The organism is Sneathiella chungangensis, from assembly GCF_009882935.1.
GTDB lineage: Bacteria > Pseudomonadota > Alphaproteobacteria > Sneathiellales > Sneathiellaceae > Sneathiella > Sneathiella chungangensis.
Map to the genome: position 1 here is coordinate 1 of NZ_WTVA01000003.1, position 56,297 is coordinate 56,297.

Below are 56,297 nucleotides of genomic sequence, written 5' to 3' on the forward strand. Positions count from 1 at the left end.
TTTCATCGTGCCAATCCTCAAACAACTGAAAGTTATATCGCGACAATAGGCATTTCGCGCAAATTTATAAAGCCCTCATCGTGGATTTTTACGTGATATCCGTGGAGGTATTGAGGAGAATATAGAGGCCGACGGCAATCAGCAGGAAGGGGAGGACCTTCGGCGCGTAGCGTTGCAGGAATGCCTTCATTGACGGATGGCTGACGGCTTTCTGTGCGACGAATGTGAGGGCGCCCGCCGCAATCAGGATGCTTGCCGCCATCCAGCCCGTGAGCCCTGGACGGGTGTCGGAGAGGAGCGGGGCGAGGACGGCGATCGAATCCCAGCTATGGGTGATCATGATCATGGTGATAGTAAGGAAGCTGCCGTCCCTTAGTTTGCCCGTCTCTCCGTCCGGGATCGCAGCGGATTTGCCGCCCCGCACAAGTTGCCAGAGTTCATACATGCCGATAGTGAGCGGCACCAGCCCGATATAGGGGATGAAATGCAAGGGCAATTGTTGAACCCCGCGCGCGAATAACAGGCAGATACCCAGCATGAGAAGAACGGCCAGAAGATATCCGGTCCGTACCTTCGCGGATCCGTATTTCGGATGCAGCGTCAACGTGATCAGCAGGAACAAATTGTCGATACTGGTCGACAGGAACGCCATGAAACTGACCGAAACGGCAAGGAGGATATCATCCATGGATGGGTGTCCCGTCCGTCATCATGATTTGGCCTGTCAGGGCGTGACTTCCTTCTGGCCAATATGGAAGAGGCAATCTCCGCGAACCACGCGCGCGCCCTGCCTTTTGGCGAGAATGACGCCGTCCGCCTCGAAAAAGAGTTCGATCGGCGCGCGGCCGGGCGTCTCGACGCGATGGATGAGGGCGGCGGGCTGTCCTTTGGCGACATCTTCACCCGGATCGGCCAGCGGCTCCCAGACACCGGGCTCGGTCGCGAACAGGCTTCCTTCCTCCGCGAAGGCGCGCGGTTTGACGTCGACGGGTTTCGGCGTCACCGTGACCACGCCAATTTCGTAAAGGGCGCGAAGCAGGCCATTCATCGCAAGTTTCGGCAGCCCTTTCGTGACATTGCCGCCCCCCGCAAGCTCGGTGAGGATACAGCAAACGCCCTTTCGAACCGCGGCGGCTGAGGAATACCCCCCATATTCATCGCGATCCGTCAGCAAGGTCAGGGGCAGCCCCATCGCCTTGACGAGTTTGCGCTTCAACTCCAGATGGGGATCATCGTCATTTAACGAAATGAGCAGGGTCGGCTCATAAAGTAGCGAACTGCCGCCGGAATGAAGATCGAACAGAAAATCGACGCGGATCAGCAACGACTCCTCGATATAATGGGCGATCTGCTGCGTCGGCGTTCCGTTGGCGATACCGGGGAAGGCGCGATTGAGATTTCCCTGATCGAGTGGGGATGTGCGAAGTCCCGCCTCCGCCGCCGGGAAGTTTGCCATGGGCAGGATGATGATCTGCCCGCTTACCTGTTCGAGAGGCAATGAACGGATAAGATTGGACAGGATCACCTGGCCTTCATATTCATCTCCATGCGTGCCGCCCATCAGCAGAACCCGCGGTCCATCGCCATTTTTGAAGCTGGCGATCGGGATCGGAATAAATCCGTAGGCCGAGCGGTGCACGGAATGGAGAAGTTCGAGATATCCGGTCTGATAGCCTTCCTGATCGAAATCGACGGTACTTGAAATAAGCGAGGACATTGGGATTGGAACCTGGTTAGAGATCAGAAACTTTCCATACTATAATCGCCTTTGCCGTCATGTGCCATCATTCGTCCCGGTTTTTTGATCTTTCTGCAACGCTGCATGGCGCACGAACAAAAAAGCCCGCCGGGAGGCCGGCGGGCCATTCTCCTATGAAATGAGGCTACTCAGGCAGCTTTGTTTTCGATCAGCTTGCCTTTACCCTTGGGCTTGCTGATTTCGATGGTCCGCGGTTTCAATTCCTCCGGAATTTCCCGCACAAGATCGATATGCAGGAGACCGTTTTCCATGGTCGCGCCAACTACCTTGATCGTTTCGGCAAGTTCAAAATTCTGCGCGAAGGAGCGGGACGCTAGCCCGCGATGCAGATACTGCACCTCGTCCTTTTCCTCTTCGGATTTACCCGATACCTTCAATGAATTTTGCGTTGCGACGATCTCGATCTGGTCTTCGTCGAATCCGGCGACCGCCATCGTGATGCGATAGTTATCGGCGTCTTTTCTTACGATGTTGTAGGGCGGATAGCTGTTTTCGCTGGACGCCCGTTCCAGGGTCCTGAACAGCTGTTCAATACGGTCGAAACCGACAGTCGTACGCAAAAGCGGTGAAAAATCATAAGCACGCATGGTTATATCCTCCTATGAAGCAATATAAATGCGGGTTGCCTAAATCGGCCAAACCCTTGATTTCAGACCCTAAATCGGCGCCTGATGCCCCATATATGTGTCATTTTCCCATAGATTCAAGAGCCGAAAATATGGAAAATTAACTTTTGGCGGCTAGTTTTTTCGCAAGATTCAAGGCAACATTTATGAGCGGTCAGCGAAGGAAAATTGATGGACGTTGACGATAATGGTGGCACTATGCGTGGTTCGGAAACCATCTTTTTCTCCCGGACCTACGACGAAGCGCTGGACCTGGTGAAGGAGGCACGGTCCTATCTTGCCGGTCCCGGGCAGGCGGCGGCGCGCGCCATGCCCGCGACGGCCAGCTTCGGCTACGCGGCTGAATCACTCCGCCTGACGACGCGGCTCACCGAAAGCATGTCCTGGCTAATGTTTCAGCGCGCCCTGCAGGAGGGGGAAATCAGCCCCGAAGAGGCGCAGGAGGATGAATGCCATCTGCAGCATGTAAAGGTGTGTCTTGAGGATGAACCGGCCTGCGATCCGGAGTTGTTGCCCGAGGGCCTGCAATCACTTCTTGAGCGGAGCGAGCGGCTCTACCGTCGGCTGGTCCGCCTGGACGACCAGGGGATGATCAATTACCGGCGCAGCCGCTGCTGACTAAAAAAGGCGCCCGGATGGACGCCTTTTCACCTCCCGTAACGGGAAATTTCCGATCGCTTACTTCAGGCCGAAATTGGCGAAGCGCTTCTTGAACTTGGCGACCTGACCGTCGTCACGGAGATGCTGCTGACCGCCGGTCCAGGCCGGATGCGTTTTCACGTCGATGTCCAGCTTCAGAACATCACCTTCCTTGCCATAGGTCGAGCGGGTTTCGAAGGTCGAACCGTCGGTCATTTCGACGGTAATCGTGTGGTAATCGGGATGTATATCTTTTTTCATGTCGGCTCACCCTTTTGGGGACGCTATAATTCACTAAGCGGGCCTTATATTAAAGCTTTGGCGTGATGGCAAGCAAAGATATGATTTTTGGCATTTTTTCTTGCATTCCTGGCCATGACCTTTACACCCGAAGACTGGATTTACTCACAAAAATAAGGCAAGGTCTGCTGCGTGACTGATGTAAACGGAACCGCCCTCGACAATAATGGCAAGGAAAAATCGAAACGGGTGGTGATGCGCCTGTGGCAGCTATGGCGATTCGTCGGGCCCTACAAGCTGCAGGCGTCTGGCGCCCTGGTGGCGCTGGTGGTCGCGGCCGGAACAACGCTCTATATAGGGCAGGCGATCCGGGCGCTGCTCGACAAGGGATTCTCGGCCGGTACGGAAAGCCTCGATCAGGTTTTTGTCGCCCTGATGGGCGTGGTGGCGCTGCTCGCGGTGGCGACATTCAGCCGCTATTTCCTTGTCTCCTGGATAGGGGAGCGCGTGATCGCGGATATCCGCAAAGCCGTGTTCAATCATGTCCTGACGCTCAATCCCGCCTTTTTCGAGATTACCCGGACCGGTGAGGTACTTTCCCGGCTGACCACGGATACGACCCTGATCCAGACGGTGATCGGCTCGTCAATCTCGGTGGCGCTCCGCAATTTTCTCCTGTTTGTCGGCGGCCTTGTTTTGCTCGTTGTCACCAGCCCCAAGCTGGCGGGGCTTGTCCTGCTGGTGGTGCCGCTGGTGCTGGTTCCGATTATCGTTTTCGGGCGCATGGTCCGCAAATTGAGCCGATCCAACCAGGACAGTATCGCCGCGGTCAGCGCCCGCGCCGACGAGACCTTGCGGGCGATACAGACGGCGCAGGCCTATACCCATGAAGAGCATGACCGCCGGCATTTCAGCGCCGATGTCGAGACGAGCTTTCGTATCGCCATCAAGCGGATCACGGCTCGGGCCTGGCTGACCGCCCTCGTGATCCTGCTTATTTTCGGGGCCATCGATTTTGTTCTCTGGAGCGGGGCGACGTCCGTTGTTGATGGCACGATGTCGGCGGGTACGCTTGGCGCCTTCGTGTTCTATGCCGTGGTTGTCGCCGGTTCCATGGGCTCGCTCAGCGAGGTATGGGGGGAGCTTCAGCGCGCGGCGGGCGCGTCGGAGCGCCTGCTGGAGCTGCTCTCGGAACAGCCGACCGTCAGGATTGCCGAAAACCCGGTTCCTATTGGCACCCGGATCGAAAGCGATATCAGCTTCAATAACGTCAACTTCCATTATCCGTCGCGGCCGAACCAGGCGGCGCTTGATGGCCTTTCCTTTAAGATCAGCAGGGGCGAGACGGTCGCCCTTGTCGGACCAAGCGGGGCCGGCAAGACGACGGTATTCCAGCTTCTCCTTCGTTTCTATGATCCGCAAAGCGGCACCATCACCATCGACGGTACCGATATTGCCGAGGTCGATCCGACGCGGCTACGCGCCCTGATGGGCCTAGTGCCGCAGGATGCGGTGATCTTCGCCGATACGGCCACGGAGAATATCCGCTATGGGCGGCCGGAGGCAAGTGATGCGGAGGTGCGCGCCGCCGCTGAGGCCGCCGTTGCAACCGAATTCATCAACGCCATGCCGAACGGCTTCGACACGGAGTTCGGCGAACGGGGGATCAAGCTGTCGGGTGGGCAGAAGCAGCGCATCGCCATTGCCCGGGCGATTTTGCGCGACCCTGAAATCCTGCTGCTGGACGAGGCGACGTCGGCACTTGATGCGGAGAGTGAGCGGCAGGTGCAGATCGCGCTTGAGCATCTCATGCAGAACCGCACCACACTCGTGATCGCCCATCGTCTTGCGACCGTCCTCACGGCCGACCGGATCATCGTGCTGGAGCAGGGCCGGATTATCAATCAGGGAACCCATGCGGAGCTGATGGCGGAAGGCGGGCTTTACGCCAAGCTTGCGAAATTGCAATTCGACGCGGGACGGAGCGCTCTATCCGCCTAGAAGATCGTCGAGAACGGCCGCCAGTTGGCCGTGAATGCTTTCGGTGCTGAAATGATCCTCATAGTAGCGCCGGGCCGCTGCCGCCCGGCCGGGAAGCTCTGCGCGGCGGTCGTGAAGCTCGCGGACCGCGCCCGCAAGCGCCTTCGGATTTTCCGGCAGAATTTCGATCAACCCGTCGTTTTTAGGTCCCGGATAGGCGCTTGACGCCCGGGTGATAACCGGCCGACCGCAGGCGAGCGCCTGATAAACCTTGTTCGGGATCACCCGTGCCGCCTTGTCGCTCGCGCCGAAAACGCCGAGAAGGATATCCGCCCGGTGGATCCGTTCGGGAAGTTTTTCATAGTCCAGATAATCCTCGAACCGGATCATCGGATGCCCCGCCGCGGCCGCTTCGCAAGCGGATTTGAGCGGGCCGTCGCCGAGCAGGGTCCAGCGGACGGGCGCGTCGCATAGCGTCGCCGCCTCGACAATCACTTCGGGGGCCTGCAAGCCGATAAAACTGCCGTAAAAAAGGAGCTCCAGCGGTTCGTCCGGCAATTTTTCCTCAAGCGGCGCCGGGGTGAACAGCTGTTCCTCCGCGCCAAGGGCGATGACCCGGACATGTGCGGTCTTCTGGTTCAGGGTTTCGATAAAAAAGGCGGCATGTCCCGCGGTATCGGCGATAACTCTGTCCGCGTTGGCAAACAGGGCGCTTTCCGATGCCAGCAGTTTCTTCGCTGACCCGCTCTCCGCCGGGAATTTTCGCCGCTCAAAAACCTGCTTGTCGTAGGCCGAGATCATCGGATCGAAAATGACGGGCACCTGACGCGTCTTCGCCCATCTGGCCGCCACCGCCACGTCCCGTTGGCGAAAGGCGGGTATCCAGAGAAGGTCCGGCATCGTGATGCCTTTCAATGCCGCCTCGATATGGCCAAGGGCGCTCATGCGGGGGTGGAAATCGATAATCCGCCAGCCGAGCGCGGCAAAGGCCTGGCGGAGGATGCGGTTGCGCGAATAATCGGGATCGAAGCGGCCCCACCAGAGAACGCTTTTCGCCGCCTCGCTCATGGTTCCAGGTCCAGCTCGCCGATTACCCGGTTGATCGGCAGATTGGCGAGATCGTCTTCCCGCAGGACCCGGACATCTTGCCCCCGTGGGCGCGACATATTCGGATCGGAGGCGCGGGAGAACAGCACGATGGTCTTGCAGCCGACGGCCGAAATGAGATGGAGCGGTCCCGTATCGTTGCCCACCGCGAGCATCGCGCCCGCACCCAGCGACGCGATGTCGCCGAAATCGGTCTGCGAGGAAAGGTCGATGGCGGCGGGGCAGGAGCTGCGGATTTTTTCGATCGCCTCGGCCTCCGCCTTGCCGCCGATCAGGACGGGGGTGATACCCTTGTCATCAAGATATTCCGCAAGTTCGGCGAACCGGATAGCGGGCCAGCGCTTTTCCGGACGATGGGCCGATCCGCCCGGCACTAGCAGGGCGTATTTCGTCGGCAGGTCGAATCTCGAAATATCCGTCATCGCCCAGGAAAAATCGACCGGTGGGACATTGTCGATGCCGGCGACCTTCAACTGATCGATATGCCGCTCGATCGTGTGGATTTTGGTCCTGAGCGGACTGTCGTGCGGATGCGAGCAGCCCTTGGCGATCCCGCACCATTCGGGCTTTCGCCATTTCGGGAAGAAGCGGAAATAGGAATTGCTGCGGGTGGAGGTTTGCAGATCATAGACCCGGTCGAAACGCCCGCCGCGAAGTTTCCGGATCAGCGGGATCAGCTTGGAAAGCTGCCAGAGTTTCGGTCGTTCATCGATCCAGATATCATCGAACAGGCCGGATTTTTCAAGAAATGCCGCGAAGGGACGCGTCGTCAGTAGAACGATGCGCGCATCGCCATGATGGGCGCGGATCGCCTGAAACGGACCCTGCGCCAGGATCACGTCACCAAGCGCGCCATGCTTGATGACCAGAATATTCCGGCCCTTGCCCGCCAATTAACGCTCCGTCAGCTTCAGCTCGATACGGCGGTTCCTGAGATAGCCGATCTCGTCATCGCGCGAATCGATGGGCTGGAATTCGCCAAAACCGGTGGCCGCCAGCCGGTTCGGCGGAACGCCCTGGCTGATCAGGAACTTGGTGACGGAGACCGCTCGCGCCGTCGACAATTCCCAGTTGGAGGGGAAGCGCGCCGTGCTGATGGGCTGCTTGTCCGTATGGCCGTCGACGCGCAGGATCCAGTCAATTCCCTTCGGAATATCCTTGGCGATCTCCAGCAGCGTCTCGGCGAACTTTGCCATATCCTGTTTGCCCTGTGGGCCGAGTTCGGCGCTGCCCGCATCGAACAGCACTTCGGACTGGAAGACGAAACGATCGCCGACGATGCTGATGCCGGGACGGTTCTTGAGAACTTCGCGGAGCTTGCCGAAGAATTCGGAGCGGTATTGCTGCAATTCCTGGACCTTTGCGGCGAGCGCCTGGTTGAGGCGCTTGCCAAGATCGGCAATCTGCGCCTGCTGCTCAATATCCTTGGCTTCACTCGCATCAAGCGCGGCGTTCAGCTTCGCCAGTTCCGCGCGAAGGGCGTTGATCTGCGTATTGAGCAACGCGACCTGAGAGCGGGCGGCGGCGGAGAGCTTTTCCTCTTCCGTCAGCTTGTCCTGCGTCTGCAGATAGAGCGTTTGCAGCTCGGCGAGTCGGATTTCCCGCTCCTCGATATCCTTCTGGGCGAGATTGGTGCGTTCCTGCTCGTCGGCGATCCGCGCTTCCAACTCCTTGCTGCGATCCCGAAGAGAGCCGATTTCCGTATCTTTGGCTTCAATGGTTGCCGCCAGCTTGCCAACCTCGTCTTCGAGTTTCTTGCGGGTTTCCTCGAGCGCCGCAATATCGCGTTTCAGGCTTTCAAGCTCGGCGAGGTTCGCTTTCAGGGCCTCTTCGCTCACCGCCGCCTTTTCTTCCGCTGCCGCCGTTTTCTCCTTTTCTTCCCGCAGGAGGACGGTAAGACGATCCCGATCCTCTTCCGCGGAAAGGGCGCGGCTGGTCAGCGTATCGAGCTGGATAATGACGCTGTCCCGTTCTTCCTGAAGCTTCGTCATGTCGAGATTGAGCTGGGCGATCTGGTTTTCGAGATTGGCGCTGGTGCGCCGCTCGATCGCCAGAAGATCGGCGAGTTCGTTGACCTGCTGATTGAGTTTTTCGAGCGCGGCGTCGCGGCCGGACAGGGCCTGGCTCAAGAAAAACTGCGCCAGAACGAAGACCACCAGAAGGAAGATGATGACCAGCAGAAGGGTTGTCAGCGCGTCGACAAATCCGGGCCAGATCTCGTATGGAGCGCGTTGTCCGCGGCGTCTACGAGCCATAATTTACTCCGTCGTCAGCGGCGGGCATCGTCTCACCCACGGCGGCTTTCTTCCGCAATGGCGGCGATGGTCCGGGTCAGCAGCTTGATATCGCTCCGGATTTCCTGAACCACCTGCTCGCGGCCATCTGCGGTCTCCTCCATCATGCGGACCATATGAACATCCAGATTGCGAAGATGATTGCGGCTTGCCTGATCGAGACCGGCGCTTTCGGCGGATTTGGCGAGCCGTTCAAGAAGCGGTTTGAGTTCCGTCTGTCCTTCCGCAAGCTTGATCAGCAGGTCTTGCTCGGCGCGCATCTGGTCCGTCAGTGCTGCCAGCCGTTCGCTGAGATTGATCAGGGAATTCTCCGCCGAGCCGCGCTTGTCCTCATTCCGGGCGAGGGTGCGCTGGAGATTGTTGAGGCTTTCCGCCGTCTGCTCGAGCAGCGCCTGCACATAGGCGGGAACGCTCTGGTCGCCATCGGCGATGACGGTCGAGCCGGAGCTGGTGAAACGGGTGATCGAGGTCAGCCATTCCTCAAGATCGCCGTAGAAGCGGTTCTGCGCCTGTCCTGCCTGCATATCCAGGAAGCCGAGGACCAGGGAGCCCGAGAGACCGAAGAGGGAGGATGAAAAGGCAACGGCCATGCCGGACAGCGGCTTTTCGAGGCCGAGCTTGAGATCATCGAAAATCTTGGTGAAATCGCCGCCGCCGCCGACATTGAGGGTCGAGATCGCACCGCCGACGGAATCCACCGTCTCCAGCAATCCCCAGAAGGTGCCGAGGAGGCCGAGAAAGACCAGCACGTTGATCAGGTAGCGCGAAATGTCCCGCCCTTCGTCGAGGCGAGAACTGACGCTATCGAGCAGGGTGTTCATCGTGACGGCGCTGAGGCGGACGGGCCCCTTGCTGTCATTGAAGATTGTCGAGAGCGGAGCCAGCAGGCGCGGCGCACGCACGGTCGGTTGGCTTGAATCCAGTCGGCGCAGGCTTTGCGTCCAGTTAATCTCGCCCGACAGCATGAACACCTGACGGAAGATAAACAGGATACCAAACAGCAGTACAAGGATTATCAGACCGTTCAACAGCGGGTTGGCGAGAAACGCGGTCTGGATCTGCGGATAGAGAAAGGCCGAGATTGCGACGGCGATGCCGACAAAGATGACCATCCGGATGAGATGACGGCGCGGTTTCTTGATGTTGGGGGTTCCGGCCAGGCTATGGGTTTCGACGTTGGAATATGTGGACATGGTCACCGTGTAATCAGTAATAGGTCAACGCGGTCAGACGGGCCGCCGCCTTCCGGCTCGCCGAGCGCTCTTACTTCGATCTGCCTGTTGTCAACGCCGAGCTCCATCAGCTTTGACCGAACGGCGAGCGCCCGCCCGAGCGACAGACGGCGCGCCGCACTGACGCTGGCGCCGCTGCCATAGGCGAGAAGCTGCACATTCTCGCGCCCGCTTTCCTTCAGTGTCTCGGCAATGGCCTGAAGGCCGGCTTGCGCATCATCGGGAAGGTCTGCCGCATTCTCGGCGAAAAGGATGCGGGTGAGGTTTTCGGGCGATGCGGAGGGCGCCTTTGCCACCGTCGGGCCCGCGGAGGGCGCAATCGCGGCGAGCTGGATTTCCTCGTCCTTCGGCTCCGTCGTCACCGCCGGCGCGCTCGCCTCTGCAACGACGTTTTCATCCGGCGTTTTGGCAGGCTCGACAGCATCCGTTGTCGGTGTCGGCGTCGGCGACGGCGTCGCTTCGGTAATCTTTTCCGCCGCATCGTTAGCGACTTCGGCTTTCATTCCCTCGGCCTTTTCGGGCGACGGGATGGGGGCGGTATCCATCTTCACGACAGGCGTTGCCACCGCGTCGAATTTCGCCGCTTCCGTCGCGTCCGGCAGCTTTGCCGGATTAACGGGCGGTACTGGCACGGGAGTTACCGCCGCGACGTCGGTCTGCGATAGTGAAAGGGCGGGTTTGACGCGCGGCGTTACTACTTTTTCCGCTGGGGCCGCTGGCTTTTTCTTCTGCAACGAGGGCGGCGTCAGAACAATCACGGTTTCTCCGTCGATAATCCTGGTCGGCGCATGAACGAGCCGCGGCGCGGATTTAAGGGCATTCAGGTTGACCTCAACCGCCGGGCGCGCGGCGGTTTCCGCTTGGGCGGCACCGATGATTGGGGCGCACAAGGGAAGGGCGAACAGCAGCGAGACGAGCCAGGGGGCGGAATAAGCTGCCGAAGGCAATCTGGTCATTGGCTCCCTCCTTTCCTCCTGAATGTTACGCAACGTCCACCTGCGTACATAGTCCGCAATCAATATCCAACCTGCCAATGGAAAATGTCAACTTTGCGGCAGGTGGTCCACCGCGTAGCACAATAACTTAGGGAGCGCCGCGTCACAATCGTTTAGTTTTACGAAAGGTTTTTCCGGTATGACTGATTTTTCAGACTGTGGTGCGACGCAATTTATCAAAGAGTTCCTCAAGAGAAGGCCAAGGCCGTGAAACTAGACACAATAGCCCTTCTACTGGCGATTTTCGGTGGCGCGATTTATTTGCTGTTCCTGCTTTACGCCGGAGCGACCGCGCCATTTCCGTTCGGGTTCGTCTTTGTCATCGTTCTGGTTCTTGCCGGTTATTTGCTGTTCCGCGTTATTTGGCAGCGGAAAAATAACGCGGAAGACGATTACTACGAGAAAAATGTGGAAAAATGAAAATGCAGATCATGATTACGACAACGGATGAGATCAAGGGGCAGGAAATCGCCGAGGTCATCGGACTCGTGCGCGGCAATGTGATCCGCGCGAAGCATATCGGCACGGATATTATCGCGGGCCTTAGAAATCTCGTTGGCGGGGAAGTTTCCGAATATACGAAAATGCTGGCCGAAGCCCGGGAACAGGCAACCGACCGCATGATCTCCGAGGCTCGCCTGAAAGGCGCGGACGCCATTGTTGGTATGCGGTTCGCAACATCGATGGTCGTTGCGGGGTCGGCGGAAATTCTCGCCTACGGCACCGCTGTCCGGCTGAAACACAAGGGTTAGGGTCAGAGCCCTAGTAGTCTTCTTCACTCATCTCGACAACGCATTTTCCATCCACCTCGCGGTTGACGACCGCATCGAGGGCATCCACGAACCGATGCAGCGGGAAGCGGGCACCGATCTCGGGCTTGACGAGACCCTTTGCATACAGATCGAGGACGCCGGCCGCCATCTCGTCGAGGGCGTCGATATGTTCCCGTCGGGTGCCGCCCGGTGACCAGCCGAAGAAATGGCCGAGGTTGAAGCCCATCGCGGACGCATTTTTCAGCAGCAGCGTATTGGCCGCGATATTCGGGATCGTGCCGCAGGCATAGCCGATGGTGAGCAGCCGGCCTTCCCAGGCGAGGGAGCGGATGGACTGGATCGTCACATCGCCGCCGATGCTGTCATAGACGACATCGACGCCGCGGCCATTGGTGATATCGAGCACGACATCGCGGAAGTTTTCCGTGCGGTGATCGATGACGTGATCGGCGCCGTGACGACGGGCCGTCTCGCAATGCTTTTCCCCGCCGGCAACGGCAATCACCGTCGCGCCGAGGGCCTTTCCGATCTCGACCGCGGCCATGCCGACCGCTCCGGCGGCGCCATGAACCAGCAATGTCTCGCCGCTCTGCAACTTGGCCCGGCGCACCAGCGCCCCGTAGGAGGTGTTGTAGGAGGTGATGATTGCCGACCCGACGGCGAAATCCATATCTTCCGGTATTTTCAGGCAGGCAACATCCTCGATACAGCAGAACCCGGCCGCGCCGCCGTGATCGACGCTGCACATGACATGATCGCCGACGGCAACGCGGGTTACATTTTCGCCGACCGCATGGACGATGCCGGCAGCTTCCGTCGAGGGAATGTAGGGAAGGGGCGCCTTGCGCTGGTATTTTCCGGCGATGTTGAGGGTTGCGGCGAAGCTGACCCCCGCCGCCTTGTTGCGGACGACGACCTCACCGGGGCCGGGTTCGGGAACGGGAAGGGTATCGAGCTTCGCAACGTCTTTATAGTTGCCGAATTCATGGATGATGATAGCACGCATGTCACGTTGGCCCTGACTTGTTATTGTTAATAGCCGGGCTTTAGAATAGAGAACCGCGCCCTAATTACAAGCCTTTGATTTAAATGATCTATCGACCGAGCCGCAGTTCGCGGAAAATTTCCAGCATTGCACTGTTGACACCGGGATTGGTCGCCAGAATATCTCCCTTTTCGAGCATTCTCTCCCCGCCGTCGAGCTGGGTCACGAGCGCGCCCGCCTCCCGGGCGATGATGATGCCCGCGGCAATGTCCCATTCCTGCAGGTTCCGCTCCCAGAATCCGTCATATCGACCGGCAGCCACATAGGCGAGATCGAGGGAGGCGGCGCCGAAGCGGCGGACGCCCGCCGATACTTCCATTACCCGCTCCAACTCCTTCAGGAACTTGCTGTGATCGGACTTCCCCTTGAAAGGAATGCCGGTCGCGAAAATGCTTTCGGCCATGCGGGTGCGGCTGGAGACGCGAAGACGGCGGTCGTTCATATGCGCGCCGCCGCCCTTTTCCGCCCAGAACAGCTCATCCTTCACGGGATCCAGAATGATCCCTGCGGTGATTTCCTTCCCCGTCTTGATGGCGATCGAAATGGCAAAATGCGGCAGGCCATGCAGGAAATTCGTCGTCCCGTCGAGCGGATCGATCACCCAGTAGTGAAGGTCATCCTTGGCCTTGACGCCTTCGCCCTCTTCGGTGATGAAACCGAAATCGGGGCGCAGGCGGGAGAGTTCCTCGCGCAGCGTCGCCTCGGCGGTGAGGTCGGCCTGGGTTACGAAATCCGCCGGGCCCTTTTTCGAAACCTGCAAATGCTCGACTTCGTTAAAGTCGCGAAGAAGCTTGCGCGATGCCTTGCGGGCCGCCAGTTCCATTGCGTTGATATCTGCGGATTTTCTCGCCATGGGCTTTTGCTTTGCTCTTTCGTCGGGACGCGGGGATTGCGCGGTTCTTAATCCGCCCGCTTGAGATACTCGGATGTTTCCGTGTTGACAACGATTTTCTCGCCGGTTCCGCAGAAAGGCGGCACCATGACGCGCATTCCGTTCTCCAGAATGGCCGGCTTGTAGGAGGACGCGGCGGTCTGTCCCTTCACCGTCGGTTCGGTTTCAGTAATCTCGAGCACCACCTGCTCGGGCAGGATCACGGTAAGCGGGCTGTCCTCGTGGAACTCAATCTCGACATCCATGCCATCCTGAAGGAAACCGGCGCGTTCGCCGACCATGTCCTTGGCGATGGAAACCTGTTCATAGGAACTGGTGTCCATGAAGGTCAGCATGTCGCCGTCCTCATAGAGGAACTGATGCGGCTTCTGTTCGAGGCGAACCTTTTCCACCGACTCGGAGGAGCGGAAGCGCTCGTTGAGCTTGCTGCCGTCGCGCAGGTTCTTGAGTTCCACCTGCAAATATGCGCCGCCCTTGCCCGGCTGCGTATGCTGGATTTTTACCGCAACCCAGAGGCCGCCCTTATGTTCGATCACATTGCCCGGGCGGATGGCATTTCCGTTAATTTTCATGGCTCGTTCACTCTTGTAAAAAAATCTGGCGGGAAATTACCAGCTTGTCATCACCTTATCAATCACCTGATTAAAGGCGGCGACGGCATCTTTCGGGCCGCTTTCGAAATCCCAGACGCCGCTGGAAACAGCGAGGAAGTCGGCCCCGCTTTTCAACAGGATTTCAGCATTCTCCACTGTGATGCCGCCGATCGCGACAGAGGGGATCAATGTCGTCTCCGACCACCAGCCGAGAATCTCCGGGTCCGCCTTGACCGTTTCCGCCTTGGTGGTGGAGGGAAAGAAGGCGCCGAAAGCGACATAATCCGCCCCGGCTTCCCCGGCGGTCATCGCCAGATGTTTCGAGTTCTTGCAGGTCACCCCGATGATGGCATCGGGACCAAGAAGCGCCCGCGCCTTTTTGTAGGGCATGTCGTCCTGCCCGACATGAACGCCATCCACGGTAAGCTCGCGGGCGAGTTCGACATCATCATTCAGCAAAAAGGCGACACCGGCCTGTTCGGCGATCGGCATCAGGCGTTTCGTTGCGGCGATGATCTCCGTCGCCGGACGGTCTTTTAGGCGCAGCTGGAAACAGGCAACATCGCCGCCCGCAAGGGCCTCGCGAAAGGCCGTCTCGAAGGTATCGAGATCGATTTCCGGCGGCGAGATCAGGTAGAGACGGGGACGCTCCCGCCCTACATTAGGCACTGTCCCCATCAAGTACTATTCCATGTCCGGTCTGTATTCGCCGTCGCGCGCCGCGCTGGTCAGCTTGGCGCGGTGATGGAATGCGGCCTGCGCGGCTTCGACATTTTCCGGCTTGCCCTGCCAGGTCTTGAGGGCGGAGGCTTGCAGCGCCCGACCGAAGGAATAGCTGATTTCCCAGGGGAACTTGCCCATCTGGTTCATCGCGTTGAGATGCATGGTTGCCTGCTGTTCGCTCTGGCCACCGGAGAGGAACACAATGCCGGGCACGGCGGCGGGTACCGTCTGTTCGAAGCAGTAAAGCGTTTTTGACGCGACTTCCTCGACATCCGCCTGTTCGGGGCAGTCCGATCCGGAAATCACCATATTGGGTTTGAGCAGCATCTGCTCGAGGACGACGCGCTGCTGGTAAAGCTCGTCGAAAACCGTTTTCAGCGTGGTTTCGGTGACCGCATAGCATTCATCGATATTGTGATCGCCGTCCATCAGCACTTCCGGCTCGACGATGGGAACGAGGCCGGCTTCCTGACAGAGGGCGGCGTAGCGGGCCAGCGCATGGGAATTGACATCGATGCAATATTGGCTCGGGATGCCGTCCTTGATCGCAATCACCGCGCGCCATTTGGCGAACCGCGCGCCAAGTTCGCGATATTCATTGAGGCGCTCGCGCAGGCCGTCGAGCCCTTCGGTCACCAACTCACCGTCGGAAAAGGCGAGGGGTTTCGTGCCCTTGTCGACCTTGATGCCGGGAATAATTCCCTGCGCCTTGATCAGTTCCGTCAGCGGACGCCCGTCCGTTGCTTTTTGGCGGATCGTCTCGTCATAGAGGATGACGCCGCTGATAAAATCGCCGGCGCCTTTCGTCGAGAGCAGGAGTTCGCGGTAATCGCGGCGGGTTTCCTCCGTGCTTGGCGTATTGATGCTGTCGAGGCGCTTCTTGATGGTGCCGGTACTCTCATCGGCGGCAAGAATGCCTTTGCTGGGCGCGACAAGCGCCTTCGCCACATCTTCAAGTTCCATGTCATCCATTTTCTTCACCTCCTGTTTTTAAGGCGTGATCAGCGGGCAAGCGCCGCGACGCCCGGAAGGGTCTTGCCTTCCATCCATTCAAGGAAGGCGCCGCCCGCCGTCGAGATATAGCTCAGCCCGTCCGTCACGCCCGCCTTCGCCAGCGCCGAAACCGTGTCACCGCCGCCGGCAACGGAAACCAGGGTGCTCGCCTTCGTCCGCTTCTCAACTTCCCGGGCAACCGCGATGGTGCCGTCGCCGAACGGATCGATCTCGAAGGCGCCGAGGGGGCCGTTCCAGATCAGGGTTTTGATTGTCGCGAGACGTTCTTGCAGCAGCGTAACAGATTCCGGCCCGACATCGAGAATCATTTCATCCCCTTTGACGTCATTCACATTGGCGGCCCGGTTGGCGGCGCCCGCCTTGAATTCCCGGGCGAGGACGACGTGGGATGGAAGCAGGATATCGCAGCCGACTTTCTCGGCTTTCGCCAGAATTTCATTTGCGGTTCCGGCGAGGTCATGCTCACAGAGGGAGGCGCCGACATTGACGCCCTTCGCGTTCAGGAAGGTATTGGCCATGCCGCCGCCGATCACCAGCACATCGACCTTTTCGATCAAGTTGAAGAGAAGATCAAGCTTGCTGGAGATTTTCGCGCCGCCGACAATAGCCATGACCGGGCGTACCGGCTTTTCGAGCGCCTTGGTAAGGGCGGTCAGTTCCGCCTCCATATTGCGTCCGGCATAGGCGGGCAACAGGCGGGCAATCGCCTCGGTCGAGGCATGCGCCCGGTGGGAGCAGGAAAAGGCGTCGTTCACATAGACGTCGCCAGCGGCGGCGAGGGCTTTTGCGAAGTCCGGATCGTTCGTTTCCTCGCCCGCGTGGAAGCGGACATTCTCGGCCAGCAGGATATCGCCCGCCTTGGCCGAGGCGACCGCCGCGGTAACTGCGGGACCGATGCAGTCATCGATAAAGGTGACCGGCCGCTTCAGGTGAGCGGCAAGGCCATCGGCGATGGGACGGAGAGACATTTCCGGCACGACCTTGCCTTTCGGCCGTCCGAAGTGACTGAGCAGCAGGACTTTCGCGCCCTTGTCCGCCAGTTCCTTCAGGGTCGGCAGGATCCGGTCGATGCGGGTGAAGTCGGAAATCTTTCCTCCCTCCACCGGCACATTGAGATCGACACGCACAAGAACCGTTTTGCCGCCGGCCTCCAGATCATCGAGGGTCCTGAAATCCACCATACTCTCGCTCCGTCCCGATTGCCCGTTAGCCGGCGTTCGCCATGGCGATAGCCGTATCGCTCATCCGGTTGGAGAAGCCCCATTCGTTGTCGTACCAGCTCAGCACGCGGACGAAGGTGCCGTCGATCACCTGCGTCTGCGTCAGATCGAAGGTGGAGGAGGCGGGCGCGTGATTGAAGTCGATGGAAACGACCGGGTCGTTGCTGATGTCGAGAACGCCCTTGAGGCGGCCGTTCGCGGCTTCGGTGATCGCGGCGTTGATTTCCTCTTTCGTCGTGGCCTTGCCGGCAACGAAGGTCAGGTCGATCATCGAGACATTCGGCGTCGGCACACGTACCGAGGTGCCGTCCAGCTTGCCGGCAAGTTCCGGCAGCACCAGTCCGACCGCCTTGGCAGCGCCGGTCGAGGTCGGGATCATCGACATGGCGGCGGCACGGGCACGGCGAAGGTCGCTATGCAGCGTGTCGAGAACCGGCTGGTCCCCTGTATAGGCATGTATGGTCGTCATGAAGCCATGAACGAGACCGACCGAGTCATTGAGAACCTGGGCCACCGGCGCGAGGCAGTTGGTTGTGCAGGAGGCGTTGGAGACAACCTTGTGCTCCTTCGTCAGCTTGTCATGGTTGACGCCATAGACGACGGTCAGGTCGACATCGGTGCCCGGCGCGGAGATCAGGACTTTCTTGGCGCCCGCCTGGAGATGCTTGGCGGCGGCATCGCGTTTGGTGAAGATGCCGGTGCATTCGAAGGCGATATCGACATTGAGATCGCCCCACGGCAGGTTGGCCGGATCGCGTTCCGCCGAGACCTTGATCGGGCCGCGCCCCAGATCGATGCTGTCGCCGGAAACCGTCACGGTGCCCGGATAGCGGCCATGCACGCTGTCATATTTCAGAAGATGGGCATTGGCCTCGACCGAACCAAGATCGTTGATGCCAACAACTTCCACATCGGTGCGGCCGGATTCATAAATCGCCCGAAGGATATTCCGTCCAATCCGCCCAAAACCGTTAATTGCTACACGAACAGTCATTTTCTTCTACTCCTGATTACCCAAGTGACGCCGTTTACCGGCGATTTTCATCCAAGTTTAAAGCCTGTCTTTTGCTGCGGCTGCAACCGCCTCGGCTGTGATACCGAAATGCTTGTAAAGATCGCCTGCCGGAGCGGAGGCGCCGAAACTGTTGATACCGATGAAGCCGCCGTTCGGTCCGGTGAATTTTTCCCAGCCCATGGAGCAACCTGCCTCGACGGCAATGCGCACAGTATCCTCGCGAAGTGTTTCTTTTTTGTAAGCGTCGTCCTGTTTTTCGAATAATTCCCAGCTGGGCACGGAAACGACACGGGTGCCGACGCCGTCGCTTTCAAGAAGTTTCTGGGCCGCGAGGGCGATGGCGACCTCCGATCCCGTTGCCAGGATCGTGACTTTCGCCTCCAGATTGGCCGGGGCGAGTTCATAGGCACCCCTGGCACAGAGATTGTCGGCCGTATGCGTCTTGCGCACCAGCTCCAGATTCTGCCGGCTCAGCGACAGGACCGACGGCGTTTTCTTTGACTGCAGTGCCAGATGCCAGCATTCAGAGGTTTCGACGGCGTCCGCCGGGCGGAAGACATTGAGGTTCGGCATCGCCCGCAGCGCGGCCAGATGCTCGACCGGCTGATGGGTTGGCCCATCTTCGCCAAGACCGATGGAATCATGGGTCATCACATAGACCACCCGCTGTTCCATCAGGGCCGACAGGCGGATCGCCGGGCGGGCGTAATCGGTGAAGACCATGAAGGTGCCGCCATAGGGAATAAAGCCCTTGTGTAGCGCCATGCCGTTCATGATGGCGGCCATGCCGAATTCGCGCACACCGTAGTATATATAGCGGCCCGAGAAATCCTCCGCCGTCACCGGCTCGGTTTGCGGCGTTTTCGTGAGGTTGGAGCCGGTGAGATCGGCGGAACCGCCGATGGTTGTCGTCACCTTCTCGTTAATGACCTTGAGGGCCTCCTGGCTCGATTTGCGGGTCGCCCAGGCAGGGGCGTCGTCGACCAGCTGCCGCTTGAAGTCGAGCATGGCATCGTCAAGGGCGGACGGCAGATTGCCGTTGATATCCGCATTGAACATCGTCCGCTGTTCTTCTGGCAGGGCCTTGAAGGAGTCTTCCCATGCGGCGGAAAGGCGGGCGCCTTTCGTGCCGACCGCCCGCCATTTATCAAGAATTTCTACCGGAATATCGAACGGCGTATGCGGCCAGCCGAGTTCCTTGCGGGCGAGGGCGACTTCCTCCTCGCCGAGCGGGGCGCCATGCACGCCTGAGGTGCCCTGCTTGTTCGGGGCGCCGAAGCCGATCGTCGTGCGGCAGGCGATAAGCGAGGGCCTGTCCGTTTCCTTCGCGGCGGCAATCGCCTTTTCAATCTCGGTGGCGTCATGGCCGTCGACGGCCTGCACATCCCAGCCATGGGCCTCGAACCGCTTTGCCTGATCATCGGAAACCGCGAGATCGGTCGAGCCGTCGATGCTGATGGAATTATCGTCCCAGAGGACAATCAGCTTGTTCAGCTTGAGATGCCCGGCAAAGGAAATCGCCTCATGGCTGATCCCTTCCATCAGGCAGCCGTCGCCGGCAATCACATAGGTATAATGATCGGTGATCTCTTTATAGCGGGCCGCCTGCAACCGCTCGGCAAGCGCCATGCCGACGGCCATGGCAAGCCCCTGACCGAGCGGGCCGGTCGTCGTTTCAATGCCCTTGGCATGGCCATATTCAGGATGTCCCGCTGTTTTCGATCCGAGCTGGCGGAAATTCTTGATCTCCTCCAGCGTCATGTCCTTGTAGCCGGTAAGATACAGCAGGGAATAAAGCAGCATCGATCCATGCCCGGCCGACAGCACGAAACGGTCGCGATCGGGCCAGTCCGGTTTCGCCGGATCGAATTTCAGGAACTTGGAAAAGAGGACGGTCGCGACATCGGCCATGCCCATCGGCATGCCGGGGTGGCCTGAATTGGCGGCCTGGACGGCATCCATCGACAATGCCCGGATGGCGTTTGCCATGTCATCATGTTTGGCTGAGTTCGGTGACGACTTAAGCCCGATCTTGTTCATACTTGGCTCTTCTCCATCCACCGGCAAACCCGATTTTGTCTCCATCCGCGGCGCCACAGGGGTGTTGGGAAGGATCGGTGCGCGACGCGCATTTTTTCAGGTTGCGGGTGCCCGTGTTCGGGTCGGTTTCACAATGCATTCATTCGTCCGATTATCCCGATCTTTCGCTGCCTGTCGAGAGGTGGGCAGGGGGCATCGGGACGCGAAGCCAAAAGGCATGTCTTTCGGAATCGGGGGGAAGATGCCGCCCAAACCTCGGCGCGTCAACCGCTTAGTTCAGGTCAATGGCGTGAATCGGCCTAAAAAGTGGTGCAACCAATTAGGTTGACGAGCCTTAGCCCATGATCGTATTGTCGAAAATGAGGGATTTCCGGTAACTGACCATAAACAGTGTCGAATAGTCGGATGGGAGATATGCAAGACAGCGAATCAAGAATGGAAGCCGTTATCGCCAGACTGGAAAAGGCGGCCGCCGCGGTCGAGCGGGAGAAACAGCAGGGCGGATTCAGTCGGAATGAAGAGGCCGTTGGCTCCGATCTGGCGGCGGAAAACGCCGCGCTTAAAAGCGAGCTGGAAGTGCTGCGCGGCAAGTATGAGGCGCTGAAAAAGAAAACCCAGACGGTTTCCGGCCGCCTTGATCAATCCATCGATCAACTGAGCTTGATATTGGAGCGGTAACAATGGGATCACTGACAGTCAAGGTGAACGGACGATCCTACCCGATCATCTGCGGCGACGGCGAGGAGTCGCATCTTGAATATCTGGCGGAATTCGTCGACAAGAAAGTGCTTGATCTGACGGAGTCCGTCGGCAATGCAAGTGAGGGGCAGCTTCTGTTGATGGCCTGCCTGCTGATTGCCGATGATCTGTCGCAGGCCTACGAGACCATCGAGAAACTTCGCGATGGTGCCGACGGTGAGGGCGGCGCCCCGGCGCATGACGCCTGGGCCGAAAAACTGGAAGCTATTGCACAAAAGCTTGAAAGTGCTTAAATGGACGACACTGCACTCGCTTGTGCGTTAGACGAATGATATCCTGGGGCCAATAAAGAAATCTAGGGAGCTGATCCCTGACTGGACCGTGGTCCTAACAAATCGGCGCCCACCTGACTTGTCAGGCCACAGAGATTTCCTACCGTCGACGGCTATGCTGGTGCAGTACTATTATTTTCGGAGCAAGCCTTAAGCCCGCCGTGACCCTTTCCCTCGACGAACAGAAACAGGAACAGCGGAACGCCGCAACTAGCCGCCGCGCGGAAATCGCGCCGGGCGCTGCCGCCGACAGCGCCGCCGAGCGGTTTCTTGACACTTTCGCCGACCTTTCCGGGCAGATCGTCTCCCTCTACTGGCCGCTTGGCAGTGAGCTGGATACGCGCCCGCTGCTCCGGAGGCTTCATGTACTTGGGGTCATCTGCGCGCTGCCGGTGGTCGAGAAGGCGGATCATCCGCTTAGCTTCCGCCGGTGGGATCCGGACACCGTCCTCGAGCCGGGCCGCTTCAAGGTCCTCGTTCCGGCGAATTCGGCGCCAACCGTCACGCCGGATATCGTTGTGACGCCAATGCTTGCCTTTGACGCTCTGGGCTATAGACTGGGCTATGGCGGCGGTTTTTACGACCGTACGCTTGCCGGTCTGCGCGCGCGCGGGAGTTGCCGCGCGGTCGGATACGCCTATGCGGCGCAGGAAGTGGCAAAAGTGATCACCGATCGCTATGATCAGCGGCTCGATTACATGGTGACGGAAAAAGAGGTTAGGAAAATAAGTTGAAGATCCTGTATTTCGGGGACGTGGTCGGTCGTGCGGGCCGTGATATCCTGACCCGGCAATTACCGGCCATCCGTGATCGCCTGTCCGCCGATTTCGTCGTCGTCAACGGGGAGAATGCGGCGGGGGGGTTCGGGATTACAGACAAGATCGCCGAGGAATTCTTCGCCGCCGGGACGGACTGCATCGTCCTTGGCAATCACAGCTTCGATCAGAAGGAGATCATGCCGACCCTGGAAAAGGACGGCCGCATCCTGAGACCGCTGAACTATCCGAAAGACACGCCCGGCAAAGGCGTCGGCGCCTTCAAGACACGGCGCGGCAAGACGATCCTCGTCATCCAGGTGATGGGGCGGCTGTTTATGGATCCGCTCGATGATCCGTTCGCGGCGGTGGAGAAAACGCTCGCCGGCAATCCGCTCGGGCGCAAGTATGACGCCATCCTAGTCGATATCCATGCCGAGATCACGTCAGAGAAAATGTCGATGGGACAGTTCTGCGACGGTCGCGTCTCGATGGTGGTCGGCAGCCATACCCATGTGCCGACGGCGGATGCGCAGATCTTCCCGGGCGGTACCGCCTATCAGACCGATGCGGGCATGTGCGGCGATTATAATTCCGTGATCGGCATGGATAAGGAGGAACCCCTTCGCCGCTTTACCCGCAAGATCCCGGGCGGGCGCTTTACGCCGGCGCTGGGCGAGGGGACGGCCTGCGGCATTTTCGTTGAAACCGACGATAAAACCGGGCTTGCCAAATATATATCGCCGCTTCGTGTCGGCGGCCGCCTGATGGAGATCTGGCCCAAGATTTCCTGAAGCGCGGCACCTTCGTAAAAAGGACGTGCCTCTTTTAAATGGATCGGGTACAAACGGCGAAACAGTAACCAACCAGTAGCGAGACCAAGAGACGGAAAATGGCGGGACATTCACAATTCAAGAACATCATGCACCGCAAGGGCGCGCAGGATAAGAAGCGGGCGAAGATTTTTGCCAAGCATATCCGGGAGCTGACAGTCGCCGCGAAGACGGGCCTGCCGGACCCTGCCATGAACCCCCGCCTTCGCAGCGCCATCGCCGCCGCCCGCAGTGACAATATGCCGAACGACAATATCGACCGCGCGATCAAGCGCGCATCGGGTGAGGCGGGCGCCGAAAATTATGAGGAAATGCGCTATGAGGGTTATGGCCCCGGCGGCGTCGCCATCATCGTCGAGACCCTGACGGACAATCGTAACCGGACGGCCGCCGATGTACGCGCCGCCTTCGCCAAGTCCGGCGGCACGATGGGGGAGACGGGCTCGGTCGCCTTCATGTTCGACCGCATCGGACAGGTCATCTATGCGGCCGAAGGGATTGACGCCGACGCGGTGTTCGAGGCCGCGCTCGAGGCCGGCGCCGAGAATGTCGAGAGCGATGCGCAGATCCATGAAATCACCTGCGCGATGGAGGATTTCAACGAGGTGCGCGAGGCGCTGGAGGAGAAATTCGGCACGCCGCAGGAATCCGGCATCGTCTGGAAGCCGCAGAACACCATCCCGGTGGAGACGGAAGATCTGGCCAATTCCCTCTTCAAGTTGGTGGATGTGCTCGAGGATCATGACGACGTCCAGAAGGTTTCGGCCAATTTCGATATTCCCGAAGAGATCATGGAGAAACTGGGCGATTAACTTTTAAAAGGACAGTAATTTCATCATGCGTTTATTGGGGCTGGATCCGGGACTTCGCCATACCGGCTGGGGGATCATAGAAGCTGAGGGGAACACCCTCCGGCATCTGGCCAATGGCGCGATTTCCTCCGATGGCGACCTCAGCCTCTCCGAACGCCTTGTCCAGCTATATGACGGTATCAGCAAGGTAATTCTCGATTGGCAGCCGGCCGAGGCGGCGGTTGAGGAAACCTTCGTCAACAAGAACCCGGTCTCGACCCTGAAGCTTGGTCAGGCGCGCGGAATTTCCCTTTTGGTGCCGTCGCTCAATGGCCTTCCGGTTGAAGAATACGCGCCCAACAAGATCAAGAAATCCGTCGTCGGTGCCGGCCACGCCGGGAAGGAGCAGATCCATGCCATGGTCGGCATGCTGCTGCCCGGATGCGTCATCGCCAACGAGCATGCCGCCGATGCCCTCGCTGTCGCCATCTGCCATGCCCATTATGCGGGCAGCAACCGCAGCCTCAAAAAGGCCACCATGATGGCGGGACGGGCCCCATGATCGCGAAACTGACCGGTAAGCTCGACACGGTAGGGGAGGACTGGATTATCCTCGATGTCGGTGGCGTCGGCTATCTCGTTTTCTGTTCCGTCCGCACGCTCCGGAGCCTGCCGGAGAAGGGCGGCATCGTGTCCCTGCATATCGAGACAAATGTGCGCGAAGATCATATCCATCTTTATGGTTTTGAAAGCGTCGCGGCGCGGTCCTGGTTCACCCTGTTGCAGACGGTGCAGGGGGTCGGGGCGAAGGTCGCGCTCGGTATCCTTTCGCTCTATAGTGGCGATGAACTGACGCAGATCGTCGCCGCGCAGGACAAGACGGCGCTTACTCGCGTCTCCGGTGTCGGGCCGAAGGTCGCGGGGCGGATCACGGCGGAGCTGAAAGACAAGGTTGCGAAAATGGACCTCGGGCCGGTCGCCTTCAATGCGGAAGTGAGCAGCGCCGCGGGCGCGCCCAAGGCGCAGCAAACGGCGGCCGGGGATGCGGTCTCGGCGCTGGTCAATCTTGGTTATGGCCGGGCGGACGCCTTTGGCGCGGTGGCCGCGGCCGCTAGAACTCTCGGGCCCGAAGCCTCGGTTGAGGCCCTGATCACCGCCGGGCTCAAGGAGCTGGCCGCATGAGTGACGAACGTTTAGTGGGCGCCGACAGCCGGCCGGATGATATCGAGACCCAGTTCCGCCCGCAGGTTCTGGAGGATTTCATCGGCCAGAAACAGGTCCGCGAAAATTTATCCGTCTTCATCCAGGCCGCGAAATCCCGTGGTGAAGCCCTAGATCATGTGATGTTTTTTGGCCCGCCCGGTCTCGGCAAGACGACCCTCTCGCAGATTGTCGCGCGAGAATTAGGCGTGAATTTCCGGGCGACTGCCGGACCGGTGATCACCAAGGCGGGCGATCTTGCGGCGCTGCTCACCAATCTTGAAAAGAACGACGTTCTCTTTATCGATGAAATCCATCGCTTGAGCCCGGCTGTCGAGGAAATTCTCTATCCGGCGATGGAGGATTTCCATCTCGATCTCATTATCGGGGAGGGGCCGGCCGCCCGATCCGTGCGCATCGACCTGCCGCCCTTCACGCTGGTCGGGGCGACGACACGCTCAGGCTTGATCACGACGCCGCTTCGGGAGCGGTTCGGTATTCCGCTCCGGATGAATTTCTATGAGCCGGACGAACTCAAGCTTATTGTCGCGCGCGGCGCCCGCGTCCTCGGCCTTAACCTCAGTGAAGACGGCGCGATCGAGATCGCAAGACGCAGCCGGGGCACCCCGCGTGTTGCCGGGCGGCTGCTGCGCCGGGTGCGCGATTTTGCGGCGGTCGCCGGGGCGGATCTTGTCGATGCGGTCAAGGCCGACGCGGCGCTCAACCGCCTCGAGGTGGACAAGCGCGGGCTGGATTCCATGGACCGGCGCTATCTCGGGCGCATCGCCCGCGATTTCGGCGGTGGCCCGGTCGGTGTGGAGACGCTGTCGGCGGCGCTCTCCGAGCCGCGGGACGCGATTGAGGATATTATCGAACCCTACCTGATCCAGCAGGGCTTCCTGCAGCGCACGCCGCGCGGGCGGATGCTGACCAAGGCGGCGTTCGATCATCTGGGGCTGGCGTTTCCGAAAACCGTCAGCGAACAGCTTTCCCTGATCGAGGAAGAGAGCAAGGATGACTGAGGCGAGAATGCTCGGCCGGTTTGACAAAAGCGCCGAGGGGACACGGCATCTCTTTCCGCTACCCGTTTACTGGGAAGACACGGACGCGGGCGGCATTGTCTATTACGCCAACTATCTCAAATTCACCGAACGGGCACGCACGGACATGCTGCGCGGCCTCGGCATCAATCAGCAGATGATGATGGAGGAGGAGGGGGCGAATTTCGTTGTCCGTGCCTGCGAGATCGAGTATCTGCGGCCGGCAAAGATGGAGGATGAGCTCGAGATCGTGACGCGCGTGACCGATTTACGCGGCGCCTCTTTACGGATGGCGCAGAATATCTATCGCGGCGGCGATCTGCTGGTGGAGACGAGAGTCCGGGTCGCCTGCCTTGATGCCGAGGGGCGGCCACAGCGTCTTTCTTCTGCCATAAATGACAAGTTTAATGCAATATTGGGCTGTTCGGCTGTGCCCAATGAGACTGTAGTCGGGGAAGAGTAAATGGAAAATGATGCAATTGTCGTCACCCAGATGGGCGGCGGTGCTCACGATTTATCTATGATCGGTCTGTTTGTTCAGGCCGATATTGTTGTGCAGATCGTCATGATCGTGCTGGTGCTCGCGTCCTTCTGGAGCTGGGCGATCATTATCGACAAGATCCTGCGGTTCCGGCGGATCAGCGCCGATGCCGATGAATTCGAGAACGAATTCTGGTCCGGCGGCAATCTTGAGGATCTGCAACGGCGCGTTGGATCGAGCCCGGATAATCCGCTGGCCATGCTATTCGCCGCCGCCATGAAGGAATGGGCGCGCTCGACCGAAAAGGGCCTTGGCAAGCATGCCCATACCGGCCTGCAGGCGCGCATCCATCAGGTGATGCGGGTGACCATCGACCGGGAGGTGGAGCGACTGGAGAAATATCTCGGCTTTTTGGCGACGGTCGGGTCGACGGCGACGTTCCTCGGCCTGTTCGGCACCGTCTGGGGTATCATGAACAGCTTCCAGTCGATCGCCGCCACCAAGGACACCAGTCTCGCCGTGGTCGCGCCGGGCATCGCCGAGGCGTTGTTCGCCACCGCGCTCGGCCTCGTTGCCGCGATCCCGGCGGTTGTCGCCTATAACAAATTCTCCAACGATCTGCAGCGCATGATCACCCGCCTTGAAGGCTTCGCCGGGGAATTCTCCGCCATTCTGTCCCGCCAGCTTGATTTGAGCGACTGATCATGGACGTCAATCATTATAAAGCCTTTACAGGCAAGGGACGCCGCCGCCGCCATACCCAGATGTCGGAAATCAACGTGACGCCGTTCGTCGATGTGATGCTGGTGCTGCTGATCGTCTTCATGGTGACGGCGCCGCTGCTGACCGTCGGCGTGCCGCTGGATCTGCCGACGACCAAGGCGACCACCGTCCAGGGCAATGACGAGCCGCTGGTCATCAGCGTCGATGCGGAGGGGCGGATCTATCTTGAAGATGTCGTGATCGAGATCGAGAACCTGGTGCCCAAGCTCCGCGCGGTGACCGGCGCCAAGCAGGACCAACGCATTTTCGTTCGCGGTGATACCAACGTCAATTACGGCCGTGTCCTTGCCGTGATGGGGGAAATTCATAACGCCGGCTTCCGCCGCGTGGCTATGGTCTCCGCCGGTCCCGGCAGGGCGGCCACGTCCGGCGATAAAAAAGACAGTAAAGAGTAAAAAGGGGTCCTCCGACCGATGAGAGTGCCTGCCCTAGCTTCGGCCGTTCTGCATATGCTGATCCTTGTGATCATGTATACGGGCCTGCCGTTGTTTACGGACCCGAAGGAGTTCGAGCCGCCGGTCGTCATCAATGTCGAAATCGTCGACGTGGCGGATATTACCAATTTGCCGAAACCGGCGCCGGAGCCGGAGAAGGAAAAGGAGCCGGAGCCCGTCGCCAAGCCTGAGCCGAAGCCGGAACCCAAGCCAGCGCCAAAACCCGAGCCGAAACCGGAACCCAAGGTCGAACCGGAGCCGACGCCGGAACCGGCGCCGAAGGCGGAACCCGAGCCGGAGCCCGAACCCGCGCCGAAACCGGAGCCCGAGCCTGAACCCAAGCCGGAGCCAAAACCGGAACCGAAGCCTGTGCCCAAGCCGCCGGTAAAACCGAAGCCGAAGCCCGAACCGAAGCCCGAGCCGAAACCGGAACCCAAGCCTGAGCCGAAGAAAGAGGAGCCCAAAAAGCCGGCATTCGACGTGAATCAGCTGAAGGCGCTGCTTGACAAGAAGAAGCGCGAACAGGCCGCGAAAACGCCGGACACCGCCGACATAAAAAAGCCCAATTCTGCTGAAAAGGTGCCGAACTCGTCGAGCAAGGCGGCGGATCTGTCGCTGCCATTGACGCTGAGCGAGAAGGATGCGCTAAGACAGCAGGTGCAGAAGTGCTGGAACCCGCCGACAGGCGCGGCCAACGCGGAAGATCTTGTGGTGACGATACGGATCAGGTTAAATCCGAACGGATCGTTGAATGGCTATCCGGAAATTGTTAATGGTGGTGGGGCGTCAGATGGTTTCAGGCAGGCGGCGGCGGAAAGTGCCCGTCGGGCAGTGCTGCAGTGCCAGCCTTATACGTTGCCGGCCGCGAAATATGAAAGCTGGCGGGACGTCACGATGAATTTCGATCCGAGGGATATGTTCTAGGCGATGGGAAGAATGATGATTGGTAGTGTGCAAAAAATCCGGACGTTGCTGGCTGGCCTGGTGCTGGCGATAGCGCTCGCCTCCGTTGCGAGGGCGGAACTGGTGATCGATATCACCCAGGGCAATATCGAGCCGATGCCGATCGCGGTCACCGACTTCTATGCCGACAACGAGGCGACGGCCAAGATCGGCAAGCAGATGGCCGATGTTATTCGCGCCGATCTGGAACGCTCCGGCCTGTTCGTGCCCATCGATCCGCGCGCCTATCTGCAGCAGCCGAAGGACCTGCAGGTAACGCCCGTATTCGCGAACTGGCGTAAAATTGCCGCCCAGGCGCTCTCCACCGGTCTTGTCCGGGCGCTGGGCGATGGGCAGATCAATGTCCAGTTCCGTCTCTGGGACGTCTTCGCCGAACAGTATCTGACCGGCATCCAGTTTACGACGCCGCCGTCGAACTGGCGCCTGACGGCGCATCTGATCGCGGACGCCATTTACAAGCGCCTGACGGGCGAGGACGGATATTTCTCGACCCGCGTTGTCTATGTTTCCGAAAGCGGTCCGGCCGACCGTCGCATCAAGCGTCTTGCGATCATGGACCAGGACGGCGAGAACCATCAGTTCCTGACCAGCGGGAATGAATTGGTGCTGACGCCGCGCTATTCACCGACGCAGCAGGTCCTGACCTACCTGTCTTATTTCAATAACAAGCCGCGGGTGTATCTCTATAATCTGGATACAGGCCAACAGGAAATCTTGGGCGAGTTTCCAGGCATGACCTTCGCGCCGCGCTTCTCTCCGTCGGGCAACCAGGTGGTAATGAGCATGGCGCAGGACGGCAACTCTGAAATATATTTGATGGATTTGCGCACGCGGGAAATGAAGCGGCTGACCAATCATCCGGGCATCGATACGGCGCCCTCCTTCTCCCCGGACGGCACGCAAATCACCTTTGAATCGGATCGCGGTGGCCGCCAGCAGATCTATATTATGGACGCGGACGGCTCAAATGTCCGCCGGATCAGCTTCGGTAGTGGCAATTATGGCACACCGGTCTGGTCTCCGCGCGGCGATCTGATCGCCTTCACGAAGCTCACCGGGGGCAAGTTTTCCATCGGCGTGATGCGCACGGATGGCTCACAAGAGCGGATTTTGACCGAAGGTTTCCATAATGAAGGGCCGACCTGGGCCCCGAACGGGCGCGTATTGATGTTTTTCCGGCAGATTCCGGGAAAAAATGATGGGCGCAGCGATAAAGTTAGCTTGTGGTCCATCGATTTAACAGGATATAACGAGCGCGAGGTAATCACGCCAGGTGACGGATCCGATCCTGCGTGGTCGCCACCGTATAACTTGAACAGGTGACAGCAAACCTTTATAGTTCGCTTGGTTAATATATTCGGGGGACCATCTTTTTTTGTTTCTCATAGATACAATCCGTATCCTTGTTTGACGTGAGATACCCAAAGTTCAGAGATTTCCAGAGGATGGGAGTTAAGTAAATGCGGCTCAATCTAGGCCTTAAAACCTTAAGTATTTTCACAGCGTTGCTGCTGGTTGCAGCTTGTGAAACGGCACCTACGGAAACCGGTGACAGCTCAGGTGGGGGCGCGACTACCCAGACGAGCGGATCGGGATCCACAACAACTGTTGTAACTGAAACCAAGACCACCACGGTTCAGCCGGGCAGCCAGGAAGATCTGGTTCTCAACGTCGGCGACCGCGTCTTTTTCGGTTTTGACAAATACGACCTGTCGGACGAAGCACAGGCCACCCTGCAGCGGCAGGCCGCTTGGCTGAAGGCCAACCCGACAGTGACGCTTCTGATCGAAGGCAACTGTGATGAGCGCGGTACGCGCGAATACAACCTTGCCCTTGGCGAACGCCGGGCGACGGCGGTTAAGAACTACCTGGTTACGCTGGGTGTGTCTGCCGATCGTCTCTCGACCATTTCCTACGGCAAGGAACGTCCCGTGGCTCTCGGCCATAACGAGGCTGCGTGGGCTCAGAACCGCCGGTCGGTTTCGGTTGTAAATTAATCACAACCAGGACAATCAAACGCCCGTTGCCGCGCTAACTCGTTTAGTGTCGACAGCGGGCGTTTTTTTTGGCGAGCGGGCTCGGTTTTTGCCGGGCCGTCTTGCGTTGACCATAAAATCGCCAATATTTCGAACAAGTTTGACATAATGTAGCTGAAGACCTGACGGATCGAGGAAAGGGCGTACCGCGATGATTTGGACCGTATCAAAAACCGCATATGGGAAGGTTTCCTTGCCGGCTAGGAAGATATTGATCTGCGGAATTATCGTTCTCGCGGTTGCCATGGCAATGGCGCCCGGCATCGCGGCGGCCCAGAGCAACAGCGAGGTAAAGGCCCTCGTCGACAGGATCAACCGGCTCGAGCAGGACATCACCGACATCCAGCGTCAGGTCTATAGCGGCGGCACTCCCGCGCCCCGGCCCGCCGCACCGAGCAGCAGCTCCGCCCCGCTGCCGGCGTCCGGCGAAATCAGCAAGGACGGGCTCGCCCTTCTCCTGCAGCGCATCAGCGCGCTTGAGGATGAGCAGCGGCGCCTGACCGGCGCGCAGGAGGAAACCTCCTTCAAGCTGAACCAGATATCGACCCGCCTCGACAAGCTCGTGAAAGACGTCGATTTCCGCCTGACGGATATCGAGCGGCGTCTCGGTACGCCGGGCGCGGCGGCGGGAACCCTTGGCGAGTCGGCCCCGCTCGGCTCAGCGACTGAAAATCCGGCGCCGGCCGGAACAACCACCTCCGGAAGCCCGGTCGTCATCGGCGGTGAAAGCCTGCCGCAGGGCAGCAAGGTTCTTGGAACGCTCCCGGCGACGGGCGATGCGGGCTCTTCTGCGACGGCAACGGCACCCTCGACATCCGGCGGGACGGCCGTCGCCTCCACGGCACCGGCCAGTGGCGGGCTGCCGCAAGGCTCTGCCGCCGATCAGTATAATTACGCCATCTCCCTCGTGCGGGAGGATCGCTATGACGAGGCCGAGGCGGCCTTCACCGAATTCCTGAGCCTGCACAAGGACAGCGAGCTTGCGGGCAATGCGCAATACTGGCTGGGCGAGACATTCTACGTTCGCGGCGATTTTCCGAATGCCGCCTCCGCCTTTTTCGAGGGCTACCAGAACTACCCCGACAGCTCCAAGGCGGCGGACAATCTTCTTAAACTCGCCATGACGCTCGGCCGCATGGACCAGAAGCAGGAAGCCTGCGCCACATTCGCCCAGATGGACAAGCAATTCAGCCAGATACCGACGCGGCTGCGGCAGACCGCGGAACGGGAGAAGCAGAAGTTCGGCTGCAAATGATGCGTGGCTGTGCCTGATCCTCTGACTGCCTCCCGTCTTCCCCGCCATTTTGCGGGCCTGATGCGGGATCTCCTTGGTCGAAACCCTCCCGAAAAGATGGCCGTCGCGGTCTCCGGCGGATCGGACAGCATGGCGCTGGCGCTCCTGGCTGCGCCGTGGGCGGAAAAGGCAGGCGTCGAACTCACGGCACTGACTGTGGATCATGGACTTCGCCCCGCCGCAGCGTCGGAGGCGAAACAGGTCGCCGGCTGGCTCGGGCAGCGCGGCCTCAAGACCCGCATACTCACCTGGACAGGGCCGCACCCCGAAACCGGCATTCAGGAAGCGGCACGCGAGGCCCGCTACGATCTGATGGCAAGCTATTGCGACGCCGAGGGCATCGGCGTCCTGCTTCTCGGTCATCAGCTCGAGGATCAACTGGAAACCCTGTTGATGCGTCTATCGAAGGGCAGCGGGCTGGAAGGGCTCGCCGCCATGCAAACAGAGAGCCGTCGCGGCTCGCTTCGTCTTCTCCGGCCCTTGCTTGGTCTCCGCCGCGACCTGCTGCGGGAGTATCTGCACCGCGAAAAGCAGGCCTGGATAGACGATCCCAGCAATGAAAATCCGGTTTTTACGCGCACCCGCGTCGGTGCCGTACTGACCGAGCTGCAACAGCTGCCGGGCAGTGATCTTGAGGCGATTGCGCTCTCGCTAGCACGGCTTCAGCGCGCGAACGATAGTCTCGACCAACTGGCGAGACAGCAGCTTGAAGAGGCGGCGGAGATCAGTCCATATGGTTTCGTTCGCCTGCCGCGCGCCGTGCTGGAGCAGCAGCCGGAGGAAATCGCGCTCCGCATGCTGTCGATCCTGTTCGGCGCCACAAACGGCGGGCAGCGGCTGCGGCTTCAGGCGCTTGAGCAGATCCACGCCCGCCTTATCGCGCGCGGGGAGGGGAAAAGCGCCACTCTCGGCGGGGCGCAGATGATAAAATCCGGGAAAGACTGGCTGTTCTGCCGGGAGCCGGGACGGGCGGGCCTCCCAGTATTGGATATCGACCGGCAGCGGACGGAATGGCTGTGGGACAACCGGTTCACGGTGACCGATCTTGCACCGGCGGAGCCGCTGCCGACGGGTCTGATAGTGCGCGCGCTCGGGCCCGAAGGATGGGCGCAGCTTGAAACGGAGGCGCTTGCGGCCGAGGTCCGACGGCTACCTGCGAAAGTGCGCTACAGTCTTCCGGCCCTCTATTTGCGAGGAGAAATTGTTGCCGCGCCGGGTCTCATGACCGGAAAACAGGCCGAAACGGATCTCAATCGACGTTTTAAATGGCGATTTCGGGCATTTTACTGGATGGCCGCCGCAATTTCGTGATAATTATCAGTGATAAGCAAAATGCCCTATTGGAACTTGATATTAACAGATTATATTTAGACTTAATCCAAATTGCGGGCGCATCATGCGACGGTCGGGTTCAGTTGAGCCCGAAGTGGGAAGGAAATATTTCGTGAATCTTTTCGGCAAAAACATTGTTCTATGGGTAATCATCGCATTGCTCGTGGTGGCACTTTTCAACATTTTCAATGATCCTTCCCCGCGCAATGCCGGGTTGTCGATGCCTTATTCGACCTTCCTGACGGAAGTTGAGAACGGACGGGTCAAGAACGTCACCATTCAGGGGCCGAATATCAAGGGCATGACCGATGACGGCCGGTCCTTCACCACCTACGCGCCCGAAGACAGCACGCTGGTCTCCAAGCTAAGCGAGCATGGCGTCGTGATCAATGCCGCCCCGCAGGAAGAGGGCAGCATGCTGATGGCGACCCTGCTTTCCTGGTTCCCGATGCTGCTTTTGATCGGCGTTTGGATTTTCTTCATGCGCCAGATGCAGGGCGGCGGCGGCAAGGCCATGGGCTTTGGCAAATCGAAAGCGAAGCTGCTGACCGAGAAGCATGGCCGGGTGACGTTTGAGGACGTCGCCGGCATCGAGGAAGCGAAGGAAGAACTTGAAGAGGTCGTCGACTTCCTGAAAAACCCCCAGAAATATCAGCGCCTCGGCGGCAAGATTCCGAAGGGTGTGCTGCTGATCGGCCCTCCCGGTACGGGTAAGACCCTGCTGGCCCGGTCGGTCGCCGGGGAGGCGAATGTGCCTTTCTTCACGATTTCCGGTTCCGATTTTGTCGAAATGTTCGTCGGTGTTGGCGCAAGCCGTGTCCGAGACATGTTTGAGCAAGGCAAGAAGAACGCTCCCTGCATCATTTTCATCGATGAAATCGACGCGGTTGGCCGCCATCGCGGCGCCGGTCTTGGCGGCGGCAATGACGAACGCGAGCAGACCCTCAACCAGATGCTGGTGGAGATGGACGGCTTCGAGACGAACGAAGGCGTGATCTTGCTGGCGGCGACGAACCGTCCCGATGTTCTTGACCCCGCGCTGTTGCGGCCCGGCCGTTTTGACCGTCAGGTCGTTGTGCCGAACCCGGATATCATCGGCCGCGAGAAGATTTTGAAGGTCCATATGCGGAAAGTGCCGCTGGCGCAGGACGTGAATGCGCGCACCATCGCGCGGGGCACCCCTGGCTTCTCCGGCGCCGACCTTGCCAACCTCGTGAATGAGGCGGCGCTTCTGGCGGCGCGTAAATCGCGGCGTCTGGTCACCCAGCAGGAGTTCGAGGAAGCGAAAGACAAGGTCATGATGGGCACCGAAAGGCGCTCCATGGTGATGTCGGAAGAAGAGAAAAAGCTGACCGCCTATCATGAGGGCGGCCATGCGCTGGTCGGCATGCATATGAAGGCATCGGACCCGATCCACAAGGCCACCATTATCCCGCGCGGCCGGGCGCTTGGCATGGTCATGCGGCTTCCGGAAAAGGACAGCTATTCGCTGCGCCGCGATCAGTGCCTTGCGCATCTGGCCGTGGCCATGGGCGGCCGCGTGGCGGAAGAGATGATCTTCGGCCATGACGCGGTGACGACCGGCGCCTCCGGCGATATCAAGATGGCGACCGATATGGCGCGCCGGATGGTCACGGAATGGGGCCTGTCCGACAAGCTGGGGCCGCTTCTGTATGGCGCCAACCAGGAAGAGGTTTTTCTCGGCCATTCCGTTTCGCAGCAGAAGAACGTGTCCGATTCCACGGCTGAACTGATCGATCAGGAAGTCCGCCGCTTTGTCGAGGAAGGCGAGGCGACGGCGCGCAAGATCCTCAATGAGCATGTGGATCAGCTCCATCGGATTGCCAAGGGTCTGCTGGAATATGAGACGCTGAGCGGCGACGAGATTAAGACGCTGATGGACGGCGGTGACATTTCTCGCCCCGAAGATATCGAAACGCCGGTCGACAAGGGACCGAGTTCAGCCGTGCCCGAAGCCGACGGCCACAAGAAGCCCGGCGGACCGGGGCTGGAACCGGAACCGCAGCCCGGCTCCTAAAAGGCCCGGTTTCATGACTGAGCTTGAAAAAGGCTCCGCTTTGCCGCGGGGCCTTTCTTCTATCGAGGGGACATCCCCGAAAATCATGGGCATCGTTAATGTGACGCCCGACAGTTTTTCTGACGGCGGCCGTCATGCGACGACCGATGCCGCCATCGCCCATGCCCGTCGGCTGGTCGCGGAGGGGGCGGATATCCTCGATATCGGCGGCGAGAGCACGCGCCCGGGCGCGGACGCCATCAGCATCGACGAGGAATGCGCGCGCGTCATCCCGGTGATTGAAGGTTGCCGCGATCTCGGCGTCACGATCTCCATCGATACCCGGAAGAAGGCCGTGATGGCGGCGGCGGCCGCCGCGGGCGCGACGATGATCAATGACGTGAGCGCGCTTGAATATGATCCGGAAAGCCTCGAATTCGTCGGGAAATCTGGTTTTCCCGTCTGCCTGATGCATAGCCTGGCCGACCCGAAGGTCATGCAGGACAATCCGGTCTATGACGATGTGGTGGCCGAGGTGATGGCCTATCTTCGCCGCCGGATCGACATTTGCGTCGCCGCCGGGATTGACCGCCGGAAAATAATCATCGATCCGGGAATTGGTTTCGGCAAGACGGTGGATCACAATCTCTCGCTCATCAAGGCACTCCCTGAATTTCAATCGCTCGGATGCGACGTTCTTCTCGGCGCCTCGCGAAAACGCTTTATCGGCCAGATCACCGGCGAGGCGATTGCCGAAAAACGCGTCGTCGGGTCGGTCGCGGTGGCGCTTCATGGCGCCACTTCGGGGGTGCAGATCCTCCGCGTTCATGACGTTAAGGAGACCCGCCAAGCCCTTGAAATATGGCAGGCAATTGACGCCGCCTCTTTTTAGACATGTTTTAAGGGTTTTCTGTTAGGGTATTTCGAATTTTTCGTATGCGAGTTGAATGATGACACGGAAATATTTTGGAACCGACGGTATCCGCGGTACCGCTAACAAGGAACCGATGACGGCGGAAATCGCCCTGAAAGTCGGGAAATCCGCCGGTAAGAAGTTCGCCGGACGTGGCGATTTTCGCCACCGCGTCGTGATCGGCAAGGATACGCGCCTGTCCGGCTATATGGTTGAGCCTGCGCTCACCGCCGGATTTACCTCTGTCGGGATGGATGTGATTCTTGTCGGGCCTCTGCCGACCCCGGCGATCGCCATGCTGACCCGCTCGCTTCGTGCCGATCTTGGTGTCATGATTTCCGCCTCCCATAATTCGTTTGAGGATAACGGGATCAAGCTGTTCGGACCGGATGGCTACAAACTCTCCGACGAGGTCGAGAAAAGCATCGAGGCCGATCTTATCGACGACAGCAATATCGTTCTCGCCGAACCCGCCATGCTCGGCCGGGCGCAGCGCCTCGAGGACGCTCGTGGCCGCTATATCGAATTTGCGAAAAGCAGTTTTCCGCGCAACCAGCTCCTGAAGGGGCTCAAGATTGTCGTCGACTGTGCGAACGGTGCGGCCTACAAGGTGGCGCCGACGGTGCTCTGGGAGTTGGAGGCGGACGTCATTTCCATGGGCGTGGCGCCGAACGGCTTCAATATAAATGACGGCTGCGGCTCCACCTCGACGGAGGCCATGTGCAAACGCGTGGTGGAGGAGGGCGCCGATCTCGGCATCGCGCTTGACGGCGACGCGGACCGGCTCTTGATCTGCGATGAAAACGGCCGACTGGTCGACGGCGACCAGCTGATGGCGCTGATCGCCCGCACCTGGCAGAGCCGCGAGAAGCTGCGCGGCGGCGGTATCGTCTCGACCGTCATGTCGAATATGGGGCTTGAAAAATTCCTGCAAGGGCACGGGCTGACGCTCGCCCGGACCAATGTCGGCGATCGCTATGTGGTCGAGCATATGCGCCAGCATGGCTTCAACGTCGGCGGCGAACAATCGGGTCATATCGTCCTTTCCGACTACAGCACCACGGGCGACGGCCTGATCGCCGCGTTGCAGATACTCTCGGTGATCGTCGAAAAGGGTGGCAAGGTGAGCGAGGTCTGCCATAACTTCGATCCCTGGCCGCAGATTTTGAAGAATGTGCGCTATGGCGCGGGAGATCCGCTCGCGGGTTCTGCCGTGCAGAAGGCAATCCGTGACGGCGAGATCCGCCTTGGCAGCGAAGGCCGGCTGCTGATCCGCAAATCCGGAACCGAACCGCTCATCCGCGTGATGGGAGAGGGAACGAACGACAGCCTGGTCAATGAAATAGTGGATAATATCGTCAACGAGGTGGCTGCCTCGGCGGGCTGAAATAAGAAAATTTGAGGGGTAAATATGCAGGGGCGTGTATTGATCATTGCCGGATCGGATTCCGGCGGTGGCGCGGGAATTCAGGCGGATATCAAGACGGTGACGGCCCTCGGCGGCTATGCGGCCACGGCGATCACCGCGCTCACCGCGCAGAATACCCTCGGCGTTGAGGCGATTGAGGAAGTCTCCGCGCCCTTCGTCGCCCGGCAAATCGACGTCGTGCTCAAGGATATCGGGGCGGATGCCATCAAGATCGGCATGCTGCACCGCCGGCAAGTGGTTGAGGCCATTGCCGATGTCTTCGATCGGGCCGAGAAGCTGCCGCCCGTCGTGCTGGATCCGGTCATGATCGCCAAGGGCGGCGCGAGCCTGATCGCGACGGAGGCCAGCGAGGCGATCATGAGCCGCCTGATCGGCCCGCATACCCATGTTCTCACCCCGAATATTCCCGAGGCCGAACATCTGACCAGGACGAAGATCGACAGCCTCGCCGATATGGAGAAGGCGGGGCGGCTGCTCCTGAGCGAAGGGCCAGCGGCGATCCTGATGAAAGGCGGACATCGCGACGGCATGGAAATCGTCGACATTCTCTTGACAAAAGACGGGATCGAGACCTTTTCCCACCGCCGTATCGAGAGCCGCAGCACCCATGGCACGGGCTGCACGCTTTCCTCAGCCATCGCGACGGGCCTCGCGCAGGGGCTCTCAATTTCGAAGGCCGTCGCCCGCGCGATCCGCTATGTCGAAAACGCTATCTTCGAAGCCCCCGGCATCGGCGCCGGTCACGGCCCGCTCAATCACGGACATACGGTCGGCCGGTTTGACTAGGCGATTAAAGCTCGCGTAACACCTCGATAAGCCGATCGATTTCTTCTTCCGTATTATAGTAATGAAATGAAGCTCTTATCATTTCATCTATACCTCGTTTCTCAAGATCGAAACGGGTGCTGGAGAGGCTGGTGATGGAGACATTGATATTCTTCCCGGCGAGAGCGGCCTTGACGGCGTCGGCTGGCATATCCTCATGTTCAAAGGTGACAATCCCGCCCTTCTTCTCGCCGATATCCTGAACGGTAATTTTCGGCAGCGCCGATAATTTCTCCCGCGCCGTTGCCGCAAGCGCGCAAAGCCGGGCCGAGGTCTCCTCAATGCCGAGGGCCAGCAGATAATCGACGGCAGCGCCAAGGCCGATGACGGCGGCGACATTGAACTCCCAGTTTTCGAACCGGCGGGCATCGGCTCGCATCTCATAGCCGTCCACCGACGTCCATTCCGCGCCATGCATATCGAGGAAGGGCGGCTCCAACTTATCCATGAAGCCTTTGCGGACATAGAGGAAACCTGTGCCGCGCGGGCCGCGGAGATATTTCCGCCCCGTGACCGAGAGCATATCGCAGCCGATAGTCTCGACATCGACCGGGATCTGCCCGACCGCCTGGCAGGCATCCAGCAGATAGGGGATGCCATGTCGTCTCGCGACGGCGCCGATTTCCGCCGCCGGATTGATGAGCCCGCCGTTGGTCGGGATATGGGTGGCGGAGATGAGCTTGACCCGATCGTCGATCATTTTTTCAAGCGCGTTTACATCCATCTGGCCGCTGTTATCGCTCGGTACGAAATCGATCTTGACCCCGGTCCGTTTCGCGATCTGCAGGTAATCAATCACATTGGTCGCATATTCGGCCTCGGCCGTCAGGATGCGGTCGCCGGGCTTGAAGGACAGGCCGTAGAAGGCCATCTGCCAGCCGACGGTGGCGTTCTCAACCAGCGCAATTTCGCTGCGATCGCAGTTGATCAGCTCGGCGATGGCGTCATAGGTTCGTTCGAACGCGGCCTCTGCGCGGGCCTGCGACTCGTAGCCACCGATAGCGAGTTCCAGATCGAGATGGTCTTTAACCGCGTCATAGACGGGGAGCGGTATCAGCGCCGCGCCCGCGTTATTGAAATGAATACGGTTTTCTACGCCCGGCGTCTCCCGCCGGAGTTTGTCGATATCTAGGGTCATGGAAATTCCTAATTAAATATGGCCAGCGACGGCGTGCGGAACATAGGCTTCGTCAAGACGGGCCAGTTCGTCCAGCTCAAGCGAGATATCGAGGGCGGCAACGGCCTCCTCCAGCTGGTACATCTTGCTCGCGCCGACAATCGGCGCAGTGACGGTGGGGCTGTGATGGACCCAGGCAAGCGCGATCTGCGCCGGGGTGACCCCGCGCGCCTTTGCGATATCCTGCACAATGGCAAGAATCTCATAATCCGCGTCCTGACCGATCCGCAAGGCCTTGATCACCGTATCGGTGCGGGAGCGGGTGGTTTCCCCATCCGCGCCCTTCTTCTTGTTCCCGGCAAGAAAGCCGCGGGCGAGGGGGGACCAGGGGATAACACCGATGCCCTGATCTTCGCAAAGGGGCAGCATCTCGCGCTCCTCCTCCCGATAGACGAGGTTATAGACATTCTGCATCGAGACGAAGCGGGCCCAGCCGTTTTTCTCCGATATGGAGAGCGCCTTCATGAATTGCCAGGCGAACATGGAGGAGGCGCCGATATAGCGGGCCTTGCCGGCACGCACGACGTCATTCAGGGCCTCCAACGTTTCCTCGATCGGGGTGTCGTAGTCCCAGCGATGGATCTGGTAAAGATCGACATAGTCCGTGCCGAGACGGCGAAGCGAGTCGTCAATGCCATGCATGATATGCTTGCGCGAGAGCCCGCCCGAGAGCGGGTTGTCGCTCATCCGGTTAAAGACCTTGGTGGCGATGACGATCTCGTCGCGCTTGGCGAAATCTTTCAGCGCGCGACCGACGATTTCTTCTGATACACCAAGGGAATACATATCGGCGGTATCGAAGAAATTGATGCCAAGCTCCAGCGCGCGCTTGATGAAGGGGCGGCTTTCGTCTTCGGGCAGCACCCAGTCCCGCCAGTTCGGATCACCATAGGTCATGGTGCCGAGACAGAGTTCGCTCACTTTCAGGCCGGTGGTGCCGAGGCGTTTCAGTTTCATTATTCCCCCCTACAGGATTTTTTCCAGCGCCGTCAGCAGTCTATCGCTATCCGCCTCGTTGTTAAAGAGGTGAGGCGTAATCCGCATGCTGGACCCGCGAACTGAAACATAAATATTCTCCTTCAGCAGGGTTTCAAGAATATTTTTGGGCAAGCCGCCCGCCCGCCGGAGCCCGAGAAAATGTCCGGCGCGCAAATGTTCGGGAAGGGAGGTTAGCCCGAGCCTCTCGCATCGCGCGGTAATATCGCGTGTTTTATGGGTCAATGTTTCCTGGATATTGGCGATGCCCCACTCAAGAAGCTGTTCCAGCGCGGCGACGGCGACCGGCATCAGGGCAAAATTCGCCCGCTCCCCCATATCGTAGCGGCGCGCGCCCGCCTGGTAGTCCGAGCGGTAATCGACAAGGCCCGCGAAATTCTCCGATCCGCCCCGGTTGAGCCAGTTATACTCCAGTGGTTCGCCTTCATGGAATTCCGGCGCCACATACATAAAGCCGAGACTATAGGGCCCGAGCAGCCATTTATAGCAAGCCGTCACCAGAAAGTCCGGTTTGACCCGTTCAAGATCAAGCGGCATTGCGCCGATTGACTGGGTGACATCAAGAACAAGCTTCGCCCCGTTCGCGCGCAATTTCTCGCCAATCGCCACAAGATCGAGGATTGCGCCATCCGTCCAGTGATTATGGGGCAGGGCGGCGATGGCGACGTTCGCATCAATGGCGGCAAGGACGGCGCTCGTCCAGTCGAAATCGGTCGGCGTCGGGACGGTGGTGATTTCGGCGCCCGTTTCCTGCGCGCGTTCCTGCCAGCAATAAACGTTGGAGGGGAACTGCTCGTCAAGCAGGAGGATCTTGTCGCCGGCCTTGAGCGGGAGGTTCCGGGCGGCAATGGCGGTCCCGTAGGAGGCACTTGGCGTTATCGCGATATTGTCCGCGTCCGTGCCGATCAGCCTCGCGAAAAGCGAACGGGCCTTTTCCGATTCGATGAAGAAATCCACCGGCGCAACCGTCCAGGGCAGGGACTTGCGATCGATGCCCATATGCCCGGCGGCGCGCGCGGCCGTGGTCAGCGGGCCCATATAACCGCAGTTGAAATAGGCGATTGTCTCCGGAATATCGAAAAGGTGGCGTTGGCTGGGGATCATGAACAGGCCCTCGGGATTTAGAATGCACCCCGCATTTTCCCAATCCCCACCCCCTTTGACCAGCCCTTTATTGTCACAGCGACAATTCCGCTGGATTGCGGCTTTTCTCCCGGCCATGACGATAAGGGTATGTCTTGCGTTACTATCATGAATTGAGGATAGTTGTATGCATGGAAGATGAGGAATACAGCAAGGCAGTTTTTTATACGCGGCTTTTTGCATTTATAGCGTTGATGATCCTTTTCGGATTTATTTGCCGTCAGCTTTTAAAAGATATCTATCTTTGGGTAATAGCTTTAAAGGAAGGACCCGCGACTTTTATTGTGGGAGTTATAGGTTTTGGGGGGCTAATAGGAACAACATTCTATAACGGTTTTGTTCAACGCAAACTCCAAGAAAATGAAAAAATTATTCAAGCAAGAAACAACGCAGTCATATTGGATTCCGAATCAATTTAAAGGTTAGCAGGAACAAAATCATTTTTAGAGGATATTAAAAAAATCGAGCTAAACAAGTTAGCTACTAATGGACCTGGTTCCATTCGACTTCACAGTGATATCTTTGTGAAATTTTCTTGCGTAACCGATCCGAAATATTTGGCAGGTCTCTCTCTAGATACTGTGAGACAGACTTATTTAGTAACTAAATCAATTTCCACTCTGGAGACAGTTTCTGGGGTACTCGTTGGTGAAAACTGCACGGATCGCAATGAAGTTCGGAAGCTTTTTATTGAACAGGCTGAACGCGTCATTTCTCGATTTGAAGAACTTTTGAGTATGTTACATAAAGATTTTGATTTGTATTAAAACCATCGATTCTGTCTCTTCTGGAAAACTGGCGGTCGGTTTGGGAATATTTTCGCGACCTACAGACCTGCCCGCCGCGATAATCCGGCAAATTGTCGCAGTGCAAAAATTCCCGTTGACATCGTCCTCGATTTTTTGTCTATGAACGGCGGGCCACATCCCCCCACCGGGATGCTCTAGACTGGAAGGTTTAGTTTATTATGACAGTACAAATGCGTCCGGAGAGACGCCCTAACTCTCCCTTGTTTTCATCCGGCCCTTGCGCGAAGCGCCCCGGATGGTCCCTTAAAAATCTTGAAAATGCGTTTCTCGGCCGGTCCCATCGTGCCGGCGAGGGCAAGGCCAGATTGAAGGCCGTGATCGATCAGCATCGTGCTCTGCTTGGCATTCCCGATGGCTACAAGATCGGCATCGTGCCCGGCTCCGACACCGGCGCCGTGGAAATGGCGCTCTGGTCGATGCTGGGCGCGCGTCCCGTCACCATGCTCGCCTGGGAAAGCTTCGGCTCCGGCTGGGCGACTGACGTGGTCAAGCAACTCAAGCTGAAAGATGCCGAGGTGATCACCGCCGGATATGGCGAGATCCCGAACCTCGCCGCCACCGACTGGAGCCGCGACGTCGTCTTCACCTGGAACGGCACTACCTCCGGCGTCCGCGTTCCCAATGGCGACTGGATTTCCGAGACCCGCGAAGGCCTCGCGATCTGCGATGCGACCTCCGCCGTGTTCGCCATGGAACTCCCATGGGAGAAACTCGATGTGGTCACCTGGTCCTGGCAGAAAGTGCTGGGCGGGGAGGCGGCCCACGGTATGCTGGTTTTAAGCCCGCGCGCGGTCGAACGGCTGGAAAATTACACACCGGCCTGGCCGCTCCCGAAAGTTTTCCGCATGACCAAGGGCGGCAAGCTGATTGACGGCATCTTCAAGGGGGAGACCATCAACACCCCCTCCATGCTCGCGGTTGAGGATGCGCTGGACGCGCTCCAATGGGTCGAGAGCATCGGCGGCGTCAAAGCGACGATCGCCCGCACGGATGCCAATGCGAAGGTGATTTCCGACTGGGTCGCGAAAACCGGCTGGGTCGATTATCTAGCAAGCGATCCGGCGATCCGTTCCACCACCTCGGTCTGTCTCAAGATCACCGACGACTGGTTTACCGCACTTTCCGAAGAGGATCAGCCGAAAGCGGCGAAACAGCTTGTTGCGATCCTTGAGAAAGAGGGCGCGGCGCTCGATATCGGGCATTACCGGGACGCACCGGCAGGTCTTCGGATCTGGGCGGGCGCAACGGTGGAAACCGCCGATCTTGAAGCCCTGATGCCCTGGCTCGACTGGGGTTACGCGACGCTTAAAAACACATTCCAGAAATAATCCTGAACAAAGGATCGATACAATGGTCAAAGTCCTTATCTCTGACAAGATGAGCCCTCGCGCCGTGGAAATTTTCCGCGAACGGGGCGTAGAAGTAGACGAAAAACCCGGCATGACGCCGGAAGAGCTGAAAGCCTGCATCGGCGACTATGATGGTCTCGCCATCCGGTCCGCCACCAAGGCGACCGCCGAGATAATCAAAGCGGCCAAAAACCTCAAAGTCATCGGCCGTGCCGGGATTGGCGTGGATAACGTCGATATTCCCTCGGCGACGGCCGCGGGTATCTGCGTGATGAACACGCCGTTCGGCAATGCCATCACCACCGCCGAGCATGCCATCGCCATGATGTTCGCACTCTCGCGGCATATCCCGGCGGCCAATGCCTCCACCCAGGCCGGCAAATGGGAGAAGTCCAAATTCATGGGCGTTGAGCTCTATGGCAAGACGCTTGGCGTGATCGGCTGCGGCAATATCGGCTCTATCGTCGCGGATCGCGCCGTCGGGCTCAAGATGAAGGTCGTTGCCTATGATCCCTTCCTTTCGCCGGAACGGGCGACGGAAATCGGTGTCGAGAAGCTGGAGCTTTACGAGCTCTTCGCCCGCGCCGACTATGTTTCGCTGCATACGCCGATCACCGACAGCACCCGCAATATCATCAATGCGAAGAATATCGCCAAGATGAAAGAGGGTGTGCGCATCATCAACTGCGCGCGCGGCGGTCTTGTTGTCGAGGCGGACCTGAAAGCGGCGCTGGAATCGGGCCATGTCGCGGGGGCGGCGCTCGACGTTTATGCGGTTGAACCGGCCAAGGAGAATATCCTGTTCGGTATGGATAATGTGGTGACGACGCCGCATCTTGGCGCCTCAACCGACGAGGCCCAGGTCAATGTCGCGATCCAGGTCGCCGAGCAGATGTCCGACTATCTCCTGCTCGGGTCCGTCACCAACGCCCTCAACATGCCGTCGGTCTCGGCGGAGGAGGCGCCAAAGCTGAAACCCTATATGCAGCTTGCGGCTCAACTCGGCGGCTTTGCCGGACAGGTGACCGAGAGCGGTATCAAGAGCGTGCGTATTGAATATGAAGGCGCGGCGGCGGGCCTGAACACCAAGCCGCTCACCTCGATTATCATCCAGGGCCTGCTTGCGCCCCTGATGGACAGCATCAACATGGTCAATGCACCGGTGGTTGCCAAGGAACGCGGTATTGACGTCACCGAGAGCTATAACGACCGCGAGGAGGACTACCAAACCCTCATCCGCCTCTCGATCACGACGGAGCACCAGACCCGCGCCATCGCCGGCACGCTCTTCGGTGATAACCGGCCGCGCATCGTCAATATCAAGGGCATCAACATGGAGGCCGAACTTGGCGAACATATGCTCTATGTCACCAACCAGGACAAGCCGGGCTTTATCGGTGCGCTGGGCTCGGTGCTGGGCGACGCGGGCGTCAATATCGCGACCTTCCATCTCGGCCGCCACAAGCTGGAAGGTGAGGCCATCGCCCTGATCGAGATAGATTCGGAACTGTCGCCGGCGACAGTCGAGGCCGTGCGGCAGCTGCCCCATGTGGCGCAGGTCAAGCCCCTCAAATTCTAGGGTTCTAACACGGAAATCCGCGCCAATTGGCGCCCTTGGAAAAGCGGCCGTGAAAATCGGCCGCTTTTTCGTTGTTCTGGTTGGCGGCGGCAAGGAAATATGCTTTATAGGCCCCCGTTATGAATGACTATTCTGAAAAAGGCCTATTGCCCGCCGGCCTGGCGGATATGCTTCCGCCTGCTGCGGCGCGCGAAGCAAGGATTAGCCGTACCCTGATGGAAGTGTTTGCGGGCAATGGCTATCAGCAGGTCAAGCCGCCGCTCATCGAATTTGAGGAGCATCTGCTGGAAGGCTCCGGCGCGGCGCTCGCCTCCAAGATGTTCCGCGTCATGGACCCGGTCTCGCACCGGATGATGGGTATCCGGACCGATATCACGTTGCAGATCGCCCGCGTTGCGACCACCCGCATGAAACAGGATCCGCGCCCCTTGCGGCTGTCCTATTCGGGTCAGGTTCTGCGCGTCCATGGCTCCCAGCTCCGCCCCGAACGGCAGTTTGCCCAGACCGGCGTCGAGTTGATCGGGCCGGAGGAAACCACGGCGGATGCGGAGTTGATCCTGCTTGCGCGCGAGGCGCTGAACGCGCTTGAGGTTCGGAATTATTCCATCGACCTGACCCTGCCGACCCTTGTGCCGACCATTTGCGACGGGCTCGGCATCGATCCCGGCGTCGCCGCCTCGGCGCGCGAGGCGCTGGATCACAAGGACGCGGCGGCACTCGAAAATTATGACACCCCGCTTGCCGATATCCTTATCGCGCTTCTGAAAACCTCCGGTCCGGCGAAGGGCGCGATTGCCGCCCTTGAAAAGATCGCGCTTCCCGACGCGGCGGCGGCGCAGGTGGCGGCCCTCAAGCAGGTTGTCGCGCAGCTGGAAAAATCCGCACCCGATTTGATGCTGACCATCGATCCGGGTGAATTCCGGGGCTTCGAATACCAGACCGGCCTCAGCTTCACCGTGTTCGCACGGGGCGTCCGCGGGGAACTTGGCCGGGGCGGGCGTTATCGGCTGATGGACGGTGAACCGGCCTCCGGATTTACGCTCTTTCTCGACAGCCTGATGCGCGCCGTGCCCCGTCGGCCCGCCGATGACCGGCTGTATCTTCCCTTCGGTACCGAGCTCGAGACTGGCTTTGCGCTCCGTCAGGAAGGCTGGAAGACGGTGGTGGGCCTGTCGGCGGAGGCGGATATCGCGGCGGAAGCGCGGCGGTTGCAGTGCGGGCAATATCTCGGGCCGGACGGCATCAAGAAACTCTCCTGAACTAAACAGACTTGAGGACAGAGGATTATGGCGAACGTAGCAGTGGTGGGTTCCCAATGGGGTGACGAGGGCAAGGGCAAGATCGTCGACTGGCTGTCCGAGCGTGCAGACGTCGTCGTGCGCTTTCAGGGCGGACATAACGCCGGCCATACCCTTGTCGTCGACGGAAAGGTCTATAAACTCAGCCTGCTGCCGTCGGGTATCGTGCGCGGCGGCAAGATTTCGGTCATCGGCAATGGCGTCGTCGTCGATCCCTGGGCGCTCGTGAAGGAGATCGAGACCGTGCGCGCGCAGGGCGTCACCGTCGATCACACAACCCTCAAGATCGCCGAGAATGCAACCCTGATCCTGCCGCTTCATGGCGAGCTCGATGCGTTGCGCGAAGATGCCAGCTCCGCCGTCAAGATTGGCACGACGCGCCGTGGCATCGGTCCGGCCTATGAGGACAAGGCGGCGCGCCGCGCGATCCGCGTCTGCGACCTGACGGATACGGAGCTGTTGAAACGCAAAATCTCGACCCTGCTTGATCACCATAATGCGCTCCGCAAAGGGCTCAGCGCGCCGCTCGTGGACGGCGACAAGTTACTCGCGCAACTCCTTGAAATTGCACCGAAAGTGCTTGAGTTTTCCGATATCGTCTGGCGCCGCCTAGACGAGGCGAAAAAGGCCCGCAAGCGCGTCCTTTTCGAAGGCGCGCAAGGGGCGATGCTGGATAACGATCACGGGACCTATCCCTTCGTCACTTCTTCCAACACCGTTGCCGGGCAGGCGGCGGTTGGCAGTGGCGTCGGTCCGGGTTCTATTAATTTTGTTCTTGGCATCACCAAGGCCTATACGACGCGGGTCGGTGAGGGGCCGTTCCCGACGGAGCTGTTTGACGAGGTCGGCGAAGGGCTCGGCGCGCGCGGCCGCGAGTTTGGCGTCGTTACCGGGCGCAAGCGCCGCTGCGGCTGGTTCGATGCGGTGATGGTCCGCCAGACGGTGAAGACCGGCGGGATTACGGGCATTGCGCTGACCAAGCTCGATGTGCTGGACGGCATGGATGAGCTGAAAATCTGCGTCGGCTATGAACTGAACGGCAAGAAGATTGATTATTTCCCGTCGAACATGGCGGATCAGGCGGCGGTTAAGCCGATCTATGAAACCATGGCCGGTTGGAGCGAGAGCACCTTCGGCGCGCGCAGCTGGGCGGACCTTCCTGCAGAGGCTGTTAAATATATCCGTCATGTCGAGGAACTGATCGAGGCGCCGGTGGCGCTCCTCTCCACAAGTCCGGAGCGCGAGGATACCATCCTCGTGCGCGACCCGTTCGAGGACTAGAACTGCACCTCTGACGCCGGGCGGCGTGCTTTGCGGCCCGGCATGGCCCTGCCGGTCTCCTCTCATACCAAAAACGTCCGGAAATAGGGCCGGTCCCGCCGCCGCCGGGCTGGTTCTCGCGACGACCGTGATATGGCTGCTTGCAGCGCGGAAACCTGCGGTGCCGACATGCCGAAAATGGTCATAATTTAACCCCATCTTAACGCTGATTTGCGACATTCAGTCATTGAATTAGACGGGAAAGACTGAAGTCGGGCACATATGTCACTTGCCGAGAAAATGGATATGCCGCCGGAATCGGTGCCGGCAGGCAGTGGAGGAATGCTGGAAGGCAGGTTCCGTATTGACCTTTCCCGGCCGGTCGACTTCCTTCAGGGCGGCGTCAATATGGCCGTTCAGGCGGCGGATATGCAGGATCCATCGCAGGAACGTTTCGCTGTCGTTTCAACCCCTTATAGCTCTTACCGTCGGCAAATCGCGCAACTGATGATGGAAAGCCGCATCCCGGGGATGATTGATCTCCTGGCGCGCGGAACGGTTCGGTTTTCCGAGACCGACGTCCGCTATGTATCGGTTTTCGATCTGCCGAGGGGAGGCCGGCTTTTCACCGACTCCGAGGGTGCGATCGCCGAGAATCTGGTGCTCGACTACGTGCTGCCGCCTGTCAGTGCCGCCCTGTTGACCCTGCATCGCGCCGGATTGACCCATCGTGCCATCCGCGCGGATAATCTTTTTTTCGCCGATGCGGAACGCAGTCAGGTGATCGTCGGCGAGGCAATCACGACGGCGCCGGGATCGCTCCAGCCCGACGTCTACGAGCCGCAGGAAAGCGCGTCGGCGCATCCCTATGGCCGCGGCGACGGCACGCCGGCGGACGATATCTATGCCGTCGGCATCCTGATGCTGCATCTTCTGACCGGCCGGCTGCCGGGCGCGGATATGAGCGCGGACGAGATTTATCGCGGCAAACTCGGGCAGGGAACATTCGCGCTTCTCGCCGAGGATTTGGACCTGTCCTCGCGCATCAGCGATGTTCTGGCAGGCCTGCTTCATGATGACCCAAAACGGCGCTGGAATGTTGAAACGCTCATCAACTGGCGGGATGCCATCAAGGAATCGCCGAGGCGCGGGCGCGGGGACCGGCGTGCCTTTTCCAAAATCCTGTTTGACGGGGAGGAGTATAACTCGCCGCGCCTGCTTGCCCATGAGATGACGAAACGGCCGAAGTCGGCGGTGGAACTTCTGCAAAGCGGCCGGCTGGAGAAATGGGTGCGGAACTCGCTCCGCGACGAGGACGCCTCGAAGGAGATATCTCATATCCAGAGCAGCTCGGCGGGCGCGCCGCGCGGACAGAAACGCAACGGGACGACGGCGGTGACGCAGGCGACGCGCCTTCTCGACCCTGACGGTCCTTTGTGGTACCGCAATGTTTCTTTCACCCGGGGCGCCATCGGCAACCTGATGCTGCAGGCCTATCAGCTCGACGATACGGAAATGAAGAAGTCGATCGCCGAGCTGTTCGAGAGCGGGCTGCTGCTGACCATGGCCGTCTCGGAGATACGCGAAAACAAGGAAAAACGCGCGGAATGGATGTCCGAAAGCGCCATTTCCAACTGTTTTGACTATATGAAACGGAGCCGCGACCTCGGCTACGGGCTGGAACGGTGCCTTTATGAGTTGAACCCGGTCACGCCCTGCCTAAGCCCTCTGGTGCTTGGCTCCCATGTGAAGAACGTCCCCGATTTCCTTACGATCGCCGAGAAGAAGCTTGTTTCCGCCAACGGGCAGGGCAATCCCTTCGACCGTCACGCGGCTGCCTTCATCGCCAGCAAGTCGAAGGGGCTCGACAAATATCTGAAAACATTATCCTATCATGCGCCGGGCAGCGTGCCGCATACACTTGTGCAGCTCAAACTCTTTGCCAAACTCCAGGCTGTCGCTCATCCGGCCCCGCTTCCGGGTTTCGCCGCCTGGGCCGAGGAAATGCTGAAGCCGGTATTCGCCAAGATCCGCTCCCGCCTGCGCCGGGAAGTGATCAGCCAGCGCTTCAAGGAAGCGAAGAAAAGCGGCAATCTTGAAACGATCCTCACGGCGACGGATATCGAACGGCAGATCGCCGCGGATTCGCGCGAATATGAGAATGCGCTCGCGACCGCCACGCAAGCGGACCAGATGGCCGCCTTTCTCGCCAACGGAACCGAACATCGCCGCGCCGCCGCCAATCACTACGGGGCCTGGATCACCTCGGTTCTTTCGGTGACGTCGCTGATTACCAGCATGGTGCTGTCCGCGCTTTACTTCATGGGATAGGAATATGGCAAAGGATACGAAAAAAGCGGCAGCAAAGACGGAAAGCAAGGTCGGCCAGAATATCGCGATCTTCTGGCTGTTGATACTTTCCGGGCTTGGGATCGTTTTCATTCCGCCGACCATGATCGTTATCTTTGCCGGAATGATCCCGAGCCTTGTGGCGATTTTGCTGAATACCGAACGGACAGGCGGGATCGCGACGATGATCTCCTTCAATCTTGCGGGTGTGATCCCGGTTGTCGGCATCCTGTGGGAGCGGGGGCAGACCTTTAGCGAGGCCCTGAAGATTCTCTCCGACGTCTATATGTGGCTTGCCATGTTCGGCGGGGCGGGGCTGGCGGTTTTCCTCACCTGGGCCGTGCCGGTCGTCGTTTTCTCCGCCTATGAGCTGCAGGCCAAGGCGAATATCGCGAAATTGCAGAAGCGGCGTGCCAAGCTGATCGAGGAATGGGGCGGGCAGTTCGTCGCCGACATGAGAGACATCCCGAAAGCGCCGCAATAATCTCATTCCCGGCGTCATGTTGAAGGACTGGAAATAATGCGCTCCTTTGGGCATAGTTCCGCGATACAAAAACCGCAACAAGGAAAGCTAAAAATGACGGGACATGTTTACTGGATCTTCGATTTGGAGATCAGGGACGGGGCGTATGACAAATTCGAAGCGCTGATGGGGGAGATGATCGCCGCGACGAAGGCGGACGAGCCGGGCGCGCTCAACTATGAATGGTCGGTGAGCGAGGACAAGAAAACCTGCCATATTCTGGAGCGGTTCGAAAATTCCGACGCGGCGCTGATCCATATGGGTAATTTCGGCAGCAAATTTGCGGCTCGCTTTATGGACGTGCTAACGCCCAGAAAAATGACTGTCTATGGGGACCCGTCGGAAAAGGTGATGAAAGGACTGTCACGGATGGGTGCGGTTCAAATGCCGTCGGTCGGCGGCTTCTCCCGTTAGAGACAAAAAAGGCGCCGCGGATAGTCCCGGCGCCTTTTCGGTTGTTTGGCGGAGGCGGCGTCAGTTCAGCCGTTCTTCCATTACCTTGGATTTCATCGCCCGCTGCAGCTTCTCGAAGGCCCGCACCTCGATCTGCCGGACGCGTTCGCGGCTGATGTTGTAATGCTGGCTGAGTTCCTCAAGCGTCAGGGGCTCGTCGCGCAGGCGACGCTCCGTGAGGATATGCCGCTCCCGCTCATTGAGCACGTCCATTGCCTTCTCCAGCATGGCGCGGCGGCTTTTCAGCTCCTCATTTTCGGCATAGACGGTCTCCTGGTTCGGGGTTTCATCCTCGAGCCAGTCCATCCATTCGCCTTCGCTTTCGGCGCGCATCGGGGCGTTCAAGCTGTGATCCGGCGCCGTCAGGCGGCGGTTCATGCTGATCACCTCATCCTCGGTCACGCCGAGCTTCTTCGAGATGGTTTTCACCTGCTCCGACGTCATATCGCCTTCGTCAATGGCCTCGATCTGGCCCTTGATCTTGCGAAGGTTGAAGAACAGCTTCTTCTGCGCGGCGGTCGTGCCCATCTTTACGAGCGACCAGGTGCGCAGGATATATTCCTGAATGGCCGCGCGGATCCACCACATGGCATAGGTGGAGAGGCGGAAGCCTTTCTCGGGCTCGAACCTTTTCACGGCCTGCATCATGCCGACGTTGCCTTCCGAGATCAGCTCGGCGATCGGCAGGCCATAGCCGCGATAGCCCATGGCGATTTTTGCGACCAGCCGGAGATGGCTCGTCACCATTTTATGCGCGGCCTCGGTATCGCCGTGATCCTTCCAGGCTTTCGCCAGCATATATTCCTCATCCGCTGGCAGCATGGGGAATTTGCGAATTTCCTGCAGGTAGCGGGACAGGCCGCCTTCCGGCGTCAGGACGGGTAAAGATTGCGTACTCATGGTCAGGACCCTCTCTATCTAGTGGCACCCGGTTTTTGTCGTCTTATACGCCCAAAAAACGGGCCCGGATTATTCCTGTCTACAGGGAAACCGTGGCATTTCTGTGTTTTTTGGGCGTTATCCCCGGAATGCCTTGATCAGTTCCCTCAAGTCAGATGGTAAATCTACCTCAAATTTCAAGCGTTTGTCTGTGACGGGATGCACAAAACCGAGGGTTTCGGCATGGAGGGCCTGCCGACTGAAATTCATGATGATTTTCTGCCTGTCTTCGGGCAGCGCGCTGATGCGGCTGCGCCTGGGACGGCTGTAGAGTGGATCGCCGACAAGTGAGTGGCCGATATGGGTCATATGGACCCGAATCTGATGCGTACGGCCGGTCTCGAGCTCGCAAGAGACAAGCCCTGCGATATCGCTGAAATTCTCCTCCAGGCGATAGTGGGTGAGGGCGCTTTTCCCGCCTTTTGTCACCATCGCCATGCGCTTGCGGTTATGCGGATCGCGCCCGATATTTCCCTCGATCTCGCCGCTCGGCGGATAGACGCGGCCCCATACGACGGCCTTGTAGCGGCGGTCGATATCATGGGCAGCGAAAAGATCGGCGAGGCCCTGATGCGCGGCGTCGTTCTTTGCGACCACCATCAGGCCGCTGGTCTCCTTGTCGATGCGATGAACGATGCCCGGGCGCTTGACGCCGCCGATGCCGGACAGGCTGTCGCCGCAGTGCGCCAGCAATGCATTGACCAGGGTGCCGGACCAGTTGCCGGCCGCCGGATGCACCACCATGCCCGCTGGCTTGTTGATGACGATCAGATGCTCATCCTCAAAAACGATATCAAGGGGGATATTTTCAGGCTCCGGTTCGCCCGGAACGGCCTCCGGCACCGTCACCCTGTATATATCGCCCGCCCGCACCTTGCGGGACGGATCGGTCACCTGCACCGCATCGAGTTCGACCATCCCCTCCTTGATCAGCGGCTTGATCCGGCTTCGCGAAATGTCGGAAAGGGCGCCGGCCAGCAGGCGGTCGAGCCGCGTACCCTCATCGGCGGTTGAAACTTCAACTTGATGTTGACCCTCATTGGATGGCATACAAATGAACCAGATTACCTTGAATACGTGTAGGGTGCCGTCATGTCAGACCAATCGGATCAGGATCCCGGTCCAAATCTCACCTTGTTGAAATGGGTTGTCGGGATTCTCGGCTTCCTGATCGTCCTGTTTGCCGGCATCATAGCGGTTACCATATTTGCCCGCCTGACAGCAACGGAAACCGAAACACCGCCGATGGAGGACGAAGCCGCCCTCCCGGCGTCCCGGGGCGCGCCGCTTGCGGTGTTCGGCGATATCCGCCTGCCGATCCCGGACGATATGGATGTGCTGGCCCTGACCCCGTCGCAGGAGCGGCTGTTCGTCACCCTCGGGACCGAAGGTGCGGCGCGGCTCATTCTGGTGGTCAGCCTGAATGACGGCCGGGTTCTTGGCAGCTTCAATCTTGAAAAAGATGGCATACAATAAGAAATAGACCGTTCCGCGATGAAACGGACGGTGAAGGGAGGGGGCTGCCGCCATGGTGAAGACCGGAAATCTTGTGAATTTTGCAAGCGATAACGCGGCGCCCGTGGCGCCGAAAATCCTTTCCGCGATCCAGAAGGCGAATGGTGGCGCGATGCCGAGCTATGGCAACGATCCGCTCACCAAGGGGGTCGAGGACAAGCTGAAGGACATATTCGAATGCGATCTGCGGGCCTTTCCTGTCGCCACGGGAACGGCGGCGAATGCGCTCAGCCTCAGCGTCATGGTCCCGCCCTTCGGCGCGATCTACTGCCATCGTCTGGCGCATATCGAGCAGGATGAATGCGGCGCGCCGGAATTCTATACCAATGGCGCGAAGCTTGTCCCGCTCGACGGTGACGGCGGCAAGCTCGCGGCGACGGAGCTCGAGCGGGTTATCGCATTGGCGGGGGCGGGCTATGTGCATCATGTGCAGCCTGCGGCGATCTCGATTACGCAGGCGGGCGAATGCGGCACAGTCTACCGCCCCGACGAGATTGCCGAAATCGGGCTCGTCGCCCAGAAACACGGCCTCGGCCTGCATATGGACGGCGCGCGTTTCGCCAATGCGCTCGAATTTCTCGGCTGCGCGCCCGCCGATATCACCTGGCGGGCAGGGGTCGATGTGCTGTCTTTCGGGGCAACGAAAAACGGCGCGATGGGCGCGGAAGCGGTGGTCTTCTTCAATATGGAGCGGGCGCGGGAATTCGAGTTCCGCCGCAAGCGCGGCGCGCATCTCTTCTCCAAGATGCGCTATCTCTCCGCCCAGCTCGATGCCTATCTTACCGACAATCTCTGGCGGAGCCTCGCCGCGAATGCCAATCGGCAAGCTGCGCGGCTCGCCGCCGGTATCGCCAATACCCCGGGCGCGAAACTTCTCTATCCGGTTGAGGCCAATATGATCTTCGCGAGGTTGCCGGAGGTTGCGCTGGAATGCCTCGCGGTGTCCAACATCCTCTATTACCGGAGCGGGCAGGACAGGGAAGGGAATGTCCGGCTTGTCACCTCCTGGAACACGAGCGAGCATGACATTGATCATCTCTTAAAGGTAATTGCCTGAAAATAGCGGTTTTTTCCGAAATTTTTTACCGCAGGTTTGATTTCGCGGCCGCCAGCCGCTATTCAGGGCGGAGGCAATTCAACGGAATCGACGGAGCGGGACCAAAGTGCAGGGTATCCAGGATTTATGGGAGATCGTCAAAGACGTCTGGCAGGAGGGCTATGCGGGAATTGATTTCAGCTCGCTGATCATCGCGCTCGGGATCATCGCGCTTGCACTGATGGTCCGCGGTATCTTCACCCGCTTTGCCATCAACCGCATCATCGCCTACGCGCAGCGCTCCGACAGCAAGGTCGACGACGAACTGGTGCTGGCGCTGAAAGGACCGATCCGATTCATTCCCGTGGTGATCGGCGTCTATTTCGCGCTGGAAGTCCCGGAATTCGGCGATGATCCGGAATTTTCCGCGGCCGCCGGCAAGATCGTCCGCTCCCTCATCGTCTTCAATATTTTCTGGGCTCTCTATTGCTCGGTCAATCCGCTGACCTTCCTTCTGGGCAAGCTGGAGGAGCTGTTCTCGGCCGAGATGGTCGGCTTCCTCGTCAAGATCATGAAGGGGATCATCGTCGGCCTCGGCGCGGCGACGATCCTGCAGCTCTGGGGCATCCAGGTCGGGCCGATCATCGCCGGTTTCGGCATCGTCGGCGTCGCCGTGGCGCTGGGTGCGCAGGACCTGTTCAAGAACCTGATCAGCGGCTTCCTGATCCTTGCCGAGAAACGCTTCAAGGCCGGTGACTGGGTGCTGGTCGACGGGGTTGTCGAGGGGACGGTCGAGAATATCGGCTTTCGCTCCACCACGATCCGCCGATTTGACAAGGCGATCACCATCGTGCCGAACGCGACCTTCGCTGACCGGGCGGTGACCAATTTCACCGAGATGACGCATCGGCGCATCTACTGGAAAATCGGCGTTGAATATTCGACGACGGTGGCACAGCTTCAGCAAATCACGGACAAAATCCGCGCCTATCTGCTCGGCAACAAGGATTTCGCCCAGCCGGACGAGGCGCTGATGTTCGTCGTTACCGACAGCTTCAACAACAGCAGCATCGATATCATGATCTATTGCTTCACCAAAACGACGAAATGGGGTGAATGGCTCGATATCAAGCAGGATTTCGCCTATGCCATCAAGGCGATCGTCGAACAGGCGGGCACCGGATTTGCCTTCCCCTCCATGTCGATCTATCGCGGCATCGGCGCGGCGGAGCCCGATCCATTCATTCCGCCGGAGGGATACAAGGACGGCTATGCCCTCTCCAACGGGGGGGACGGCTACGGCAACGCCTGATTAGGGTCTTGAGTCTGGGTTTTCGGCGTCTTGAGGATGATATATTCGAAGAGACCGGCGGTTTCGCTGTGTTTTTCAAGGAGATAGCCGCTGACATCGCAGAAATGGCGGAAATCGATGATCGAGGCCGGGTCCGTCGCATGAACCTTGAGCCGCTCCCCCTCCTTTAGCGACTTCATCGCTTTTTTCGCCTTCAGGACCGGCAGCGGGCAGCT

58 protein-coding genes and 1 other RNA gene (1 of these 59 running past the window's edge) are annotated in these 56,297 nt (G+C 59.3%); 36 read left to right on the forward strand and 23 right to left on the reverse strand.

Annotation, left to right across the window (positions count from 1 at the left end; genetic code table 11):
* Window positions 1-88: 88 nt before the first annotated feature.
* From GQF03_RS06985 to GQF03_RS06995, 3 genes are all read right to left on the reverse strand, one after another.
* A complete protein-coding gene (locus tag GQF03_RS06985) occupies window positions 89-688 on the reverse strand; it encodes a cadmium resistance transporter (protein WP_161338516.1) in 600 nt (199 codons plus the stop codon).
* Window positions 689-724: 36 nt separating this feature from the next.
* The gene (locus GQF03_RS06990; protein ID WP_161338517.1) at window positions 725-1,717 is read right to left on the reverse strand and encodes a succinylglutamate desuccinylase/aspartoacylase domain-containing protein; all 993 of its coding nucleotides are present in this window, start codon (window positions 1,715-1,717) and stop codon (window positions 725-727) included.
* A gap of 170 nt (window positions 1,718-1,887) precedes the next feature.
* Complete coding sequence (locus GQF03_RS06995; protein ID WP_161338518.1) at window positions 1,888-2,346, reverse strand: Hsp20 family protein; 459 nt, start codon at window positions 2,344-2,346, stop codon at window positions 1,888-1,890.
* A gap of 210 nt (window positions 2,347-2,556) precedes the next feature.
* Here GQF03_RS06995 and GQF03_RS07000 point away from each other — a divergent pair, with 210 nt between their 5' ends.
* Complete coding sequence (locus tag GQF03_RS07000) at window positions 2,557-3,003, forward strand: DUF1465 family protein (RefSeq protein WP_161338519.1); 447 nt, start codon at window positions 2,557-2,559, stop codon at window positions 3,001-3,003.
* Window positions 3,004-3,063: 60 nt separating this feature from the next.
* Here the strand turns inward: GQF03_RS07000 and rpmE are convergent, their stop codons facing one another.
* A complete protein-coding gene (gene rpmE / locus GQF03_RS07005) occupies window positions 3,064-3,285 on the reverse strand; it encodes a 50S ribosomal protein L31 (protein WP_161338520.1) in 222 nt (73 codons plus the stop codon).
* Between the two features lie 234 nt (window positions 3,286-3,519).
* On the opposite strand from rpmE, the gene GQF03_RS07010 reads away from it, so the two are divergent.
* Window positions 3,520-5,265, forward strand: coding sequence for an ABC transporter transmembrane domain-containing protein (locus tag GQF03_RS07010; protein ID WP_161338958.1), 1,746 nt, complete (start codon window positions 3,520-3,522; stop codon window positions 5,263-5,265).
* On the opposite strand, the gene GQF03_RS07015 is transcribed toward GQF03_RS07010, so the two are convergent.
* Genes GQF03_RS07015 through GQF03_RS07035 form a run of 5 tightly spaced genes read right to left on the reverse strand, consistent with a single transcriptional unit; the run spans window position 5,254 to window position 10,833 of the window.
* Window positions 5,254-6,312 (reverse strand): glycosyltransferase, encoded by a 1,059-nt coding sequence (locus tag GQF03_RS07015; RefSeq protein WP_161338521.1) that lies wholly within the window; start codon window positions 6,310-6,312, stop codon window positions 5,254-5,256. The genes GQF03_RS07010 and GQF03_RS07015 overlap by 12 nt on opposite strands.
* Entirely contained in the window at window positions 6,309-7,244 is a 936-nt protein-coding gene (locus GQF03_RS07020) for a glycosyltransferase family 9 protein (protein WP_161338522.1), read from the reverse strand. Before GQF03_RS07020 ends, GQF03_RS07015 begins: the two co-directional genes overlap by 4 nt.
* Window positions 7,245-8,606, reverse strand: a complete 1,362-nt coding sequence (locus tag GQF03_RS07025) for a peptidoglycan -binding protein (RefSeq protein ID WP_161338523.1) — start codon at window positions 8,604-8,606, stop codon at window positions 7,245-7,247.
* Window positions 8,607-8,638: 32 nt separating this feature from the next.
* Window positions 8,639-9,838, reverse strand: a complete 1,200-nt coding sequence (locus GQF03_RS07030; RefSeq protein WP_161338959.1) for a flagellar motor protein MotA — start codon at window positions 9,836-9,838, stop codon at window positions 8,639-8,641.
* Between the two features lie 2 nt (window positions 9,839-9,840).
* Window positions 9,841-10,833, reverse strand: a complete 993-nt coding sequence (locus tag GQF03_RS07035; protein WP_161338524.1) for an OmpA family protein — start codon at window positions 10,831-10,833, stop codon at window positions 9,841-9,843.
* Between the two features lie 246 nt (window positions 10,834-11,079).
* Here GQF03_RS07035 and GQF03_RS07040 point away from each other — a divergent pair, with 246 nt between their 5' ends.
* Window positions 11,080-11,292 (forward strand): hypothetical protein, encoded by a 213-nt coding sequence (locus tag GQF03_RS07040; RefSeq protein WP_161338525.1) that lies wholly within the window; start codon window positions 11,080-11,082, stop codon window positions 11,290-11,292.
* Entirely contained in the window at window positions 11,289-11,624 is a 336-nt protein-coding gene (locus GQF03_RS07045) for a YbjQ family protein (RefSeq protein WP_161338526.1), read from the forward strand. Before GQF03_RS07040 ends, GQF03_RS07045 begins: the two co-directional genes overlap by 4 nt.
* A gap of 10 nt (window positions 11,625-11,634) precedes the next feature.
* Here GQF03_RS07045 and GQF03_RS07050 read toward each other — a convergent pair whose 3' ends face one another.
* The 8 genes from GQF03_RS07050 to tkt form a co-directional block, all read right to left on the reverse strand.
* Window positions 11,635-12,651 (reverse strand): NADPH:quinone oxidoreductase family protein, encoded by a 1,017-nt coding sequence (locus GQF03_RS07050; protein WP_161338527.1) that lies wholly within the window; start codon window positions 12,649-12,651, stop codon window positions 11,635-11,637.
* Window positions 12,652-12,739: 88 nt separating this feature from the next.
* Window positions 12,740-13,543, reverse strand: a complete 804-nt coding sequence (locus tag GQF03_RS07055; protein ID WP_161338528.1) for an inositol monophosphatase family protein — start codon at window positions 13,541-13,543, stop codon at window positions 12,740-12,742.
* Between the two features lie 47 nt (window positions 13,544-13,590).
* A complete protein-coding gene (efp, locus tag GQF03_RS07060; protein ID WP_161338529.1) occupies window positions 13,591-14,154 on the reverse strand; it encodes an elongation factor P in 564 nt (187 codons plus the stop codon).
* Between the two features lie 36 nt (window positions 14,155-14,190).
* Window positions 14,191-14,853 carry a thiamine phosphate synthase gene (gene thiE / locus GQF03_RS07065; protein ID WP_161338530.1) on the reverse strand — a complete coding sequence of 221 codons (663 nt, stop codon included), beginning with the start codon at window positions 14,851-14,853 and terminating at the stop codon, window positions 14,191-14,193.
* A gap of 6 nt (window positions 14,854-14,859) precedes the next feature.
* On the reverse strand, window positions 14,860-15,870 hold the full coding sequence (locus GQF03_RS07070; RefSeq protein ID WP_161338531.1) for a class I fructose-bisphosphate aldolase: 1,011 nt from the start codon (window positions 15,868-15,870) through the stop codon (window positions 14,860-14,862).
* A gap of 29 nt (window positions 15,871-15,899) precedes the next feature.
* Complete coding sequence (locus GQF03_RS07075; RefSeq protein WP_161338532.1) at window positions 15,900-17,093, reverse strand: phosphoglycerate kinase; 1,194 nt, start codon at window positions 17,091-17,093, stop codon at window positions 15,900-15,902.
* Window positions 17,094-17,118: 25 nt separating this feature from the next.
* Window positions 17,119-18,126 carry a type I glyceraldehyde-3-phosphate dehydrogenase gene (gene gap, locus GQF03_RS07080; RefSeq protein WP_161338533.1) on the reverse strand — a complete coding sequence of 336 codons (1,008 nt, stop codon included), beginning with the start codon at window positions 18,124-18,126 and terminating at the stop codon, window positions 17,119-17,121.
* A 57-nt stretch (window positions 18,127-18,183) separates the two neighbouring features.
* Window positions 18,184-20,187 carry a transketolase gene (gene tkt / locus GQF03_RS07085; protein ID WP_161338960.1) on the reverse strand — a complete coding sequence of 668 codons (2,004 nt, stop codon included), beginning with the start codon at window positions 20,185-20,187 and terminating at the stop codon, window positions 18,184-18,186.
* Window positions 20,188-20,601: 414 nt separating this feature from the next.
* Here tkt and GQF03_RS07090 point away from each other — a divergent pair, with 414 nt between their 5' ends.
* The 21 genes from GQF03_RS07090 to thiD all read left to right on the forward strand — a co-directional run bounded on the left by GQF03_RS07090 (window position 20,602) and on the right by thiD (window position 38,305).
* Window positions 20,602-20,865: a hypothetical protein gene (locus GQF03_RS07090; RefSeq protein ID WP_161338534.1), complete on the forward strand. Its 264-nt coding sequence runs from the start codon at window positions 20,602-20,604 to the stop codon at window positions 20,863-20,865.
* Window positions 20,866-20,867: 2 nt separating this feature from the next.
* Complete coding sequence (locus tag GQF03_RS07095; protein ID WP_161338535.1) at window positions 20,868-21,179, forward strand: cell division protein ZapA; 312 nt, start codon at window positions 20,868-20,870, stop codon at window positions 21,177-21,179.
* Window positions 21,180-21,188: 9 nt separating this feature from the next.
* Window positions 21,189-21,347: non-coding RNA, 6S RNA (gene ssrS / locus GQF03_RS07100), on the forward strand.
* Window positions 21,348-21,379: 32 nt separating this feature from the next.
* Entirely contained in the window at window positions 21,380-21,952 is a 573-nt protein-coding gene (locus tag GQF03_RS07105; protein ID WP_161338536.1) for a 5-formyltetrahydrofolate cyclo-ligase, read from the forward strand.
* Complete coding sequence (locus GQF03_RS07110; protein ID WP_161338537.1) at window positions 21,949-22,767, forward strand: TIGR00282 family metallophosphoesterase; 819 nt, start codon at window positions 21,949-21,951, stop codon at window positions 22,765-22,767. The genes GQF03_RS07105 and GQF03_RS07110 overlap by 4 nt, the downstream gene beginning before the upstream one ends.
* Window positions 22,768-22,865: 98 nt before the next feature.
* Window positions 22,866-23,618: a YebC/PmpR family DNA-binding transcriptional regulator gene (locus tag GQF03_RS07115; RefSeq protein WP_161338538.1), complete on the forward strand. Its 753-nt coding sequence runs from the start codon at window positions 22,866-22,868 to the stop codon at window positions 23,616-23,618.
* 25 nt (window positions 23,619-23,643) lie between these two features.
* The gene (ruvC, locus tag GQF03_RS07120; protein ID WP_161338539.1) at window positions 23,644-24,159 is read left to right on the forward strand and encodes a crossover junction endodeoxyribonuclease RuvC; all 516 of its coding nucleotides are present in this window, start codon (window positions 23,644-23,646) and stop codon (window positions 24,157-24,159) included.
* Window positions 24,156-24,779: a Holliday junction branch migration protein RuvA gene (ruvA, locus tag GQF03_RS07125; RefSeq protein ID WP_161338540.1), complete on the forward strand. Its 624-nt coding sequence runs from the start codon at window positions 24,156-24,158 to the stop codon at window positions 24,777-24,779. Before ruvC ends, ruvA begins: the two co-directional genes overlap by 4 nt.
* Window positions 24,776-25,819 carry a Holliday junction branch migration DNA helicase RuvB gene (gene ruvB / locus GQF03_RS07130; RefSeq protein ID WP_161338541.1) on the forward strand — a complete coding sequence of 348 codons (1,044 nt, stop codon included), beginning with the start codon at window positions 24,776-24,778 and terminating at the stop codon, window positions 25,817-25,819. Before ruvA ends, ruvB begins: the two co-directional genes overlap by 4 nt.
* Complete coding sequence (gene ybgC / locus GQF03_RS07135; RefSeq protein WP_206376466.1) at window positions 25,812-26,300, forward strand: tol-pal system-associated acyl-CoA thioesterase; 489 nt, start codon at window positions 25,812-25,814, stop codon at window positions 26,298-26,300. The genes ruvB and ybgC overlap by 8 nt, the downstream gene beginning before the upstream one ends.
* Window positions 26,301-27,020, forward strand: coding sequence for a protein TolQ (gene tolQ / locus GQF03_RS07140; protein WP_240958756.1), 720 nt, complete (start codon window positions 26,301-26,303; stop codon window positions 27,018-27,020).
* Between the two features lie 2 nt (window positions 27,021-27,022).
* Window positions 27,023-27,496 (forward strand): protein TolR, encoded by a 474-nt coding sequence (gene tolR / locus GQF03_RS07145; protein ID WP_161338543.1) that lies wholly within the window; start codon window positions 27,023-27,025, stop codon window positions 27,494-27,496.
* 18 nt (window positions 27,497-27,514) lie between these two features.
* Window positions 27,515-28,459 carry a cell envelope integrity TolA family protein gene (locus GQF03_RS07150; RefSeq protein ID WP_161338545.1) on the forward strand — a complete coding sequence of 315 codons (945 nt, stop codon included), beginning with the start codon at window positions 27,515-27,517 and terminating at the stop codon, window positions 28,457-28,459.
* 12 nt (window positions 28,460-28,471) lie between these two features.
* A complete protein-coding gene (tolB, locus tag GQF03_RS07155; RefSeq protein WP_206376468.1) occupies window positions 28,472-29,821 on the forward strand; it encodes a Tol-Pal system beta propeller repeat protein TolB in 1,350 nt (449 codons plus the stop codon).
* 137 nt (window positions 29,822-29,958) lie between these two features.
* Window positions 29,959-30,495: a peptidoglycan-associated lipoprotein Pal gene (gene pal / locus GQF03_RS07160; protein WP_161338546.1), complete on the forward strand. Its 537-nt coding sequence runs from the start codon at window positions 29,959-29,961 to the stop codon at window positions 30,493-30,495.
* Between the two features lie 232 nt (window positions 30,496-30,727).
* Window positions 30,728-31,789, forward strand: a complete 1,062-nt coding sequence (ybgF, locus tag GQF03_RS07165; protein ID WP_161338548.1) for a tol-pal system protein YbgF — start codon at window positions 30,728-30,730, stop codon at window positions 31,787-31,789.
* Between the two features lie 9 nt (window positions 31,790-31,798).
* Window positions 31,799-33,139, forward strand: a complete 1,341-nt coding sequence (gene tilS / locus GQF03_RS07170; protein ID WP_161338553.1) for a tRNA lysidine(34) synthetase TilS — start codon at window positions 31,799-31,801, stop codon at window positions 33,137-33,139.
* Between the two features lie 133 nt (window positions 33,140-33,272).
* Window positions 33,273-35,198 carry an ATP-dependent zinc metalloprotease FtsH gene (gene ftsH / locus GQF03_RS07175; protein ID WP_161338555.1) on the forward strand — a complete coding sequence of 642 codons (1,926 nt, stop codon included), beginning with the start codon at window positions 33,273-33,275 and terminating at the stop codon, window positions 35,196-35,198.
* 13 nt (window positions 35,199-35,211) lie between these two features.
* Complete coding sequence (gene folP / locus GQF03_RS07180) at window positions 35,212-36,069, forward strand: dihydropteroate synthase (protein ID WP_161338557.1); 858 nt, start codon at window positions 35,212-35,214, stop codon at window positions 36,067-36,069.
* 58 nt (window positions 36,070-36,127) lie between these two features.
* Entirely contained in the window at window positions 36,128-37,477 is a 1,350-nt protein-coding gene (gene glmM / locus GQF03_RS07185) for a phosphoglucosamine mutase (protein ID WP_161338964.1), read from the forward strand.
* 24 nt (window positions 37,478-37,501) lie between these two features.
* Window positions 37,502-38,305 (forward strand): bifunctional hydroxymethylpyrimidine kinase/phosphomethylpyrimidine kinase, encoded by an 804-nt coding sequence (gene thiD, locus GQF03_RS07190; protein ID WP_161338558.1) that lies wholly within the window; start codon window positions 37,502-37,504, stop codon window positions 38,303-38,305.
* Window positions 38,306-38,309: 4 nt separating this feature from the next.
* Here the strand turns inward: thiD and GQF03_RS07195 are convergent, their stop codons facing one another.
* From GQF03_RS07195 to GQF03_RS07205, 3 genes are read right to left on the reverse strand one after another with little or no spacing between them, the layout of a single operon-like run.
* A complete protein-coding gene (locus GQF03_RS07195) occupies window positions 38,310-39,482 on the reverse strand; it encodes an aminotransferase class V-fold PLP-dependent enzyme (RefSeq protein ID WP_161338560.1) in 1,173 nt (390 codons plus the stop codon).
* Window positions 39,483-39,494: 12 nt separating this feature from the next.
* Window positions 39,495-40,478, reverse strand: coding sequence for an aldo/keto reductase (locus GQF03_RS07200; RefSeq protein ID WP_161338561.1), 984 nt, complete (start codon window positions 40,476-40,478; stop codon window positions 39,495-39,497).
* A 9-nt stretch (window positions 40,479-40,487) separates the two neighbouring features.
* Complete coding sequence (locus GQF03_RS07205; protein ID WP_161338563.1) at window positions 40,488-41,621, reverse strand: aminotransferase class V-fold PLP-dependent enzyme; 1,134 nt, start codon at window positions 41,619-41,621, stop codon at window positions 40,488-40,490.
* Window positions 41,622-41,791: 170 nt separating this feature from the next.
* On the opposite strand from GQF03_RS07205, the gene GQF03_RS07210 reads away from it, so the two are divergent.
* From GQF03_RS07210 to GQF03_RS07245, 8 genes are all read left to right on the forward strand, one after another.
* Window positions 41,792-42,079 (forward strand): hypothetical protein, encoded by a 288-nt coding sequence (locus GQF03_RS07210; protein ID WP_161338564.1) that lies wholly within the window; start codon window positions 41,792-41,794, stop codon window positions 42,077-42,079.
* Between the two features lie 548 nt (window positions 42,080-42,627).
* A complete protein-coding gene (locus GQF03_RS07215; RefSeq protein ID WP_161338566.1) occupies window positions 42,628-43,797 on the forward strand; it encodes a phosphoserine transaminase in 1,170 nt (389 codons plus the stop codon).
* 22 nt (window positions 43,798-43,819) lie between these two features.
* A complete protein-coding gene (gene serA / locus GQF03_RS07220; RefSeq protein ID WP_161338568.1) occupies window positions 43,820-45,397 on the forward strand; it encodes a phosphoglycerate dehydrogenase in 1,578 nt (525 codons plus the stop codon).
* 119 nt (window positions 45,398-45,516) lie between these two features.
* Entirely contained in the window at window positions 45,517-46,656 is a 1,140-nt protein-coding gene (locus GQF03_RS07225; RefSeq protein WP_161338569.1) for an ATP phosphoribosyltransferase regulatory subunit, read from the forward strand.
* A 27-nt stretch (window positions 46,657-46,683) separates the two neighbouring features.
* A complete protein-coding gene (locus tag GQF03_RS07230; RefSeq protein ID WP_161338570.1) occupies window positions 46,684-47,976 on the forward strand; it encodes an adenylosuccinate synthase in 1,293 nt (430 codons plus the stop codon).
* Window positions 47,977-48,237: 261 nt separating this feature from the next.
* Window positions 48,238-50,286: a protein kinase family protein gene (locus GQF03_RS07235; RefSeq protein WP_161338572.1), complete on the forward strand. Its 2,049-nt coding sequence runs from the start codon at window positions 48,238-48,240 to the stop codon at window positions 50,284-50,286.
* Window positions 50,287-50,290: 4 nt separating this feature from the next.
* The gene (locus GQF03_RS07240; RefSeq protein ID WP_161338574.1) at window positions 50,291-50,788 is read left to right on the forward strand and encodes a hypothetical protein; all 498 of its coding nucleotides are present in this window, start codon (window positions 50,291-50,293) and stop codon (window positions 50,786-50,788) included.
* 93 nt (window positions 50,789-50,881) lie between these two features.
* Window positions 50,882-51,241, forward strand: coding sequence for a putative quinol monooxygenase (locus tag GQF03_RS07245; protein ID WP_161338576.1), 360 nt, complete (start codon window positions 50,882-50,884; stop codon window positions 51,239-51,241).
* 60 nt (window positions 51,242-51,301) lie between these two features.
* On the opposite strand, the gene rpoH is transcribed toward GQF03_RS07245, so the two are convergent.
* Entirely contained in the window at window positions 51,302-52,180 is an 879-nt protein-coding gene (gene rpoH / locus GQF03_RS07250) for an RNA polymerase sigma factor RpoH (RefSeq protein ID WP_161338578.1), read from the reverse strand.
* A 117-nt stretch (window positions 52,181-52,297) separates the two neighbouring features.
* Window positions 52,298-53,269: an RluA family pseudouridine synthase gene (locus tag GQF03_RS07255; RefSeq protein ID WP_161338580.1), complete on the reverse strand. Its 972-nt coding sequence runs from the start codon at window positions 53,267-53,269 to the stop codon at window positions 52,298-52,300.
* Window positions 53,270-53,311: 42 nt separating this feature from the next.
* On the opposite strand from GQF03_RS07255, the gene GQF03_RS07260 reads away from it, so the two are divergent.
* From GQF03_RS07260 to GQF03_RS19100, 3 genes are all read left to right on the forward strand, one after another.
* Window positions 53,312-53,695 (forward strand): hypothetical protein, encoded by a 384-nt coding sequence (locus tag GQF03_RS07260; protein ID WP_161338582.1) that lies wholly within the window; start codon window positions 53,312-53,314, stop codon window positions 53,693-53,695.
* Between the two features lie 52 nt (window positions 53,696-53,747).
* Window positions 53,748-54,791, forward strand: a complete 1,044-nt coding sequence (locus GQF03_RS07265; protein ID WP_162858443.1) for a threonine aldolase family protein — start codon at window positions 53,748-53,750, stop codon at window positions 54,789-54,791.
* A 106-nt stretch (window positions 54,792-54,897) separates the two neighbouring features.
* Window positions 54,898-56,082: a mechanosensitive ion channel domain-containing protein gene (locus tag GQF03_RS19100; protein WP_161338584.1), complete on the forward strand. Its 1,185-nt coding sequence runs from the start codon at window positions 54,898-54,900 to the stop codon at window positions 56,080-56,082.
* Here GQF03_RS19100 and GQF03_RS07275 read toward each other — a convergent pair.
* Window positions 56,067-56,297 carry the 3' portion of a sulfurtransferase TusA family protein gene (locus tag GQF03_RS07275; RefSeq protein WP_161338586.1) on the reverse strand. The gene runs 39 nt beyond the window's last position, so 231 of the gene's 270 nt are visible here — the last part of the coding sequence; its start codon lies off the right edge, out of view; its stop codon occupies window positions 56,067-56,069. The two genes, GQF03_RS19100 and GQF03_RS07275, sit on opposite strands and share 16 nt — an antisense overlap.

Excerpts from the sequence above, each read along its gene's own strand:
- GQF03_RS07095 (WP_161338535.1), top strand. The coding sequence starts at position 20,868 with ATGGGATCACTGACAGTCAAGGTGAACGGACGATCCTACCCGATCATC.
- thiE (WP_161338530.1), bottom strand. The coding sequence starts at position 14,853 with ATGGGGACAGTGCCTAATGTAGGGCGGGAGCGTCCCCGTCTCTACCTG.
- GQF03_RS07260 (WP_161338582.1), top strand. The coding sequence starts at position 53,312 with ATGTCAGACCAATCGGATCAGGATCCCGGTCCAAATCTCACCTTGTTG.
- tolB (WP_206376468.1), top strand. The coding sequence starts at position 28,472 with ATGATGATTGGTAGTGTGCAAAAAATCCGGACGTTGCTGGCTGGCCTG.
- tolR (WP_161338543.1), top strand. The coding sequence starts at position 27,023 with ATGGACGTCAATCATTATAAAGCCTTTACAGGCAAGGGACGCCGCCGC.
- GQF03_RS07230 (WP_161338570.1), top strand. The coding sequence starts at position 46,684 with ATGGCGAACGTAGCAGTGGTGGGTTCCCAATGGGGTGACGAGGGCAAG.
- GQF03_RS07000 (WP_161338519.1), top strand. The coding sequence starts at position 2,557 with ATGGACGTTGACGATAATGGTGGCACTATGCGTGGTTCGGAAACCATC.
- GQF03_RS07025 (WP_161338523.1), bottom strand. The coding sequence starts at position 8,606 with ATGGCTCGTAGACGCCGCGGACAACGCGCTCCATACGAGATCTGGCCC.
- GQF03_RS07200 (WP_161338561.1), bottom strand. The coding sequence starts at position 40,478 with ATGAAACTGAAACGCCTCGGCACCACCGGCCTGAAAGTGAGCGAACTC.
- GQF03_RS07035 (WP_161338524.1), bottom strand. The coding sequence starts at position 10,833 with ATGACCAGATTGCCTTCGGCAGCTTATTCCGCCCCCTGGCTCGTCTCG.
- GQF03_RS07055 (WP_161338528.1), bottom strand. The coding sequence starts at position 13,543 with ATGGCGAGAAAATCCGCAGATATCAACGCAATGGAACTGGCGGCCCGC.
- gap (WP_161338533.1), bottom strand. The coding sequence starts at position 18,126 with ATGACTGTTCGTGTAGCAATTAACGGTTTTGGGCGGATTGGACGGAAT.
- GQF03_RS07215 (WP_161338566.1), top strand. The coding sequence starts at position 42,628 with ATGACAGTACAAATGCGTCCGGAGAGACGCCCTAACTCTCCCTTGTTT.
- GQF03_RS07150 (WP_161338545.1), top strand. The coding sequence starts at position 27,515 with ATGAGAGTGCCTGCCCTAGCTTCGGCCGTTCTGCATATGCTGATCCTT.
- GQF03_RS07195 (WP_161338560.1), bottom strand. The coding sequence starts at position 39,482 with ATGACCCTAGATATCGACAAACTCCGGCGGGAGACGCCGGGCGTAGAA.
- GQF03_RS07245 (WP_161338576.1), top strand. The coding sequence starts at position 50,882 with ATGACGGGACATGTTTACTGGATCTTCGATTTGGAGATCAGGGACGGG.
- GQF03_RS07015 (WP_161338521.1), bottom strand. The coding sequence starts at position 6,312 with ATGAGCGAGGCGGCGAAAAGCGTTCTCTGGTGGGGCCGCTTCGATCCC.
- pal (WP_161338546.1), top strand. The coding sequence starts at position 29,959 with ATGCGGCTCAATCTAGGCCTTAAAACCTTAAGTATTTTCACAGCGTTG.
- GQF03_RS06990 (WP_161338517.1), bottom strand. The coding sequence starts at position 1,717 with ATGTCCTCGCTTATTTCAAGTACCGTCGATTTCGATCAGGAAGGCTAT.
- rpoH (WP_161338578.1), bottom strand. The coding sequence starts at position 52,180 with ATGAGTACGCAATCTTTACCCGTCCTGACGCCGGAAGGCGGCCTGTCC.
- GQF03_RS07075 (WP_161338532.1), bottom strand. The coding sequence starts at position 17,093 with ATGGTGGATTTCAGGACCCTCGATGATCTGGAGGCCGGCGGCAAAACG.
- GQF03_RS07050 (WP_161338527.1), bottom strand. The coding sequence starts at position 12,651 with ATGCGTGCTATCATCATCCATGAATTCGGCAACTATAAAGACGTTGCG.
- GQF03_RS07010 (WP_161338958.1), top strand. The coding sequence starts at position 3,520 with ATGCGCCTGTGGCAGCTATGGCGATTCGTCGGGCCCTACAAGCTGCAG.
- ybgC (WP_206376466.1), top strand. The coding sequence starts at position 25,812 with ATGACTGAGGCGAGAATGCTCGGCCGGTTTGACAAAAGCGCCGAGGGG.
- rpmE (WP_161338520.1), bottom strand. The coding sequence starts at position 3,285 with ATGAAAAAAGATATACATCCCGATTACCACACGATTACCGTCGAAATG.
- GQF03_RS07205 (WP_161338563.1), bottom strand. The coding sequence starts at position 41,621 with ATGATCCCCAGCCAACGCCACCTTTTCGATATTCCGGAGACAATCGCC.
- GQF03_RS07235 (WP_161338572.1), top strand. The coding sequence starts at position 48,238 with ATGTCACTTGCCGAGAAAATGGATATGCCGCCGGAATCGGTGCCGGCA.
- GQF03_RS07255 (WP_161338580.1), bottom strand. The coding sequence starts at position 53,269 with ATGCCATCCAATGAGGGTCAACATCAAGTTGAAGTTTCAACCGCCGAT.
- serA (WP_161338568.1), top strand. The coding sequence starts at position 43,820 with ATGGTCAAAGTCCTTATCTCTGACAAGATGAGCCCTCGCGCCGTGGAA.
- ruvB (WP_161338541.1), top strand. The coding sequence starts at position 24,776 with ATGAGTGACGAACGTTTAGTGGGCGCCGACAGCCGGCCGGATGATATC.
- ruvC (WP_161338539.1), top strand. The coding sequence starts at position 23,644 with ATGCGTTTATTGGGGCTGGATCCGGGACTTCGCCATACCGGCTGGGGG.
- GQF03_RS07225 (WP_161338569.1), top strand. The coding sequence starts at position 45,517 with ATGAATGACTATTCTGAAAAAGGCCTATTGCCCGCCGGCCTGGCGGAT.
- GQF03_RS07210 (WP_161338564.1), top strand. The coding sequence starts at position 41,792 with ATGGAAGATGAGGAATACAGCAAGGCAGTTTTTTATACGCGGCTTTTT.
- folP (WP_161338557.1), top strand. The coding sequence starts at position 35,212 with ATGACTGAGCTTGAAAAAGGCTCCGCTTTGCCGCGGGGCCTTTCTTCT.
- GQF03_RS06985 (WP_161338516.1), bottom strand. The coding sequence starts at position 688 with ATGGATGATATCCTCCTTGCCGTTTCGGTCAGTTTCATGGCGTTCCTG.
- ruvA (WP_161338540.1), top strand. The coding sequence starts at position 24,156 with ATGATCGCGAAACTGACCGGTAAGCTCGACACGGTAGGGGAGGACTGG.
- glmM (WP_161338964.1), top strand. The coding sequence starts at position 36,128 with ATGACACGGAAATATTTTGGAACCGACGGTATCCGCGGTACCGCTAAC.
- GQF03_RS07090 (WP_161338534.1), top strand. The coding sequence starts at position 20,602 with ATGCAAGACAGCGAATCAAGAATGGAAGCCGTTATCGCCAGACTGGAA.
- tkt (WP_161338960.1), bottom strand. The coding sequence starts at position 20,187 with ATGAACAAGATCGGGCTTAAGTCGTCACCGAACTCAGCCAAACATGAT.
- GQF03_RS06995 (WP_161338518.1), bottom strand. The coding sequence starts at position 2,346 with ATGCGTGCTTATGATTTTTCACCGCTTTTGCGTACGACTGTCGGTTTC.
- GQF03_RS07265 (WP_162858443.1), top strand. The coding sequence starts at position 53,748 with ATGGTGAAGACCGGAAATCTTGTGAATTTTGCAAGCGATAACGCGGCG.
- GQF03_RS07070 (WP_161338531.1), bottom strand. The coding sequence starts at position 15,870 with ATGGATGACATGGAACTTGAAGATGTGGCGAAGGCGCTTGTCGCGCCC.
- GQF03_RS07240 (WP_161338574.1), top strand. The coding sequence starts at position 50,291 with ATGGCAAAGGATACGAAAAAAGCGGCAGCAAAGACGGAAAGCAAGGTC.
- GQF03_RS07045 (WP_161338526.1), top strand. The coding sequence starts at position 11,289 with ATGAAAATGCAGATCATGATTACGACAACGGATGAGATCAAGGGGCAG.
- GQF03_RS07115 (WP_161338538.1), top strand. The coding sequence starts at position 22,866 with ATGGCGGGACATTCACAATTCAAGAACATCATGCACCGCAAGGGCGCG.
- thiD (WP_161338558.1), top strand. The coding sequence starts at position 37,502 with ATGCAGGGGCGTGTATTGATCATTGCCGGATCGGATTCCGGCGGTGGC.
- tolQ (WP_240958756.1), top strand. The coding sequence starts at position 26,301 with ATGGAAAATGATGCAATTGTCGTCACCCAGATGGGCGGCGGTGCTCAC.
- GQF03_RS07030 (WP_161338959.1), bottom strand. The coding sequence starts at position 9,838 with ATGTCCACATATTCCAACGTCGAAACCCATAGCCTGGCCGGAACCCCC.
- efp (WP_161338529.1), bottom strand. The coding sequence starts at position 14,154 with ATGAAAATTAACGGAAATGCCATCCGCCCGGGCAATGTGATCGAACAT.